The 47395-nt window shown below is 73.5% G+C and carries 46 protein-coding genes (1 of these 46 running past the window's edge); 24 read left to right on the top strand and 22 right to left on the bottom strand.

Features of this window, described 5'->3' with window-relative positions; all coding sequences use genetic code 11:
- The 3 genes in view from EKG83_RS46460 to EKG83_RS46470 are tightly spaced (at most 36 nt apart) and all read left to right on the top strand, a layout consistent with a single transcriptional unit that may run on beyond the window.
- Positions 1-1429, top strand: the 3' portion of a protein-coding gene (locus EKG83_RS46460; protein ID WP_033428214.1) for an SDR family oxidoreductase. The gene continues 44 nt to the left of window position 1, outside the view; only the last 1429 of its 1473 coding nucleotides appear in the window; the start codon falls outside the window, past its left edge; its stop codon occupies positions 1427-1429.
- Positions 1430-1465: 36 nt separating this feature from the next.
- A complete protein-coding gene (gene tdh, locus EKG83_RS46465; RefSeq protein WP_033428213.1) occupies positions 1466-2500 on the top strand; it encodes an L-threonine 3-dehydrogenase in 1035 nt (344 codons plus the stop codon).
- Positions 2501-3682 carry a glycine C-acetyltransferase gene (locus tag EKG83_RS46470; RefSeq protein WP_033428212.1) on the top strand — a complete coding sequence of 394 codons (1182 nt, stop codon included), beginning with the start codon at positions 2501-2503 and terminating at the stop codon, positions 3680-3682. It begins immediately after the preceding gene.
- Here EKG83_RS46470 and EKG83_RS46475 read toward each other — a convergent pair.
- Together EKG83_RS46475 and EKG83_RS46480 are read right to left on the bottom strand one after the other, a co-directional pair.
- Positions 3679-3885 (bottom strand): hypothetical protein, encoded by a 207-nt coding sequence (locus EKG83_RS46475; protein WP_153278841.1) that lies wholly within the window; start codon positions 3883-3885, stop codon positions 3679-3681. The two genes, EKG83_RS46470 and EKG83_RS46475, sit on opposite strands and share 4 nt — an antisense overlap.
- On the bottom strand, positions 3878-4099 hold the full coding sequence (locus EKG83_RS46480; RefSeq protein ID WP_033428211.1) for a hypothetical protein: 222 nt from the start codon (positions 4097-4099) through the stop codon (positions 3878-3880). Before EKG83_RS46480 ends, EKG83_RS46475 begins: the two co-directional genes overlap by 8 nt.
- 33 nt (positions 4100-4132) lie before the next feature.
- Between EKG83_RS46480 and EKG83_RS46485 the strand changes: the two genes are divergently transcribed.
- Positions 4133-5035 (top strand): LysR family transcriptional regulator, encoded by a 903-nt coding sequence (locus EKG83_RS46485; RefSeq protein ID WP_051764579.1) that lies wholly within the window; start codon positions 4133-4135, stop codon positions 5033-5035.
- 107 nt (positions 5036-5142) lie between these two features.
- Here EKG83_RS46485 and ptsP read toward each other — a convergent pair whose 3' ends face one another.
- The 3 genes from ptsP to EKG83_RS46500 form a co-directional block, all read right to left on the bottom strand.
- Positions 5143-6774: a phosphoenolpyruvate--protein phosphotransferase gene (gene ptsP / locus EKG83_RS46490; protein WP_033428210.1), complete on the bottom strand. Its 1632-nt coding sequence runs from the start codon at positions 6772-6774 to the stop codon at positions 5143-5145.
- A gap of 67 nt (positions 6775-6841) precedes the next feature.
- A complete protein-coding gene (locus tag EKG83_RS46495; protein ID WP_033428209.1) occupies positions 6842-7213 on the bottom strand; it encodes a hypothetical protein in 372 nt (123 codons plus the stop codon).
- Positions 7214-7244: 31 nt separating this feature from the next.
- Positions 7245-8102 carry a ribokinase gene (locus EKG83_RS46500; RefSeq protein WP_084716065.1) on the bottom strand — a complete coding sequence of 286 codons (858 nt, stop codon included), beginning with the start codon at positions 8100-8102 and terminating at the stop codon, positions 7245-7247.
- A gap of 143 nt (positions 8103-8245) precedes the next feature.
- Between EKG83_RS46500 and EKG83_RS46505 the strand changes: the two genes are divergently transcribed.
- Both EKG83_RS46505 and EKG83_RS46510 read left to right on the top strand, forming a co-directional pair.
- Positions 8246-10156: a DUF2339 domain-containing protein gene (locus tag EKG83_RS46505; RefSeq protein WP_228122457.1), complete on the top strand. Its 1911-nt coding sequence runs from the start codon at positions 8246-8248 to the stop codon at positions 10154-10156.
- A gap of 276 nt (positions 10157-10432) precedes the next feature.
- Positions 10433-11437, top strand: a complete 1005-nt coding sequence (locus tag EKG83_RS46510; RefSeq protein ID WP_033428207.1) for a cytochrome D1 domain-containing protein — start codon at positions 10433-10435, stop codon at positions 11435-11437.
- Positions 11438-11442: 5 nt separating this feature from the next.
- Here EKG83_RS46510 and EKG83_RS46515 read toward each other — a convergent pair whose 3' ends face one another.
- Positions 11443-13548 carry an MMPL family transporter gene (locus EKG83_RS46515; RefSeq protein WP_033428206.1) on the bottom strand — a complete coding sequence of 702 codons (2106 nt, stop codon included), beginning with the start codon at positions 13546-13548 and terminating at the stop codon, positions 11443-11445.
- A gap of 122 nt (positions 13549-13670) precedes the next feature.
- On the opposite strand from EKG83_RS46515, the gene EKG83_RS46520 reads away from it, so the two are divergent.
- The 3 genes from EKG83_RS46520 (at position 13671) to EKG83_RS46530 (ending at position 15982) form a co-directional block, all read left to right on the top strand.
- Positions 13671-14417: a TetR/AcrR family transcriptional regulator gene (locus EKG83_RS46520; protein WP_033428205.1), complete on the top strand. Its 747-nt coding sequence runs from the start codon at positions 13671-13673 to the stop codon at positions 14415-14417.
- Positions 14418-14541: 124 nt separating this feature from the next.
- Positions 14542-15177 (top strand): hypothetical protein, encoded by a 636-nt coding sequence (locus EKG83_RS46525; RefSeq protein ID WP_051764578.1) that lies wholly within the window; start codon positions 14542-14544, stop codon positions 15175-15177.
- 133 nt (positions 15178-15310) lie between these two features.
- Complete coding sequence (locus EKG83_RS46530) at positions 15311-15982, top strand: hypothetical protein (RefSeq protein ID WP_051764576.1); 672 nt, start codon at positions 15311-15313, stop codon at positions 15980-15982.
- A gap of 1 nt (position 15983) precedes the next feature.
- Here the strand turns inward: EKG83_RS46530 and leuS are convergent, their stop codons facing one another.
- On the bottom strand, positions 15984-18776 hold the full coding sequence (gene leuS / locus EKG83_RS46535; RefSeq protein WP_033428203.1) for a leucine--tRNA ligase: 2793 nt from the start codon (positions 18774-18776) through the stop codon (positions 15984-15986).
- 254 nt (positions 18777-19030) lie between these two features.
- Between leuS and EKG83_RS46540 the strand changes: the two genes are divergently transcribed.
- Positions 19031-19432 (top strand): SdpI family protein, encoded by a 402-nt coding sequence (locus EKG83_RS46540; RefSeq protein ID WP_033428202.1) that lies wholly within the window; start codon positions 19031-19033, stop codon positions 19430-19432.
- A gap of 159 nt (positions 19433-19591) precedes the next feature.
- On the opposite strand, the gene EKG83_RS46545 is transcribed toward EKG83_RS46540, so the two are convergent.
- A complete protein-coding gene (locus tag EKG83_RS46545; RefSeq protein ID WP_033428201.1) occupies positions 19592-20164 on the bottom strand; it encodes a YqgE/AlgH family protein in 573 nt (190 codons plus the stop codon).
- Between the two features lie 645 nt (positions 20165-20809).
- On the opposite strand from EKG83_RS46545, the gene EKG83_RS46550 reads away from it, so the two are divergent.
- Positions 20810-22132, top strand: a complete 1323-nt coding sequence (locus EKG83_RS46550) for an MFS transporter (RefSeq protein ID WP_051764572.1) — start codon at positions 20810-20812, stop codon at positions 22130-22132.
- Here EKG83_RS46550 and EKG83_RS46555 read toward each other — a convergent pair.
- Both EKG83_RS46555 and EKG83_RS46560 read right to left on the bottom strand, forming a co-directional pair.
- Positions 22121-22378 (bottom strand): response regulator transcription factor, encoded by a 258-nt coding sequence (locus tag EKG83_RS46555; protein ID WP_084716017.1) that lies wholly within the window; start codon positions 22376-22378, stop codon positions 22121-22123. The genes EKG83_RS46550 and EKG83_RS46555 overlap by 12 nt on opposite strands.
- Before the next feature lie 87 nt (positions 22379-22465).
- Positions 22466-24001, bottom strand: coding sequence for a CCA tRNA nucleotidyltransferase (locus EKG83_RS46560; protein ID WP_084716064.1), 1536 nt, complete (start codon positions 23999-24001; stop codon positions 22466-22468).
- A gap of 132 nt (positions 24002-24133) precedes the next feature.
- Between EKG83_RS46560 and EKG83_RS46565 the strand changes: the two genes are divergently transcribed.
- The 10 genes from EKG83_RS46565 to EKG83_RS46605 all read left to right on the top strand — a co-directional run bounded on the left by EKG83_RS46565 (position 24134) and on the right by EKG83_RS46605 (position 34897).
- On the top strand, positions 24134-24712 hold the full coding sequence (locus EKG83_RS46565) for an NUDIX hydrolase (protein WP_228122458.1): 579 nt from the start codon (positions 24134-24136) through the stop codon (positions 24710-24712).
- Positions 24709-27009: a DUF6049 family protein gene (locus tag EKG83_RS46570; protein WP_033428198.1), complete on the top strand. Its 2301-nt coding sequence runs from the start codon at positions 24709-24711 to the stop codon at positions 27007-27009. The genes EKG83_RS46565 and EKG83_RS46570 overlap by 4 nt, the downstream gene beginning before the upstream one ends.
- An 11-nt stretch (positions 27010-27020) precedes the next feature.
- Entirely contained in the window at positions 27021-28643 is a 1623-nt protein-coding gene (gene murJ / locus EKG83_RS46575) for a murein biosynthesis integral membrane protein MurJ (protein WP_033428197.1), read from the top strand.
- A 37-nt stretch (positions 28644-28680) separates the two neighbouring features.
- Positions 28681-30210 carry a protein kinase family protein gene (locus EKG83_RS46580; RefSeq protein ID WP_033428196.1) on the top strand — a complete coding sequence of 510 codons (1530 nt, stop codon included), beginning with the start codon at positions 28681-28683 and terminating at the stop codon, positions 30208-30210.
- Positions 30211-30405: 195 nt separating this feature from the next.
- A complete protein-coding gene (locus EKG83_RS49365; protein WP_265590312.1) occupies positions 30406-30531 on the top strand; it encodes a hypothetical protein in 126 nt (41 codons plus the stop codon).
- Positions 30532-30772: 241 nt separating this feature from the next.
- Positions 30773-31390: an RNA polymerase sigma factor SigM gene (gene sigM / locus EKG83_RS46585; RefSeq protein ID WP_033428688.1), complete on the top strand. Its 618-nt coding sequence runs from the start codon at positions 30773-30775 to the stop codon at positions 31388-31390.
- The gene (locus EKG83_RS46590) at positions 31387-32133 is read left to right on the top strand and encodes an anti-sigma factor family protein (protein ID WP_033428195.1); all 747 of its coding nucleotides are present in this window, start codon (positions 31387-31389) and stop codon (positions 32131-32133) included. The genes sigM and EKG83_RS46590 overlap by 4 nt, the downstream gene beginning before the upstream one ends.
- Before the next feature lie 103 nt (positions 32134-32236).
- Positions 32237-33229 carry a thioredoxin-disulfide reductase gene (gene trxB / locus EKG83_RS46595; protein ID WP_033428194.1) on the top strand — a complete coding sequence of 331 codons (993 nt, stop codon included), beginning with the start codon at positions 32237-32239 and terminating at the stop codon, positions 33227-33229.
- Positions 33230-33256: 27 nt separating this feature from the next.
- Positions 33257-33583: a thioredoxin gene (gene trxA, locus EKG83_RS46600; RefSeq protein WP_033428193.1), complete on the top strand. Its 327-nt coding sequence runs from the start codon at positions 33257-33259 to the stop codon at positions 33581-33583.
- A 171-nt stretch (positions 33584-33754) separates the two neighbouring features.
- Entirely contained in the window at positions 33755-34897 is a 1143-nt protein-coding gene (locus tag EKG83_RS46605) for an N-acetylmuramoyl-L-alanine amidase (protein WP_033428192.1), read from the top strand.
- A gap of 51 nt (positions 34898-34948) precedes the next feature.
- Here the strand turns inward: EKG83_RS46605 and EKG83_RS46610 are convergent, their stop codons facing one another.
- The 3 genes from EKG83_RS46610 to EKG83_RS46620 all read right to left on the bottom strand — a co-directional run bounded on the left by EKG83_RS46610 (position 34949) and on the right by EKG83_RS46620 (position 36892).
- Positions 34949-35173, bottom strand: coding sequence for a hypothetical protein (locus tag EKG83_RS46610; RefSeq protein WP_033428191.1), 225 nt, complete (start codon positions 35171-35173; stop codon positions 34949-34951).
- Positions 35174-35440: 267 nt separating this feature from the next.
- The gene (locus EKG83_RS46615) at positions 35441-36190 is read right to left on the bottom strand and encodes an ArsR/SmtB family transcription factor (protein ID WP_033428190.1); all 750 of its coding nucleotides are present in this window, start codon (positions 36188-36190) and stop codon (positions 35441-35443) included.
- 69 nt (positions 36191-36259) lie between these two features.
- Positions 36260-36892: a GNAT family N-acetyltransferase gene (locus EKG83_RS46620; protein ID WP_153278842.1), complete on the bottom strand. Its 633-nt coding sequence runs from the start codon at positions 36890-36892 to the stop codon at positions 36260-36262.
- Positions 36893-37034: 142 nt separating this feature from the next.
- Here EKG83_RS46620 and EKG83_RS46625 point away from each other — a divergent pair, with 142 nt between their 5' ends.
- Together EKG83_RS46625 and EKG83_RS46630 are read left to right on the top strand one after the other, a co-directional pair.
- Complete coding sequence (locus EKG83_RS46625) at positions 37035-38351, top strand: aminotransferase-like domain-containing protein (RefSeq protein WP_033428188.1); 1317 nt, start codon at positions 37035-37037, stop codon at positions 38349-38351.
- 15 nt (positions 38352-38366) lie between these two features.
- The gene (locus EKG83_RS46630; RefSeq protein WP_033428187.1) at positions 38367-39311 is read left to right on the top strand and encodes a D-alanine--D-alanine ligase family protein; all 945 of its coding nucleotides are present in this window, start codon (positions 38367-38369) and stop codon (positions 39309-39311) included.
- An 83-nt stretch (positions 39312-39394) separates the two neighbouring features.
- On the opposite strand, the gene EKG83_RS46635 is transcribed toward EKG83_RS46630, so the two are convergent.
- The 4 genes from EKG83_RS46635 to EKG83_RS46650 all read right to left on the bottom strand — a co-directional run bounded on the left by EKG83_RS46635 (position 39395) and on the right by EKG83_RS46650 (position 42675).
- Positions 39395-40381: a ParB/RepB/Spo0J family partition protein gene (locus EKG83_RS46635; protein ID WP_033428186.1), complete on the bottom strand. Its 987-nt coding sequence runs from the start codon at positions 40379-40381 to the stop codon at positions 39395-39397.
- Entirely contained in the window at positions 40378-41289 is a 912-nt protein-coding gene (locus EKG83_RS46640) for a ParA family protein (RefSeq protein WP_033428185.1), read from the bottom strand. Before EKG83_RS46640 ends, EKG83_RS46635 begins: the two co-directional genes overlap by 4 nt.
- Positions 41290-41369: 80 nt before the next feature.
- Positions 41370-42050: a 16S rRNA (guanine(527)-N(7))-methyltransferase RsmG gene (gene rsmG / locus EKG83_RS46645; protein ID WP_033428184.1), complete on the bottom strand. Its 681-nt coding sequence runs from the start codon at positions 42048-42050 to the stop codon at positions 41370-41372.
- Between the two features lie 166 nt (positions 42051-42216).
- Complete coding sequence (locus EKG83_RS46650) at positions 42217-42675, bottom strand: NUDIX hydrolase (RefSeq protein WP_033428183.1); 459 nt, start codon at positions 42673-42675, stop codon at positions 42217-42219.
- 581 nt (positions 42676-43256) lie between these two features.
- Here EKG83_RS46650 and EKG83_RS46655 point away from each other — a divergent pair.
- Positions 43257-43703 (top strand): class I SAM-dependent methyltransferase, encoded by a 447-nt coding sequence (locus tag EKG83_RS46655; protein ID WP_248782341.1) that lies wholly within the window; start codon positions 43257-43259, stop codon positions 43701-43703.
- An 880-nt stretch (positions 43704-44583) separates the two neighbouring features.
- Here EKG83_RS46655 and EKG83_RS46660 read toward each other — a convergent pair.
- The 5 genes from EKG83_RS46660 to rpmH are packed head-to-tail and all read right to left on the bottom strand — an operon-like array spanning position 44584 to position 47001.
- Positions 44584-45126, bottom strand: coding sequence for a Jag family protein (locus tag EKG83_RS46660; RefSeq protein ID WP_033428182.1), 543 nt, complete (start codon positions 45124-45126; stop codon positions 44584-44586).
- 18 nt (positions 45127-45144) lie between these two features.
- The gene (gene yidC / locus EKG83_RS46665) at positions 45145-46212 is read right to left on the bottom strand and encodes a membrane protein insertase YidC (protein WP_033428181.1); all 1068 of its coding nucleotides are present in this window, start codon (positions 46210-46212) and stop codon (positions 45145-45147) included.
- A gap of 3 nt (positions 46213-46215) precedes the next feature.
- On the bottom strand, positions 46216-46488 hold the full coding sequence (gene yidD, locus EKG83_RS46670; protein ID WP_033428180.1) for a membrane protein insertion efficiency factor YidD: 273 nt from the start codon (positions 46486-46488) through the stop codon (positions 46216-46218).
- Entirely contained in the window at positions 46485-46844 is a 360-nt protein-coding gene (gene rnpA / locus EKG83_RS46675; RefSeq protein WP_033428179.1) for a ribonuclease P protein component, read from the bottom strand. The genes yidD and rnpA overlap by 4 nt, the downstream gene beginning before the upstream one ends.
- Before the next feature lie 13 nt (positions 46845-46857).
- Positions 46858-47001 (bottom strand): 50S ribosomal protein L34, encoded by a 144-nt coding sequence (gene rpmH, locus EKG83_RS46680; RefSeq protein WP_033428178.1) that lies wholly within the window; start codon positions 46999-47001, stop codon positions 46858-46860.
- Between the last annotated feature and the right edge of the window lie 394 nt (positions 47002-47395).

Consider the following 47395-nt stretch of genomic DNA (forward strand, 5'->3'; position numbering starts at 1 on the left):
GCTCGTGCCGCGGCTGCTCGCCGAGGGCCACGAGGTCCGCTGCCTGGTCCGCGACCCCGGCAAGCTGCGGGACGTGCCGTGGGTCGACCGGGTCGAGGTGGTGCGCGGCGACGTGCTCGACCCGGCGTCGCTGGACGCGGCCGTGCGGGACGTCGACGTCGTGCACTACCTGGTGCACTCGCTGAACAAGCCGGACTTCGCCGACGCCGACCGGCGGGCGGCCGAGCACACCGCCCGCGCCGCCGAGGACGCGGGCGTCCAGCGGATCGTCTACCTGGGCGGGCTGCACCCGGCCGGGGTCCGGCTCTCGCCCCACCTGGCCTCCCGGCGGGAGGTCGGCGAGGTGTTCCTGCGCAGCGCGGTGCCCACCGTCGTGCTCCAGGCCGCGGTGATCATCGGGTCCGGGTCGGCGAGCTTCGAGATGCTGCGCTACCTCACCGAGCGCCTGCCGGTCATGGTCACGCCCCGCTGGGTGCACAACCGCATCCAGCCGATCGCCGTGCGGGACGTGCTGCGCTACCTGGTCGGGGTGGTGCGGCTGCCCGCCGGCGTCAACCGGACCTTCGACGTCGGCGGGCCGGACGTGCTCACCTACCTGGACATGATGAAGCGGTACGCGGCGGTGGCGGGCCTGCGGCCGCGGCGGGTGGTGCCGGTGCCGGTGCTCACGCCGCACCTGTCGTCGCACTGGGTGAACGTGGTCACGCCGGTGCCGAAGTCGATCGCCGCGCCGCTGATCGAGTCGCTGGTGCACGAGGTGGTGTGCCGGGAGCACGACATCGAGGACCTGGTGCCCGGCCCGACGACCGGCTACGAGCGGGCGGTGGCCCTGGCGCTGGCCAAGGTCCGCGACTCCGACGTGGAGACCCGCTGGTCCAACGCGTCCGTGCCGGGCGCGCCGTCCGACCCGCTGCCGTCGGACCCCTCCTGGTCGGGCGGGTCGAGCTACGTCGACGTGCGGGAGCGGCGGACCTCGGCGCCCGCCGAGCGGCTGTGGTCGGTGGTGGAGGGCATCGGCGGCGAGCACGGCTGGTACTCGTTCCCCCTGGCCTGGGCGGTGCGCGGGTGGCTGGACCGGCTGGTCGGCGGGGTGGGCCTGCGGCGCGGCAGGCGGGACCCGCGGCGGCTGCACGTGGGCGAGGCGCTGGACTGGTGGCGGGTGGAGGAGGTCGACCGGGGCCGGCTGCTGCGGCTGCGCGCGGAGATGCGGGTGCCCGGCCTGGCGTGGCTGGAGCTCCAGGTGCTGCCCCCGGAGGACGGCTCGGCGGGCGGCTCGGTGTACCGGCAGCGGGCGGTGTTCGTGCCGCGCGGGCTGGCCGGGCACGCCTACTGGTGGCTGGTGTGGCCGTTCCACGGGCTGGTGTTCGGCGGCATGGTCCGCAACATCGCCAGTGAAGCGGAACTTACGAGTGAATTCAGAAAGTCCTGATGGACCGCACAAGCCGCCGGCGGCAGACTGCGCGCCATGAAGGCACTGGTCAAGGCAACCGCCGGGCCGGGACTCGCCCTGACCGACGTCCCGGACCCCACCCCCGGTCCGGGTGACGTGGTCGTCCGCGTGCTGCGCACCGGCATCTGCGGCACCGACCTGCACATCGACTCCTGGGACGAGTGGGCCGCCCACAACGTCCGCGCGCCGCTCGTGCTCGGGCACGAGTTCGTCGGCGAGGTCGTCGAGACCGGCGCCGCGGTGACCGGCGTGCGGGTCGGCGACCTGGTCAGCGGTGAGGGCCACCTGGTCTGCGGCACGTGCCGCAACTGCAAGGCGGGCAGGCGGCACCTGTGCGCCAACACCCGCGGCCTCGGGGTGCACCGCGACGGCGCGTTCGCCGAGTACGTGGTGCTGCCCGAGGAGAACGCGTGGGTGCACCGGGCGCCGGTGGACCTGGACGTGGCGGCGATCTTCGACCCGTTCGGCAACGCCGTGCACACCGCGCTGTCGTTCCCGGTCATCGGCGAGGACGTGCTGATCACCGGCGCGGGCCCGATCGGCATCATGGCCGCGGCCGTGGCCAAGCACGCCGGCGCGCGCAACGTGGTGATCACCGACGTGAGCGGGCACCGGCTGGCGCTGGCCCGGGAGGTCGGCGTCGACCTCGCGCTCAACGTCGCCGAGCGCACCGTCGCCGACGCCCAGGAGGAGCTGGGCATGTCCGAGGGCTTCGACGTGGGCATGGAGATGTCCGGCAAGCCGGTCGCGCTGCAGGACATGATCCGCAACATGGCCCACGGCGGCCGCATCGCCATGCTCGGGCTGCCGGCGGAGGAGTTCGCGGTCGACTGGAGCGCGGTGGTGCTCAAGATGTTGCAGGTCAAGGGCATCTACGGCCGGGAGATGTTCGAGACCTGGTACTCGATGTCGGTGCTGCTGCAGCGCGGGCTGGACCTGTCGCCGGTGATCACGCACCGGTTCGACCACACCGCGTTCGACGAGGCGTTCGCCACGGCGCGCGGCGGCAGGTGCGGCAAGGTCATCCTCGACTGGACGGGAGCTGCCTGAATGTACGGCGCGATGCGCGAGGACCTGCGGGCCGGGCTGGACGAGATCCGCGCGGCGGGGCTCTACAAGGCGGAGCGGGTGATCGGCACCCCGCAGAGCGCGGCCGTGCGCGTGGGCGCCGGCGCCGAGGTGCTGAACTTCTGCGCCAACAACTACCTGGGCCTGGCCGACCACCCGCGGCTGGTGGAGGCGGCCCGGGACGCGCTGGAGCGGTGGGGCTTCGGCATGGCCTCGGTCCGGTTCATCTGCGGCACGCAGGAGCCGCACAAGGAGCTGGAGCGCAAGCTGTCGGAGTTCCTGGGCACCGAGGACACCATCCTCTACAGCTCGTGCTTCGACGCCAACGGCGGCCTGTTCGAGACGCTGCTCGGCGCGCAGGACGCGGTCATCTCCGACGAGCTGAACCACGCCTCGATCATCGACGGCGTCCGGCTGTCAAAGGCCCGCCGGTACCGGTACCGCAACCGCGACCTGGACGACCTGGAGCGGCAGCTCAAGGACGCCGCCGACGCCCGCTACCGGCTCATCGCCACCGACGGCGTGTTCTCCATGGACGGCTACCTGGCGCCGCTGGACGAGATCTGCGACCTGGCCGACCGGTACGACGCGCTGGTCATGGTGGACGACTCGCACGCGGTGGGCTTCACCGGACCGACCGGTCGCGGCACGCCCGAGCTGTTCGGCGTGCGGGACCGGGTCGACATCGTCACCGGCACGCTCGGCAAGGCGCTGGGCGGGGCCAGCGGCGGCTACACCTCGGGGCGGGCGGAGATCGTGGAGATGCTGCGGCAGCGGTCGCGGCCCTACCTGTTCTCCAACTCGCTGGCACCGGCCGTGACCGCCGCCGCGATCGCCGCGCTGGACCTGCTGGAGTCGTCCGGCGAGCTGCTGGAGCGGCTGCGCGCGAACACCGCGCTGTTCCGGTCGCGGATGACCGAGGAGGGCTTCGACCTGCTGCCCGGCGAGCACCCGATCATCCCGGTGATGATCGGCGACGCGGCGCGGGCGTCCCGGATGGCCGACCTGCTGCTGGAGCAGGGCGTCTACGTGATCGGCTTCTCCTACCCGGTGGTGCCGCACGGCAAGGCGCGCATCCGCACCCAGATGTCGGCGGCGCACTCCACCGAGGACGTGCACCGGGCCGTGGACGCCTTCGTGGCGGCGCGCGCCCGGATGGACTAGTCGCCGCGGGCGGCGGCGAGGGCGATGGCGGCCATCACGGCGGCGGCGGTGACGGCCGTCGGGCTCGGCGCGAACCGGCCCGCGACCAGGCTGGGCAGCAGGAAGCCGAAGGCCAGGGCCGCCGCGGTGGCGCCGGCCAGGATGACGCGCGCGTTCTCCCGCCGCACCCCTCCTTGGTACCCGACGCGGGCTTCGTCACGCACCCCGCCTGCCCCAGATGCCGAGGAAGACCAGCAGGATGGCGGGCACGAGCACGGAGCCGGTGATCACCGCGCCGCTCGCCGCGAACCCGCCCGCCCGGATGCTCGGCCAGACCAGGCCGAACACCACCAGGACGAGCAGCCCGACACCGGCGATGACCAGGGAGGGGGTGCGGTTGGAGCGCGTGGCCCGGCGCGGTGTGGGATCTGAGCTCATGAGCCCTTGGTACCCCGCCCGCCCCGAAGTCGCATGACCGCCCACCTTCCGGGTGAGGGCGGTCGGGCGATCGACCCCCGGCGGCTGCGCGTGCTCAGCGCGCTCGCCGACCACGGCACGGTGACGGCGGCCGGCCGGGCGCTGCATCTCACCCCGTCCGCGGTGTCGCAGCAGCTCGCGGCGCTGGAGTCGGAGGCGGGTCAGGCGCTGCTGCGCCGCCGCGGCAGGCGGGTGTCGCTGACCGCGGCCGGCGAGCTGCTGGTGCGGCACGCCGCCGCGGTGGCGGCGGAGCTGGAGCGGGCGCGGGCGACGCTGGCGGCGTTCGCGGAGGGCCGGACCGGGCGGGTGGAGATCGGCAGCTTCGCGTCGGCGATCACGCAGGTCGTGGCCCCGGCGCTGGCGGAGCTGCGGGGAAGCGCGCCGGACGTGGTGCTGCGGGTGCGGGACGTGGAGGGGCACGCCAGCGTGCCGCTGCTGCTCGACGGCGAGATCGACCTGGCGATCACCGAGGAGTACCGCCCGCGCACCGACGACCGGCGGCTGACCCGGTTCCCGCTCTACACCGAGCCGTTCGACGTGGTGCTGCCCGGGGCGCACCGGCTGGCCGGGGAGGCGGAGGTGGACCTGGCGGAGCTGGCCGGTGACGACTGGGTGGTCGCGCTGCCCGGCAACCCCGTGCGGGACGTGGTCGAGCTGGCCTGCGGGCAGGCCGGGTTCGCACCGCGCGTGGCCCACGCCTCCGACGACTTCCGGGCCATCGGGGCGCTGGTGCGGGCGGGTGCCGGGGTGGCGCTGGTGCCGCGCAACGCGGTGCGCGGGGTGCCCGTGCGGGGGACCGCGCCGCTGCGGCGGGTGGTGGCGGCGGTGCGGCGGGGCAGTGAGGAGCACCCGCTGATCAGGCTGGTGCGGGACGCGCTGCTGGCCGCGGTGGGGTGAGCGGTCCGGCGACGGACGAGGTGCTTCGGCGGGGTCGTCGCCGGACCGGGTGTTCGGGTTCCGGCCGGGTGCGCGGGTCAGTGGGGTGCGCGGTCAGGGGTGCGCGGTCAGTGGGGTGCGCGGGCGGCGAGCTTCGCCGACGCCGGGTCGGCCGCGCCGAGCGCGCCCCGCGCCGCCAGCTGGCACAGGTCGAAGCTGGTCGAGGCCAGCTTCGCGCCCACGGCCGCCAGCGCCGTGTGGTTCATCGACAGGCTGGTCGCGCCCAGGCCGATCAGCACGCACGCCAGCAGCGGGTCGGCCGCCGCCTCGCCGCAGACGCCCAGCGGCTTGCCCGCGGCCGTGGCCGCGTCGCCGACCAGCTTGACCAGGCGCAGCAGGGCCGGCTGCCACGGGTCGTTCAGCGCGGCCACCGCGCCGACCTGCCGGTCGGCGGCGAAGAGGTACTGGGCCAGGTCGTTGGTGCCCAGGGAGACGAAGTCCACGACCGAGTAGACCTCCCGGGCGACCATGGCCGCGGCGGGGACCTCGATCATCACGCCGGCCCGCCGGACGCCCGCGGCACGCGCGCGTTCGACGAACCACGCGGCCTCGGCGGCGGTGGCCACCATCGGGGCCATGACCGAGACCTCGGCGCCGGTGTCGGCGGCGGCCAGGGCGATGGCCTGCAACTGGCGTTCCAGCACGTCGGGGCGGTCGAAGGCGACGCGCAGGCCCCGCACGCCCAGCGCCGGGTTGGGCTCGGGGTCGGGCGAGAGGAAGGCCAGCGGCTTGTCCGCGCCGGCGTCGAGGGTGCGCACCACGACCGGCTTGCCCTCGAACGGCGCGAGCACCGCCGCGTACGCCTCGCGCTGGTCGTCCACCGACGGCTCGGTCGACGCGGACAGGAAGCAGAACTCGGTGCGGAACAGGCCGACGCCCTCGGCACCGCCGGCGGCGGCCGCGGCGGCGTCGGCGGGCGAGCCCACGTTGCCCAGCACCTTCACCCGGTGCCCGTCGCGCAGCGCGCCGACCCCGTTCCACGACGCGCGCCCGGCCACGTGCGCCGAGCGCACCGTCCCGTCGGACGCCTCCACCACGCCGGTGTCGCCGTCGACGAGCAGCGCGGACGCCTCCAGGTCCAGCACGCCCCGGCACGCCACCACGGCCGGGATGCCGAGCGAGCGGGCCAGGATCGCGGTGTGCGAGGTGGGGCCGCCCTCCTCGGTGACCAGGGCGAGCACCTTGGCCGGGTCGAGGCCCGCGGTGTCGGCGGGCGCGAGGTCGCGGGCGACCAGGACGGAGGGCGCGGTGAGCGCGGGCACGCCCGGTTCGGGCACGCCGAGCAGTTCGGCGACCAGCCGGTCGCGCACGTCGCGCACGTCGCGGGCGCGCTCGGCCATGTACCCGCCGGCGGCCTCCAGGGCGGAGATGAACCCGGCGGCGGCCTGGTGCACGGCCCGCGCGGCGGGCAGCGACTCGGTGGTCACCAAGGTCTCGGCCTGGGAGAGCAGGGCCGGGTCGGCGGCCATCGCGGCGGTCGTCTCCAGCACGGCCTTGGCGTCGCCGGTGGCGGTGGCGGCCCGCTCCTCCAGGCGCCGGACCACGATCTCGGCGGCCGGGCGGATGCGGGCGGCCTCGGCCGCCGGGTCGGTCGGGACGGGGCCGACCGGCGGTTCGGCCTGCGGTTCGGCCACCAGGACCACGGGCCCGGAAGCCCGACCGGAACTCACCCCGACACCGCTGCGGCGCTCGCTCGACATGGTCTAGACCATACCTCTCGGGTGGACGCGACGTAAGCACAAGCCAACGCCACCGGGGCGCAGTCCGCTACCCCAGCCGTTGCCGCAGCCACCGCAGCGCCGGCACGCCCTGCGCCGCCTGGAACGCCCGCACCGCCGGCAACCCCGGCGGCGGGGACAGCAGCGCGTTGTCGGCCCGCAGGTCGCCGTGCACCAGCGACGTCCCCGCCGCCGCGGCGGCCCACCGCGACTCCAGCCCGGCCAACTCGTCCAGCCGCGCCGGCGCCCACGGGTCGATCCCCGGCAGCGGTCCGGCCGCCAACCGCCGCCACCCGGTGCCGACGGCCTTGGCGAACGCCCGCCGGCCGTCGGCCAGGTCCAGCCGCGAGGCGAGGCCGGGCGAGAACCCGCCCGCGCGGCTCACCGCCCGGATGACCCGCGCGCCGAGCCCGCCCTCCACGCCCGGATGGTCCCGGCCGCGCGCCCCGGGATCACCCGATTTCCCGCACCCGGTCGAGCGTCGGGTAGGACGGCTGCGCGCCGGCGGCCGTGACCGACAGGGCCGCCACCCGCGCGGCGAACGCGGCGGCCTCCACCAGCGACGAGCCGGACGACAGGCCGAACGCCAGCGCCCCGGCGAAGGCGTCGCCCGCGCCGGTGGTGTCGACCACGTCCACGCTCGGCGCGCCCACCTCCGCGGTGCCCTCCGGGGTGACGACCAGCGCGCCCCGCGCACCCAGGGTGACCACGGCGGACCTCGGCCCCAGCGCCAGCAGCCCCTCCGGCGACCCGGCCAGCGCCGCCGCCTCGTGCTCGTTCACGATCAGCGGGTCCAGCAGCGCCAGCGTGCCCGCCGGGACCGGCACCACGGGCGACAGGTTCAGCACCGGCCGGACCCCGTGCGCGGCGGCGGCCGCGACGGCGCGCGCGACGGTGTCCACCGGGACCTCCAGCGAGCAGACCAGGGTCGAGACGCCGTCCCAGGTCAGCGCGTCCACGTCGGCGTCGCCGACGTCGGAGTTGGCGCCGGGGGAGACGACGATCGAGTTCTCCCCGTCCGGGGTGACGGTGATGTAGGCGAGGCCGGTGGGGCGGGCGGAGGTGCGCAGGTGGTCGGTGCGCACGCCGGCGGAGGTCAGGGAGTCCCGCAGCAGGTCGCCGTACTGGTCGGCGCCCACCGCACCGGCGAACGCGACCGGCGCCCCGAGCCGCGCGGCGGCCACGGCGGTGTTGGCGCCCTTCCCACCGGGCAGGACGGCCGCGTCGCCGCCGAGCACCGTTTCACCGGCGCCGGGGCGGTGGGGCACGGGGACCACGAGGTCGGCGTTGGCCGAACCGAGCACGAGCACCGTCACGACCCGCACTCTGCCAGGCCGCCGGGGTGGCGGCGGCGTGACCTGTTCGCTACGCGAGCTGAGTAGAGGTACGGATACCGGATGCGAGCGGTGCGGGCGACCCTGGTCACATGACCGGGACTGGGCAGGACCCACTGATGAGGCTGGCCTCCGAGCTGGGCGAGCTGGGTCGCCGCCTGGAGGAGGTGGGGCGCGAGCTGCACCGCGTCGGCGAGGACCGACTGGGGGACCAGGTGGAAACCCGGGGTGTGGCCACGCTGCCGCGCACCGCGCCGCACCCGAGCGGCCCTGTCCAGGACACGACCGAGCAACCCACCGCCGCACAACCCATCACCGCACAACCGACCGGCGGGCCCGCTCCGTTCCCCGCCGTCACCGCCCCGCCCTACCCGGCACCGCCCCCACCCCCGAACCAGCACCCGGCCCAGCCCCAGCACCAGCCCTGGTCCCCGAACCAGGGCTGGAGCGCCCCCGCCCCGCACTGGCCCCCGCCACCACCCGCAGCCCCGCCCGCACCCCCGCGCCCCTCCCTCTTCGACCGCCTGGGCCAGGACGGCGCCGGCAGCAAGCTCCTGGCCTGGGTCGGCGGCGCGGTCACCCTCCTGGGCGTCGTCCTCCTCCTGGTCCTCGCGGTCCAGCGCGGCTACCTCGGCCCGGTGCCCCGCGTGGTCGGCGGCGCGGCGCTCGGCCTCGCCCTGGCCGCCCTCGGCCTGCGCCTGCACCGCACCCCCGCCAACCGCACCGGCGCGTTCGCCCTGGCCGCCACCGGCATCGCGGTCCTCTACCTCGACGTCGTCGCCACCACCTCGATCTACGGCTACCTGCCCCCGGGCGGCGGCCTGGCGGCCGGCCTGGCGATCGCGGCGGGCGGCCTGCTGCTCGCCCTGCGCTGGGACTCCGCCACCCTGGCCACCGGCGTGGTGGCCGCCTGCGCGGTGTGCGCCCCCGTCCTGACCGGCGGCCCCACCCCGCTGCTGGTGGCGTTCCTGCTGGTCCTCAAGATCGCCGCGAGCCCGGTCCACCTCAAGCGCGACTGGCCGTGGCTCGCGGTCACGGCCGGGGTGCCGCCGCTGGTCGCGATGGTCCTGTGCCTGGGCCACCCGACCGGCGCGCCGGTCCTGGCCGCGCTGGCCCTGGTGGCCGCCGCGGTCGGGGTGGCCGTCGCCGCGGTGACCGCGCGGGTCCGGCCCGGCGACCCGACGGCGGTCGGGCTGGCGGTCGGCTCGCCGGTGCCCGCCCTGCTGGCCACCGCGGTCCTGGACCGGGGGCTCGGCGCCGGCCTGGCCGGGGCGGTCGCGGTGCTGGTGGTGGCGGTGTGGGCGGCCGGGCGGTCCCTGCCGCCGCACTTCCGCGCCGGCGTGGGCGCGGTCGGGGTGTTCGCGGTGTTCCTGGCGACCGCGATCGCCCTGGACGGCAGCGCGCGGGCGGCGGTCGTGCTGGCCGAGGCGCTGGTCCTGGCGTTCCTGGCGCGGGTGCTGCCCTCGCGGGGCCCGCTGCTCGGCGCGACCGCGTTCGGCGTGGTCGGCCTGCTGCTGACCGTCGCGCAGGCGGTGCCGCCGCGGGTGCTGCTCGACCCGCCGCACCACGCGGGCACGGCCGGGTTCCTCGTCTCGGGCGCGCTCACCGCGCTGGTCCTGGCCGTACTGGCGGTCGTGCTGCCGTGGTTCGCCGCGCACCTGGGCGCGCTGGGCGGGCACCCGCTGCCGTGGGTGTTCGCCGGGGTCGTGCTGCTGTACGCGGCGGCCGGGGTGGTGCTGTGCGCGGCGCTGCTGGTGTCACCGGACGTGACCGGTTTCCTCTTCGGTCACTCGATCGTGACGGTGTCGTGGACGGTGGCGGCGCTGGTGCTGCTGGTGCGGGGCATCGACCGGAGGTCGCTGCGGGTGGCCGGTCTGGTGCTGGTCGGGGCCGCGGTGGCGAAGCTGCTGCTGTTCGACCTGGCCGCGCTGGACGGGATCGCGCGCGTGCTCGCCTTCATCGGCGCGGGCCTGGTGCTCCTGACGGCGGGCACGCGTTACGCCAAGCTGGTGGCAACCCGACGAATTTAGGTCTATTCGCGACGACTCGGGAGCCAAAGCACCCCGATTTGCGTCAACCTGGTGTAGTTCTACGTCGTCGGGGCACGACCACCGGTGCACTGCACCGGCAGGGGTCCGGCGTCGGTCGTTTCGCCCCCCGAGCGACCGGCGCCGGGCGCACACCCCCGCACCGGGTTGCCCGGCGCGGCGCGGCACATCCCGGCCCCTCACCCGACCAGGCACAACTGTCACCCGGACGTGTCTGCCGAGTGGAGGCGGGGTCCGCGGCGGTGGTCCCATCCGACCATGTGGGGACGACGACGAACAGCTGCCCTCGGCACCGCCGCCCTCCTGCTCGCCTGCGCGATCCCCACCTCGGGGCGGCCGGGCTCCGACGTCGTCACCGCCGCGAGCACCACCGCCCCGCGCGCCTACGTGGTCACGAACGCGGGCCGGCTCCAGGTGCTCGACACCACCGACGGCACGGTCGTCGGCGGCGCGAACACCGGCGCCCGGGGCACCGACGTCGCGGTCGACCGGGACCGCGGGCGGGTCTACGTGGTCAACGGCTGGTCGGGCGGCATCACCGCGGTCGACCCCGAGGCGGGCCGGGTCGTCGGCCGCATCGACGCGGGCGCGCCGCTGGCCCACGCCGTGCTGCGCCCGGACGGCAGGCGCCTCTACGTCAGCGGCAGCGGCAACGTCGCGGTGATCGACCCGGCGACGTTCCGGATGGTCGCCGCGGTGGAGGTGGGCGGCCAGCCGCTGGGGCTCGCGACCTCACCCGACGGGCATCACCTGTACGTGGCCAACGCGCAGGACGGCACACTCCGCGTGCTCGACACCGCGGCCGCCTCCCAGGAGGCTTCGGTCGAGGTCGGCGGCCTGCCGCAGCGCGTCGCGGTGAGCCCCGACGGCACCGCCGTCTACGTCAGCTCGCTCCACCTGCCGGACCGCACCGGCACCGTCTCGCTGGTCGACCCGCGCACCGCCCGGGTGGTGTGGTCCACCGCCGTCGGCGAGGGCGCGGGCAGCGTCGCGGTCACCCCGGACGGCCGGCACGTCTACGTCGCGCTGGACCGGTCGGTCGCCGTCGTGGACACCGCCACCCGCGCCACCCGCAGCCTGCCGTTCGCGGCGCGGGCCGTGGCCGTGCCGCCGGGCGACCGGCGGGTCTTCCTGGCCACCGGCGAGACCACCACCGTGCTGGACGGCGCGGACGACGAGGTGCTGGCGACGTTCCAGCTCGGCGGCCTGGACGACGACGGCCGCGGCTCGGAAGCCGCGGCCATCGCCTTCGAAGCGCCCTGAGGTCCCTACACGGGCTGGGGCACCCTCTCCTCCTCCTCGACCGGCGCCTCCTCGTGGATCGCCATGCGCTCCTGGATCCGCCGCAGCGGCCCGGGCGCCCACCAGGCGGCGTCGCCGAGCAGCCTGAGCACCGCGGGCACCAGCAGCATCCGCACCACGGTGGCGTCCAGCGCCAGGGCGAGGATCATGCCGACGCCGACGAACCGCATCATCGTGATCTGCGAGAACGCGAACGCGCCGGTCACCACGATCAGCAGCAGGGCCGCCGCGGTGATCACCCGGCCGGTCTTGGCCAGGCCCGCGGTCACCGCCTCCCCGGTGCTCGCGCCGCGCCCGCGCGCCTCGACCATCCGGGACAGCAGGAACACCTCGTAGTCGGTGGACAGGCCGAACACCACGGCCGCCATCAGCACCACGATGCCGGACTCCAGCGGCGCGGGCGTCACGCCGAGCAGCGACGCGCCGTGGCCCTCCTGGAACACCCACACCAGCACGCCGAACGTGGCGGACAGGCTCAGCGCGCTCATCACCACGGCCTTGACCGGCAGCAGCACCGACCCGAACGCCAGGAACATCAACACGAACGTGGCACCGACGAGCAGCAGGACCATCCAGGGCAGCTTCTCCTGGATGGCGTCGAGGCTGTCGGAGACGGTGGCCGTGCTGCCGCCGACCAGCACCTGGTCCCCGGGCCCGTCGAGCGCCCGCACGTCGCGCAGCGCCCGCTTGGACGCCTCGCCCAGGGCGTCGCCCTCCAGGCCGGCGTTGACCAGCCACGTGCCGTTGGCCGGCTCCGCGGCCACCCGCGCCTCGCCGACGCCGGGCACCGCGGCGACGTCGGCCACGAACCGCTGCACGTCGGCGGGTGCCGGGTCACCGGTGATGACGATCTTGAACCCGGTGTTGGACAGCGCGGCGAAGTCGGTGTTGATCGTCTCGGCGGCCACCCGCACCGAATTGCCCTCGGGCAGCACCTTCTCGGTGACCTCGCCGAACCTGACGCCGAGGAACGGCGCGCCGAGCCCGAGCAGCACCAGCACGATCGGCAGCGCCACCAGCACCGGCCGCTTCATCACGCGACCCGCCAGCCGCCGCCAGCCGGCCTCCGAGGGGACCTTGCCCCTGCGCCACGGCACGGCGAGCTTGTCCACCCGGTGCCCCAGCACGCCGAGCAGCGCGGGCAGCAGGGTCAGCGAGACCAGCGCCGCGATCGCGACCGCGGACATGCCGCCGTAGCTGAGCGACTTGAGGAAGCCGTGCGGGAACAGCAGCAGGCCGGCCAGGGCGATGACCAGCAGGGTCGCCGAGAACACGACGGTGCGGCCCGCGGAGGAGACGGTGCGGCGCACCGCGTCCGGGGTGGCGCGGCCGGCGGCCAGCTCCTCGCGGAACCGGCCGACCATGAACAGGCCGTAGTCGATGGCCATGCCCAGGCCGAGCAGGCTCGCCACGTTGACCGCGAACGAGTTGACGTCCGCGCCGTAGGAGATCGCGTGCAGCACGCCGAGCGAGCCCAGGATCGCCAGGCCGCCGACCAGCACCGGCAGCGACGCGGCGACCAGGCCGCCGAAGATGACCACGAGCAGCAGCAGCACGATCGGCAGCGACACGGCCTCGGCCTTGGTCAGGTCGGAGGCGGACATGTCGTTGATCGCCTTCTGCGTCGGCACGAGGCCGCCGACCTGGCTGGTCACGCCGTCGACCGCGAGCCGGTCGGCGATCCGCTCGTACTGCTTCACCTGCTCGCTCGACTCGCCCGAGCGCAGCGTGATCACGGCGAGCGCCTTGTCGCCCCCGGGGGAGGGGATGGGCTGCGACGCGGTGAGCACGGCGTCCCCCGGCAGGCCGGCGAGCCGGTCGGCGATCTCCTTCAGGCGCGCGGGGTCGGCGGTCTCGTAGACGACGAAGACGTCACCGCCCTGGCGGCCGAACGCCTCCTCGGCCACGTCCGCGGCCCGCGCGGCCTCGCTGGTAGGGGCCTCGTAGCCGCCCTGGCCGAGCCGGTCGAACACGCCCAGCCCCCAGACGCCCCCGGCCACCGCCAGCAACAGCGTCGCGACCAGCACCACCCATCGTCGGCGGTACGCCAGCGACCCCCACTTCGCGAACACGCGTCCTCCCGGGACAGATGGGTTACCGTTGCGCGATTGGCGTGAACTCGGTAAACACCGTTCACTGACCGTCCAGAACGTATACCCGGTGAACACCGTTTACAACCCGATTGGGTGACACTATGACCGAGGCCACTCGGCGAGAACGACTCCGCGCCGAGACCGAGCGCGACATCAGGCGACAGGCGCGTGCCCTGCTCGTGGAACGGGGTCGGGAAGCCGTCACGCTGCGTGCCATCGCTCGGGAGCTCGGCATCACCGCACCGGCCCTGTACCGGTACTACGACTCGCGCGAGGACCTGCTGCGCCGGCTCGCCGACGACATCTGCACCGACCTGGCCGCCGAGCTCGACGCCGACCTGCGCGACCTGCCCGAGGACGACGTGGCCGCCCAGGTCCACGCGGTGTGCCGGGGCTTCCGGCGGTGGGCGCTGGGGCACCCGCAGGAGTTCGGGCTGGTCTTCGCCTCCACCGAGGCGGGCGCGGGCCCGTGCGCGCAGGGCGAGGAGCCCTGCCGGGTCGGCGACCAGTTCGGCCGGGTGTTCCTGCGGGTCGCCGGGCGGTTGATCGCGGCGCACCCGCTGCCGGCGGACGTGCCGCAGGACGTCCCCGCCGCGCTGCACGCCGACCTGGCCGCGTTCCGGCAGGTGCTGCTCGGCACGGTCAACGCGCACGGCGCGGTGGTGGGCGAGGACGTGCTGACCCTGGGCGCGGTCCACCGCATCACGCAGTCGTGGGTGCGCCTGTACGGGCACGTGGCGCTGGAGGTCTTCGGGCGCTTCCCGTTCGCGGTGACCGACCCGGAGCCCCTGTTCGACTCCATGCTGGCGGACCTGCTCGGCGAGATGGGTCTCCCTCCGCGACCGTGAGCTGCGACGTCCGGGCAGACCTGCTGGGCCGTTCGAGGGCTTTTCGGCGTTCGGGCGCAACCGGGGCGCAGTCGGCGGGGTTGCATGGTGCGTCGGCAGGTGACGACCTCGGGGCGGGATCAGCGTGGGCTCGAACAAGGGATCAGGCGGCGGAGGGGTCGCCTTAGTCGCCGCGGCGCTGGTCGTCCTCGCGGGCGCGGGCGGCGCGGGTGGCGCCGCGCTCAACTCGGGCGCGAGCGGCGGTGGCGGGGCGACCCCGGTGACGAGCATCGGCGTGCTCAAGTGGGACGCCAAGCGGGCGGCCCGCGGCGGCGACACCGAGGGCGCCATGCGCAACCTGGGCGTGCGGGTGGACAAGCAGGCGGTCAAGCAGGAGCTGGACTGCCGGGAGAACTCGTTCGGGCAGGTGCGGGACTTCCTGGCGCGCACCCCGTGCACGGCGCTGGACCGGCTGCTGCTGGCCGTGGGCGACGGCGCGGGCAACGCCTCGGTGGTGTCGGTGGCGTGGGTGACCTTCCCCGGCCGCAACCAGGCCAAGCAGTTCGACCGGGTCGTCGGCGTGCACGGCTCGGGCGACGTCCGGCCGCTCAGCACCGCCGTGCTCGGCCTGGCCGAGGTGTCGTTCACCGCCGCGCACTACTGGTCGGAGGTCCGCGACACCACGATCGCCATCGCCGAGGCCGAACCGGCCGCCGGGGCGCCCGACCCCGAGCTGCTGGACGCCCTGGCCGAGGTGGCCGCGCAGCTGCCGCGCCCCTGACCCCCACTTCTGCGGCCGGGCGCTGGGCCGTTCCGGCCGTACCGCGGGTCTTCCGCCCCCCACACCGCCCTATTGCGTCCACCCGCGCCCCGATCCGCGCTTCCATGGCGCCCTCACGGCCCAGGGGGACGACATGGCGCAACGCAGGATCGGCGGCGCGGGCGGCGGTTCGAGCAAGGGCTCGGGCGGGGGATCGGGCGGCGGCTCGCGCCGGAAGTCGTCCGCGGGCGTGGTCGCGGCGGGCGCCGTGGTCGCCATCATGGCCGCGTCGACCGGCGGTGGCGGCGCCGCCGGACCGGCCGCGGACGTCACCGGCCCGGACACCCGCAAGACCGACGGCAAGCGGTCCGCGCGCGACGGCGACCTCGACGACGCGTTCGCCCGCCTGGGCAAGCGCGTCCGGAGCCGGGTGACCAGGCACGACGCCGAATGCCTCGGCCACTCGTACAAGCAGGTCCGCGAGTTCTTCGCGCACACCCCCTGCACCGGCCTGGACCGGCTGGTCCTCGCCGTCGACGACGCCACCGGCACCGCCGTCGTGTCCGTGGCGTGGGTGACCTTCCCCGACCGCGGCCGCGCCGACCGGTTCAAGCGGCTCGTCGACGTGCCCGGCACCGGCGACATCCGGCCGCTGGGCAGCACCGCGCTCGGCCTGGCGGAGGTGACCTTCACCGCCGCGCACTACTGGTCGGAGACCAGGGGCGCCTCGGTCACCGTGGCCGAGGCGGAACCGGCGGCCGGGTCGGTCGACCCCGGCGCGCTCGACGCGCTCGCCGAGGTCGCCGCCCAGCTGCCGCGCCCCTGACCTACAGCACCACGTTCACCAGCCGGCCCGGCACGACGATCACCTTGCGCGGCTCGCCGCCGTTCAGCAGCTCGGCCACCTTGCCCTCGGCCAGCGCCGCCGCCCTGACCTCCTCCTGCGTCGCCGACGCGGCGACGACCACGCGGGCCTTCACCTTGCCGTTGACCTGGATCGGGTACTCGACGGTGTCCTCGACCAGGTACTCCTCGTCCGCGGTCGGGAACGGGCCGTGGGCCAGGGACTCGTCGTGGCCCAGCTTGGCCCACAGCTCCTCGGCCACGTGCGGGCTCAGCGGGGCCAGCATCAGGGCCAGCGGCTCGGCCAGGGCGCGCGGCGCGCCGCCCGGGAAGTGCTTGGTGACGTGGTTGTTCAGCTCGATCAGCTTCGCGCCCGCGGTGTTGTAGCGCAGGTTGGCGTAGTCGTCGCGCACGCCCGCGATGGTCTTGTGCAGCAGGCGCAGCGCGGCCTCGCCCGGCTCCTCGTCGGTCACCCGCGACTCGCCCGTGGCCTCGTCGACCAGGTTGCGCCACAGCCGCTGCAGGAACCGCTGCGCGCCGACGACGTCCTTGGTCGCCCACGGCCGCGACACGTCCATCGGGCCCATCGACATCTCGTACAGCCGGAACGTGTCCGCGCCGTACTTCTCGCACATCTCGTCCGGCGTGACGACGTTCTTCAGGCTCTTGCCCATCTTGCCGTACTCGCGCCTGACCTCCTCGTCGCCGAAGAAGTACTTGCCGTCGCGCTCCTCCACCTGCTCGGCGGGCACGTAGGTGCCGCGCGCGTCGGTGTAGGCGTAAGCCTCGATGTAGCCCTGGTTGAACAGCCGCCGGTAGGGCTCGTCGCCGGACACGTGGCCCAGGTCGAACAGCACCTTCTGCCAGAACCGCGAGTACAGCAGGTGCAGGACCGCGTGCTCGACGCCGCCGATGTACAGGTCGACGCCGCCCGGGTCGTTCGCGCCGTGCTCGGCGGGGCGCGGGCCCAGCCAGTACCGCTCGTTCTCCGCGTCGACGAACCGCTCGCCCTCGGTCGGGTCCACGTACCGCAGCTGGTACCAGCACGAACCCGCCCAGTTGGGCATGGTGTTGGTCTCGCGGCGGTACCGCTTCGGGCCGTCGCCCAGGTCCAGCTCGACGGTCACCCAGTCCTCGGCGCGCGACAGCGGCGGGGACGGCTCGGAGTTCGCGTCGTCCGGGTCGAAGGTGCGCGGCGAGTAGTCGTCCACCTCGGGCAGCTCGACGGGCAGCATCGACTCCGGCACCGGGACCGGCGCGCCGTCCTCGTCGTAGACGATCGGGAAGGGCTCGCCCCAGTACCGCTGGCGGGAGAACAGCCAGTCGCGCAGCTTGTACTGCACGGTGCCCTCGCCGCGGCCCCGCTCCTCCAGCCAGGCGATGACCTTCCGCTTGGCCTCGTCGACGCCCAGGCCGTCCAGGAAGCCGGAGTTGATCGCCGGGCCCGGGCCGGTGTACGCCTCGCCGTCGAAGTCGTCCGGCGGCTGCACGGTGCGGACCACTGGCAGGTCGAACGCCTTGGCGAAGTCCCAGTCGCGCTGGTCCTGGCCGGGCACCGCCATGATCGCGCCGGTGCCGTAGCCCATCAGCACGTAGTCGGCGACGTAGACGGGCAGCCGGGCGCCGTTGACCGGGTTGGTGGCGTGGACGCCGGTGAAGACGCCGGTCTTCTCCTTGTTCTCCTGGCGGTCCAGCTCCGACTTGCGGGACACCTCGGCCCGGTACGCGGCGACGGCCCCGGCCCGGTCCGCGGTGGTGATCGAGTCCACCAGCGGGTGCTCGGGGGCCAGCACCAGGTAGGTGGCGCCGAACAGCGTGTCGGGGCGGGTGGTGAACACCTCGACGTCGACCTCGCCGCCGGGCGCGTCCTCGACCGCGAACCTGACCCGCGCGCCGTGGGAGCGGCCGATCCAGTTCCGCTGCATCGACTTGACCTTCTCCGGCCAGTCCAGCCGGTCCAGGTCGTCGACCAGGCGGTCGGCGTAGGCGGTGATCCGCATCATCCACTGGCGCAGGTTGCGGCGGAACACCGGGAAGTTGCCGCGCTCGCTGCGGCCGTCCGCGGTGACCTCCTCGTTGGCCAGCACGGTGCCCAGGCCGGGGCACCAGTTCACCGGCGCCTCGGACAGGTAGGCCAGGCGGTACCGCCCCAGCAGCCCCTCCCGCTCGACGCGGGTCAGCTCCGCCCACGGCCGCCCGGGCGCGGGGCGCTCGCCGGAGGCGAACTGCGCCTCCAGCTCGGCGATCGGCCGGGCGCGCCGCTGCTCGGGGTCGTACCAGGAGTTGTAGACCTGCAGGAAGATCCACTGGGTCCACTTGTAGTACGCCGGGTCGATGGTGGAGATGCGGCGGCGCTCGTCGTGGCCCAGGCCCAGCCGGCGGATCTGCCGCAGGTAGGTCTGGATGTTGTCCTCGGTGGTCTTGCGCGGGTGCTGGCCGGTCTGCACGGCGTACTGCTCGGCGGGCAGGCCGAAGGCGTCGAAGCCCATCGTGTGCAGCACGTTGCGGCCGTTCATCCGGTGGTACCGGGCGTAGACGTCCGTGCCGATGAAGCCCAGGGGGTGGCCCACGTGCAGGCCCGAACCGGAGGGGTAGGGGAACATGTCCTGCACGAACAGCTTGTCCGCGGGCACGTCGCCCCGGAGCGGCCCGACGGGGTTGGGCGCGTGGAAGGTGCCCCGCTCCTCCCAGCGCTGCTGCCACCGCTGCTCGATCTCGCCCGCCAGCTCGGCGGTGTAGCGGAAGGCGGGCTTCTCGTCCGCCGCGTCGGTGCTCATCGGGGTGTCCCTCTCCTGCGGTAGCTGCCCTGGAAATCCTGCCCTGACATGACGAAACCCCCCAGCCTTCAAGCAGGCATGAGGGGTTGCCGCGCCGGCCCGGTCTCGCCGGGTCTGCGCGGCTAGGTAAGGAGCAGGCGGGCCTTGCTCATGCCGTCAACGGTATCAGCGCCGCGCAAGCGAACTGCAACGAACCTCACGGTTGACCGGGGTTGGTGCACCCGGGGCCGCGGACCCGGCCTACCCTCGTCAGGGTGAACATCGTGCTGCCTGTGGTGCTGGGTCTGATCGGCGTCGCCTTCGGGGCGGTCGGCTTCCTGGGCGTGCGGGGCGCGCTGCGCCGGAACCGGTTCTTCGGCGTGCGGACCAAGGCGGCGCTCCGGGACGACGAGGCGTTCGCGCTGGCCAACCGGGTGGCCGGGGTGCCGAACCTGGCCGCGGGCGCGATCGCGCTGGTGGCGGCCGTGGCGGCGGCGGTCAACCCGGGACCGGTGCTGCTGGTCGCGCTGATCGGGTTCGTCGGCAGCGTGGCGGTCGCGAGCGCCGGCGGGGTGCTGGGGCACCGGGCGGCCGAGGCGATGCCCGAGCCCGAGCCGGCCGGCGGGTGCGGCGGGTGCGCGTGCGCCGGCGCCTGCGGCGTCCTCAGCCGCGCCTGAGTCCCGCGCGAGTCGAACCCCCAGAACCCTCGTGTCGAACCTCCGGAACCCCCGGGTTCGACGTTCGCGCGTGAACCGGTCGGCCGCCGGGGGGCCTGAACGTGGAACTCGGGGGTCGTGGAGGTTCGACACGAGGGGTGCGGGTGTTCGACTCGCGGGTCAGTTGCGGCGGATGTCGGTGGGGTAGGTGGCCAGGAGGGCGGTCGGCATGCCCTGGCGGCGCAGGACGCGGCCCCAGAGGTCGACGTTCGGCGGGGTCACCACGTCGTCCGGCAGGCCCTTGACCACGATCCAGTCGCCGCGGGAGATCTCGTCGCCCAGCTGGCCCTCGCTCCAGCCCGAGTAGCCCACGAACACGCGCATGCCGCGCACCCTCGGCGCGAGGGAGTCCGGGTCCGCGTCCAGGTCGACCAGGGCCACGGGGCCGTGCACGCCGACGACACCTTCGAGTGAACTCATGTCCTCCCCGGTGCGCATCGCGGCCAGGCAGAGGGCCGTCTTCTGCTCCACCGGGCCGCCGATGTAGACCGCCCGGGGGCGGGACACGTGCCGGCCCCACGCGGGCAGGACGTCGTGGACGGCGACCTCGCTGGGCCGGTTCAGCACGACACCGAGGGTGCCCTTGCCGCGGTGGTCGATCACGTAGACCACGGTCCGCCGGAAGTTGGGGTCGGTCAGGCTCGGTGCCGCGACCAGCAGCGAACCCGGTTCGACTTCGGCATCAGGGCGCACGTCCCCATGATCCCAGACGGGCGCTCGGGCACATCCCGGACGGAGGGGCGGGGTGGGGGAGGGCGCGGCACGCGTGAGGTGGCGGTGTGCGCGGCGGGGGAGGGGGCGGGTCGGGCGCGTCCCGGAAAGAGCCGGCGGAGTGGTGCCGGCGGCGGGAACATCCGGGTTACCGTTGTCGTTGTACGACCTGCCAGGCGCCATCGAGTCCCCCGGGCCCACTCAAAACCGCCTTCGCGGAATACCGTCCGGCTGGAGCCGCGTAGCGCGCAGCGCCGAGAGGCGACCGGGCGCCTGGCACCGGGGAGGCCGGACCCGCACGGGTCCGGCCTTCCGCGGTTCACCACCCCGGCGGCTCCGCCCCACCACCCCGGCGGTTCCCCGCACCACCCCCGGCGGCCCCTCTCGCCACCCTCGGCCCCTCACACCCCCGCCGGCCCTCCCGCCACCCCCGGCGACCCCTCGTACCCCCGGCGGCCCCTCTCGCCACCCCCGGCGCCCCCTCACACCGCCTCCGGCGGTCCTCCTCACCACCCCGGCGGTTCCCCCGCACCACCCCGGCACCTCCCTCTCACCACGCCGGCGTTCCCCCCTCACCGAGCCGCCGGTTCACCGGGTCCCGCCGACAAGAGGCATAGGCTCGACGTCGTGACCACTGCCGCGGCCAAGCACCACCTCGGGGTCCGGAGGCTCCTCGCCGCGGCGGACTTCCGCCGGCTGCTCGCCTCCCGGCTGGCCGCCCAGTGCGGCGACGGCCTGTTCCAGGCCGGGCTCGCGGGCGCGGTGCTGTTCAACCCCGAGCGCCAGGCCGACCCGCTCGCCGTCGCCGCCGGGTTCGCCGTGCTGCTGCTGCCGTACTCGGTGGTCGGCCCGTTCGCGGGCGCCCTGCTCGACCGGTGGGACCGCCGCCGCGTCCTGGTGGTGGCCAACCTCACCCGCGGCGTGTTCGTCCTGCTCACCGCCGCCGCGGTCGGGCTGGGCCTGGACGGCGTGCCGCTCTACGCCTCGGCCCTGCTGGTCACCGGGGTGAGCCGGTTCGTCGGCTCGGGCCTGTCCGCCTCCCTGCCGCACGTGGTGCAACCCGACCACCTGGTCGAGGCCAACGCGGTCGCGGCCACGCTCGGCGCGCTCTCCGCCGTGCTCGGCGCGGGCGTCGCGGTCGGGCTGCGCGGCCTGTTCGGCGCCGGTGACGGCGGCTCGGCCGCGACCACGGCGTTCGCCCTGGTGGGCTCGCTGCTGGCGGCCTGGTTGGCGATCCGCTTCAGACCGGGGCGGCTCGGGCCGGACGAGGTGGTCGAGCCCAGCCGCGCGGTCACCGCGGTGGCCCGGGGCCTGCTGGACGGCGCGCGGGCGGTCTGGCGGACGCCCAGCGTGGCCGCGGCGCTGCTCGCGCTGCTGGCGCACCGGGCCGCGTTCGGCGCGTCGCTGCTGCTCACCCTGCTGCTGATGCGCAACGCGTTCACCGACTTCGGCCCGTTCAAGGCGGGCCTGGCCGGGCTGGGCGAGGTGGCCGTGGCCGGTGGCGCGGGCATCCTGGTCGCGGGCCTGGTCACCGACCGGCTGGTGGCCGTGCTGGGCCGGCGCGGCACGGTGTCCGGCGCGCTGCTGCTGGCCGCGGCCACCCAGCTGGGCCTGGGCCTGCCGATGCTGCTGCCCACCACGCTGGCCGCGTCGTTCGTGCTCACCTTCGCCGGCCAGGTGGTGAAGCTGTGCGTGGACGCGGCCGTGCAGGGCGACATCGGCGACGAGGTGCGCGGCCGGGTGTTCGCCCTGTACGACACGCTGTTCAACGTCATGCAGGTGCTCGCGGTCACCGCCGCGGCGGCCGTGGTGCCCCCGGACGGCCGGTCGGCCGGCCTGGTGGTCGCCGCGACGGTGGCCTACCTGCTCGGACTGCTCGGTTACCTGTTGTTGGTCAAGCGGGCACCGCTGCCGGTCGGCGACGGCCGGGCCCGCGGGTCAGCGCGGTAGCGGCAGCCGGATCATCCCCGTCTCGTGGGCGTAGACCACCGCGGCCATCCGGTCGCGCAGGTTCAGCGCCCGCAGGATCTCCGACACCACCGCTCCCACCTGGACCTGGCTCATCGCCAGGACCCGCGCTATCTCGTGGTCGGCCAGGCCGCGGGCGAGGCACCTGAGCACCGCCCGCTGCCGGTCCGACAGCGTTTCCAGCCCCTTCACCCGGGTGCCCCCCTCGGACAATCCCCAAGCGTTCATGCGAAACCACCCCCAGTGCGCGTGAGGCGCACAGAGTCATGCTCCCGCAACAGGCTGTCACTGGCCAAGCGAAAAGACCCGTATAGGTCACTCCGGGCAACCGGTTGGCGGCTCGATGCCCTCCGCTCGGGCCCACGCCAGCAGCTCCGCGACGGCCTCGTCGTGGTCGAGCGGCCCCCGGTCGAGGCGCAGCTCCTTGAGGAACTTCCACGCGCGGCCGACCTGCGGGCCGGGCGGCAGGCCCAGCAGCCGCATGATCTCGTTGCCGTCGAGGTCGGGGCGGACGCGCTTGAGGTCCTCCTCGGCCGCGATCCGCTCGATCCGGCGCTCCAGGTCGTCGTAGGTGCGCTGGAGGGCGTTGGCCTTGCGCTTGTTCCGGGTCGTGCAGTCGGCCCGGACGAGCTTGTGCAGGCGGGTGAGCAGGTGGCCCGCGTCGGTGACGTAGCGGCGCACCGCCGAGTCGGTCCACTCGCCCGTGCCGTAGCCGTGGAAGCGCAGGTGGAGGTACACGAGCTGGGCGACGTCCTCGGTGATCTCCTTGGAGAACTTCAACGCGCGCAAACGCTTGCGGACCATCTTGGCGCCGACCACCTCGTGGTGGTGGAACGACACCCCGCCGCCCTCCTCGAACCGCCGGGTGTCCGGCTTGCCGATGTCGTGCAGCAGGGCCGCCAGGCGCAGCACCAGGTCCGGCTCCGGCCCGTCCTCCAGGTCGACCGCCTGCTCCAGCACCACCAGGGAGTGCTGGTAGACGTCCTTGTGCTGGTGGTGCTCGTCGATCTCCAGCCGCATGGCGGGCAGCTCGGGCAGCACCACGTCGGCGAGCCCGGTGTCGACCACGAGCTCCACGCCCGCGCGCGGGTCCGCGCCGGTGAGCAGCTTGGCCAGCTCGGCCTGGACCCGCTCGGCGGTGATGCGCCCCAGCTCACCCGCCATCGCGGTCATGGCCTCGCGGACGCGCGGCGCGACGCGGAAGCCGAGCTGGGAGGCGAAGCGGGCGGCGCGCAGCATCCGCAGCGGGTCGTCGGAGAACGACTCCTGCGGGGTGGCGGGGGTGTCCAGGACGCGGTCGCGCAGCGCCCGCCGGCCACCGGTCGGGTCGACCAGCTCGCGGTTGACCACGTCGTAGGCCATCGCGTTGACCGTGAAGTCGCGGCGGACCAGGTCGCCCTCGACGGTGTCGCCGAAGGTCACCTCGGGGTTGCGGCTGACGCCGTCGTAGGCGTCGGCGCGGAACGTGGTGACCTCGACGGTCTGGCCGCGCTTGGTCGCGCCGACCGTGCCGTAGGCGATGCCGGTGTCCCAGATGGCGTCGGCCCAGCCCTTGAGCAGGGACGTGATCCGGTCGGGGCGCGCGTCGGTGGTGAAGTCCAGGTCACCGGACAGGCGACCGAGCAGCGCGTCCCGCACGCTGCCGCCGACCAGGTAGAGCCGGTGGCCTGCCGCGGCGAAGCGGGCGGCCAGCTCGTCGGCGACGGGCGAGGTGCTGAGCGGTTCCACCGCGGCATTGTCCACGGCGGTGGCTTCGGGTCCGGACACGAGGAGCCAGGGTACTGGGCCGCCCGGGGCCACCCGAACGAGTTGTCCACAGGGCCGGCACCCGCCGGTGTGCGCGCGCCGCATCGGCAGGCGCGGGCACGGCGCCGGCCGGCGGTGCCGCTGCCGCCCGACGGAGTACCGCCGCCACCCGTCCGTCACCACCGGCAAGTTGACCATCACGTCCCGTGATCGGCGGTCGCCACTACCATCAGGGCCATGCCCCAGTCGTCCGGTCGCTCCGGCGGTCCCAAGCCGAGGCGCCGGAACCGGCGCCGGGGCAGGCGGCTGAAGACCGTGGACGAGACCTCGGCGGGTGGGCTGGTGCTGGACTTCGAGCAGCGCGCGGCGGCCGTGATCGGCCGGCTGGACCGGCGCGGGCGCCTGCTGTGGTCCCTGCCGAAGGGCCACATCGAGGCCGGTGAGACCGCGGAGCAGACCGCGGTGCGCGAGGTCGCGGAGGAAACCGGTATTCATAGCAGGGTGCTCCGGCCGCTCGGCTCGATCGACTACTGGTTCGTCGCCGAGGACCGGCGGGTGCACAAGACCGTCCACCACTTCCTGCTGGAGGCGTTGGGCGGCGAGCTTTCCGACGAGGACGTGGAGGTCACCGAGGTGGCGTGGGTGCCCCTTGGCGAACTGGACGAGCGGCTCGCCTACGCGGACGAGCGCCGACTGGTGCGCCGTGCCGCCGAACTGATCTCCGAGCACCACGAGACCCGGTGCCGCGAGACCGGGTACCAGCAGACCGGGCACCGGACGACCGGGTACCGGACGGACGGAGCGGAGTCGGCGTGAAACGGCTGCTGGCCGCGGTGGCGGCGGCGGTGGTGGTCATCGTGACCTCCGGCGCGCCCGCGCACGCGGCGCCCCAGGACGGCAGGCTGCCGGTCCGGCCCGCGCCGGCCACCCAGGTGTGGGCCACCCGCGCGCTGTCGAGCCAACCCGGCCAGCAGTCGCAGGTCTACCTGCGCCTGGACGTGGAGGAGCTGACCCCGCGGGTGGTCACCGCGGGCACCGACCGGATCACCATCCGGGGCAAGGTGGTCAACGTCGGCGACCGGTTCATCGAGGACATCGAGCTGCGCCTGGAGCGCGGCCGGGTGCTGACCGACGAGGAGCAGGTCCGCCAGGCCCTGCGCGAACCGGCCGACGCCGAGTTCGTGCAGCCCGCCTTCACCCGGATCGCCGACCGCCTGGAGCAGGACGAGTCCAAGCCGTTCGAGCTGTCCGTGCCGCTGCGCGGCGGCGACCGGACCTCGCTGCAGATCGACGAGCCCGGCATCTACCCGATCCTGGCCAACATCAACGGCACCCCCGACTTCGGCGGCCGGGCGCGGCTGGCCGCGCTGAGCACGCTGCTGCCGGTCGTCGCGGTGCCCGGCGGCGAGGCGCCCGCGCCGCCCGCGGACCCGGCCAAGGTCACCCTGCTGTGGCCGCTGGCCGACCGGCCGCGGCTGGTCGGCGTGAACCCGACCGTGCTCACCGACGACGAGCTGGCGTCCTCGATCGCCATGGGCGGGCGGCTGTGGGGCCTGCTCAAGGCGTACGAGTCGGCGCTGGACAGCCGGCTGGGCGCGGGCGTGTGCCTGGCCGTCGACCCGGACCTGCTGCGCACGGTCGCGGCGATGGCCGAGGGCTACCAGGTGCGCGGCCAGGGCGCGGGCCGCGGCGAGGGCGAGGCGGAGCTGTGGCTGGCCCAGCTCAAGCTGCTGGCCGGCGGCCGGTGCGTGGTCGCGCTGCCGGACGCGAGCGCCGACCTGGTCGCGGTGTCCCGGGCCCGGCTGACCGACCTGGGCGCGCTCGCGCTGGACGGCGCCGAGGTGATCCGCGAGGTGCTGGAGGTGCAGCCGACCGAGGGCCTGACCTGGCCCGAGGACGGCGTGCTCGACCAGCAGACCCTGGACGACCTCACCGCGGGCGGCGTCACGTCGCTGGTGGTCGACCAGTCCGCGGTGGCGGGCACCCCCGGCACCGGCCCGGTCCGGCTCGACGCGGCGGGCGGCCGGGCGGTCACCGCCGTGCGCGTCGACGGCATGGTGTCCGACGCGCTCCAGGGCGCGGCGCCGACCCGGCCGGTGGCGGGCGTGACCACGCCGACCGAGAACAGGCCGGTGTCGGTGCAGAACGCGCTGGCCGCGCTGACCTTCCGGGCCGCGTTCCAGAGCACCGGGCAGCACGTGGTGGTCGCGCCGCCGCGCCGGTGGAACGCGCCGACCGGCGAGGTGAACACCCTGCTCCAGTCGGCGAAGTCCCTGGTCGACGGCGGTTTCGCGACCCCGGTGGCGCTGGGCTCGCTGCTCGCGGCCCCGGCCGGGGTGACCGCGGCGCTGAGCTACCCGGTGGAGGCGGGCGCGCGGGAGGTGCCGCCCGCGGTGACCGCCGAGGTGGCCGACGCGTGGACCCGCGTGGGGCGGCTGGTCGACTCGATGAGCCAGCCCGACGCGGACGGCGCGGAGCCCGTCGACCTGGTCGCCCCGCTGCGGCTGGGCCTGCTGCACGCGGTCTCCGGGGCGTGGCGCGGCAACGAGAGCGGGGCGCGCGCCGCCCTGGGCATCGCGCGCGAGCAGTCCGACGCGCTGGTGGGCCAGGTCACGGTGACCGAGCCGAACAGCCCGATCCTGCTCGGGTCCGGGGACAGCCCGATCCCGCTGTCGGTGAAGAACGGGCTGGACGTGCGGGTGACCGTGCGGGTGCTCATCGAGGACACGCCGGGCATCGTGGCCAAGGACGCGCAGGAGTACACCCTGCCCGCGCGCGGCGACCGGCTGGTGCCGCTCCAGGTGGAGGTGCTGCGGTCCGGGCGGTTCCCGGTGCACATCCGCCTGGTCACCACCAGCGGCGTCGAACTGGGCGAGCGGGCCCGGTTGGAGGTGTCCTCCTCGGTGTACGGGACCATCACGGTCGTCATCACCGGCCTGGCGGGCGCCGCCCTGGTCCTGCTGTCCGCGCGCCGCATCCACCGGCGGGTGCGGGCGGCGAAGCAGGCCGCGGCGCAGGTGGTCGCCCAGGCCGCCGAGGACACCCACCCGGACGGAGCAGGCGCGGGGGCGGGCACCGGAGCCGGCACCCCGGAGAGGTCGAGCGCGAGTTGAGCGGAACAGCCGTGACCCAACAAGAGCAGGAACAGCAGCGGGAGCCGTCGCTGGCGCGCGCCGGCGGCTCCATGGCCATCGCCACGATCGTCAGCCGCGCCTCCGGCCTGCTGTCGAAGCTGCTGCTGGTCACCTTCGTCGGCGTCGACGTGCTCAACGACTCCTACCAGGTCGCCACCACGCTGCCCACGATGATCAACGAGCTGCTGCTCGGCGGTGTGCTGACCAGCGTGGCCATCCCGCTGCTGGTGCGCGCCGAGAAGGAGGACGGCGACGGCGGCGAGTCGTACGCGCAGTGGATGATCACCATGGCGGCGGTGGTGCTGGGCATCGGCACGGCCGTGGCCATCGCCTGCGCGCCGCTGCTGACCGCGCTGTTCATCGACTCCTCCAACGCCAACCCGGCGCTGGTCACCGCGTTCGCCTACCTGGTGCTGCCGGGCATCGTGTTCTACGGCCTGTCGGCGCTGCTCGGCGCGATCCTCAACACCCGCAACGTGTTCGGCCTGCCCACCTGGGCACCGGTGCTCAACAACGTCGTGGTGATCGTGACGCTGTGCGCGTACTGGCTGATGCCGGGCGAGATCTCGCTCGACCCGGTGCGGATGGGCGAGCCGAAACTGCTGGTCCTGGGCCTGGGCACGATGGCGGGCGTGGCGCTGCAGGCGCTGGTCCTGGTGCCCGCGATGCGGCGGACCGGGTTCCGGTTCCGCTGGCGCTGGGGGTGGGACCGCAGGCTGGCCGAGTTCGGCGGCCTGGCGTTCTGGGTGCTGCTGTACGTGGCGCTCGGGTTCGTCAGCATGGTGGTGCTGACCCGCGTGGCCACCGGCGACGACGGCGCGATCACCGCCTACAACATGCAGTGGCTGATCGCCCAGGTGCCCTACGGCGTGCTGGGCGTGTCGCTGCTGACCGCGCTGATGCCGAGGATGAGCCGCGCCGCGGCGGCGGACGACACGGGCGCGCTGGTCGGCGACCTGTCGTTCGGCAACCGGATGTCGGCGGTGCTGCTGATGCCGTTCAGCGCGCTGCTGACCGTGGCGGGCGTGTCGATCGGCGTGGCGGTGTTCGCGCACGGCGAGTCGACCGTCGAGGACGGCAGGCAGATCGGCACGGCGCTGGCGCTGTCGGCGTTCGGCCTGGTCCCGTACGCGATCACGCTGCTCCAGCTGCGCGTGTTCTACGCGCTCAAGGACGCCCGGACGCCCACCCTCATCCAGGCGGTGATCGTGGTGGTGCGGATCGCGCTGCTCTACGGGTTCCGGGAGTTCTCGCCGCCGGGCAAGCTGGCGGTGGGCGTGTCGATCGCGATGTCGCTGAGCTTCGTGGTCGGCGCGCTGGTGGGGCAGGTGTGGCTGCGCGTCAGGCTGGGCCGGCTGCGGACGGGCTACACCGCGTGGACCATCTGCCTGACCGTGGTGGCGTCCGCGATCGCGTTCGGCGCGGCCACCGGGCTGGCCTGGCTGGTCGTCCAGATCCTGGGAACCGGTTCCCCCGTTCTGGACGCCTGGGTCGAGCTGGTGATCCAGGGCGTGGTGGGCCTGCCGCTGAGCTTCGCCCTGCTGGCGCTGTTCCGGGTGCCCGAGGTGAAGCCCGCGGTGGCCAAGATCAGTCGTTTGGTGGGGCGTCGATGACCGCTGCGGCGCGCCCGGTTCCCGTACGCTCGGGCCCGTGAGCAGCGGCCCGATCCAGAACACCTCGCTGGTACCCGGCGGGGTGATCGGCGACGGCCGCTACCGGTTGCTGGCGCGGTCCGGCGTGGACCGGCGGTGCGACGCCGAGCTGTGGCGGGCGCGCGACGGCCAGCTCAACCGGGACGTGGCGCTGACCGTCCTGGTGGGCACCCCGGCCGACCAGGCCGCCGTGGCCCGCGCCAAGCGGACCGCCGAGCGCGCCATGCACGCCTCCAGCTTCACCCACCCGGGGGTCGCCCGGGTGATCGACGTGCTGACCCCCGGCGCCGCGCCGCGGCTCGGCGAGGGCATCCTCGGCATCGTCGTGGCCGAGTGGACCCAGGGCTCGGACCTGCTGGAGGTGGTCGCGCAGGGGCCGCTGCCCGCGGGCGCGGCGACCCGGCTGCTGGAGCCGCTGGGCGCGGCCATCGAGGGCGCGCACCACGCGGGCCTGGTGCTGGGCGCCGACCACCCGCAGCGCATCCGCGTGACCCAGGACGGCCGGCTGCGGCTGGCGTTCCCCGGCCCGCGGCCGGACGCGATCGCGCGCGACGACGTGAAGGGCCTCGGCGCCGTCCTGTACCTGCTGCTCACCGGCAAGTGGGCGCTGCCGGGCGGGCCCGAGCAGGTGCCGCGGGCGCCGACCGCGCCGGACGGGTCGGTGGTCGCGCCGAGCGCGCTGCACCCGTACGTGCCGCACGAGCTGTCGTCGGTGGCGGTGCGCAGCCTGGAGGACACCAGCGTCGGCGGCATCCGCACCAGCGCGGCGATCCTGCAGGTGCTCGACCAGATCGCGACGTCGGAGGCCGACACCGCGCTGATCAACCGCGTGACCGCGGACGACCCGGACGACGGCGCCGTGTGGACCACGCAGCGGCCGGTGCGGGACAAAGACCAGAAGCGCAAGCTGATGATCAGCGTGGCCGTGCTGGCGGTGGCCACGCTCGCCGTGATCGCCTGGCTGAGCATGCAGATCGTCAGCTTCTTCAGCGACGAGCCGACCGGCGGCGGCGGGCCCACCGTGGTGATCGGGCAGTCCGCCGAGCCAGGGCGGAGCGGCCAGCCCGCGCCGCCCGCGCCGCAGCCGGCCGGGCCCGTGCAGCCGGCGTCGGTGGGCGTGTACGACGTGACCAACCAGCCGGACAACGCCAACCGGGCCAACCGCGCGGTCGACGGCAACCCGACCACGGTGTGGCAGACCGAGAACTACTTCCAGCCGTTCCCGGCGCTCAAGCCGGGGATCGGGCTGATGGCGGGCTTCGCCGAACCCGTGCGGCTGGCGTCGATCACGGTGACCTCGCCCAGCGAGGGCACGGTGGTGGAGGTCCGGGTGGCCGGTGCGCCGGGCGCGCCGCTGGAGGAGACCAAGGTCATCGGCACGGCGACGCTGTCGGCCGGGCAGACGCAGATCCAGCTGAACGACCACGAGCCGACCCAGAACCTGCTCCTGTGGGTGACCAAGCTGGCGGGCAGCGGGCGGAACAACAAGTCGGAGATCGCGGAGCTGGTGTACACGCGGGCGCAGTAGCGCCGCCAGGCGTGTTCGCCGGGTGCCGGGGCGCACCGGCTCGCCGGTTCCACCCCGGCGCTAGGAGCAGGCCCGCGCGACCCGGACGACCCGCTCGGTGCACAAGCTCCACGGCTGTGGGGTGCGGGAGCTGGTGGTCGAGTCGCGAACCGACGCGATGTCGACACAGTGGTGGGCGCACGGCACGGTTTGCCCATGGGCGCCCGCTTCCGGGTCACCCACCGGCCGGGCGCCGTGGGGGCGCACCGGTTGGGCACGGCGGACTGCTGGGAGCTGCTGACCGACCGGTTGTACGAGGTGGACGTCGACACCGACTGCTGACGCGGGGGGTTTCCGGACGCGCGCAGGGCCAGGGTCCCGGTCTGCCCCGGGTGCACCTGGCCCTGCGACTCGTCCGGCACCCGCGGCACCGGACTCCTGCAGACCACTCTGCAACCGAACGAGCCACCGGGTGGCACAACCGGGTCGTGGCGCGCGGGTCGCCGGCAACGACGCCCGCGTCCCGCCGGCGGGCGCACGGGTGATCCCCGGCGTGTCGGGGGTCACCGATACCCTCTTCCGCGTGACCGCCGCAGCCAGCTCGGACGCAGACCTGATCGCGGCGCACGCCGCCGGTGACCCGCACGCCTTCGCGGAGCTGGTGCGCAGGCACCGGGACCGCATGTGGGCCGTTGCCCTGCGCACGTTGCGCGATCCCGAGGAGGCCGCGGACGCGTTGCAGGAGGCGTTCATCTCCGCCTTCCGGGCCGCGGCGAGCTTCCGGGCCGAGTCGCAGGTCACCACGTGGCTGCACCGAATAGTGGTCAACGCCTGCCTGGACCGGATGCGCAGGCGACAAACCAGGCCGACGGTGCCGCTGCCGGAGGCCGGTCCCGGCGAGCCCGTGTCGCCGCGCGACGCGATGGCCGAGCGCGAGACCCGGCTGGTCGTGCAGGAGGCCCTGAACGAGCTGCCGGAAGAGCAGCGCGCCCCGATCGTGCTGGTCGACGTCGAGGGGTACTCGGTGGCCGAGACCGCCAGGATGCTGGGCATCGCGGAGGGCACCGTGAAGTCCCGCTGCGCGCGCGGTCGGGCGAAGCTGGCCAAAGTTCTGGGGCACCTCCGGAACCAGGGTGCAGATGCGAACGTCCCAGGGAACGATGTGCAGGTGCAACAGGGACGTCAGTGGGAGGAACGATGAGCGGCAGTGCACGGCGTTCGGGGCCGCCGTGGTCCGTCGACCTGCTGGCCGACCTGCACGCGGGCGCGTTGGACGCGCGGACCGAGGCCGAGCTGCGCCCGCTGGTGGAGAACGACCCCGAGGCGCGCGAGATCCTGGCCGCCCTCGACGCGACCCTGGCCGACCTGCGCGACCTGCCGCCGATCCCGATGCCGCGCGAGGTCGCCGACCGGATCGACGCCGCGCTGGCGCGGGAGGCGCGCCCGGTCGCGCCGGTGGTCGACCTCGCCGCCGCCCGCGCCAGGCGCAACCGGCGGCTGGGCATGGGCGCGGGCCTGCTGGTGGCGGCCGCGGCCGCGATCGGCGTGGTCACGCTGACGCTGCCGGGGAACGACACGGCGGGCGACCAGCCGCCGCAGGCCCGGTCGGAGACGCCCGACACGCCCGTCACCGCCAGTGGTGACGCGTCGCCGCTGGCCGTGCAGGGCCAGAACTTCGGCCCGGTGTTCGGCAAGGTGCTCGGGGCCCAGAACTACGGCCCGCTGCAGAACCAGGACCAGCTCGCGGGCTGCCTGGCCGGCGCGGGCATCACGGCGGGCAAGCCGCTGGGCGTCAGTCCCATCGCGCTGAACGGCGACCCGGCCGTGATGGCGATCCTGCCCGGTGGCGCCCCCGGCGCGTACCGGATCGTGGTCGTCGACCCCGACACGTGCGGCCCGGACAACCCGGAGGGCGTGCTGGCCAACAGCACCATCGAGCCGTAGCGCGGCTCACCCGACCGGTGCGGAATTACCGCGCCCTACGATCCGTTGAGCGAAGAGCCGGACCGGGTAACCCGGGTCCGGGACGACTTATCGGAGGTCGAGGGTGTCGGACGTTCGGAACCTGATCATCGTGGGATCGGGGCCCGCCGGGTACACCGCGGGGGTCTACGCGGCGCGCGCCCAGCTCGAACCGCTCCTGTTCGAGGGTTCGCAGTACGGCGGTGCGCTGATGACCACCACCGAGGTCGAGAACTACCCCGGCTTCCGCGACGGCATCATGGGCCCCGACCTGATGGAGCAGATGCGCGAGCAGGCCAAGCGCTTCGGCGCCGAGCTGCGCGCGGAGGACGTCGAGGCGCTGGAGCTGGACGGCCCGGTCAAGTACGTCACCGCGAACGGCAGGCGGTACGCGGCGCGCGCCGTCGTGCTGGCCATGGGCGCGGCGGCCCGCTACCTGAACGTGCCCGGCGAGCAGGAGCTGCTGGGCCGCGGCGTGTCGGCCTGCGCCACCTGCGACGGGTTCTTCTTCCGCGACCACGACATCGCGGTGGTCGGCGGCGGCGACTCGGCGATGGAGGAGGCCACGTTCCTCACCAAGTTCGCCCGGTCGGTGACGATCATCCACCGCCGCGAGGACTTCCGCGCCTCCAAGATCATGCTGGACCGCGCCCGGTCCAACGAGAAGATCAGGTGGCTGCTCAACGCCGAGGTGACCGAGGTGCTGGGCGAGACCTCGGTGACGGGCCTGAAGGTCCGCGACACCCGCACCGGCGAGGTGTCCGAGCACCCGTTCACCGGCTTCTTCGTCGCCATCGGGCACGACCCGCGCAGCTCCCTGGTCAGGGGCCAGGTCGAGCTGGACGACGAGGGCTACGTCCGGGTGCGGGACCGCTCCAGCCACACGAACGTGGACGGCGTGTTCGCCGCCGGCGACCTCGTCGACCACACCTACCGCCAGGCGATCACCGCCGCCGGCTCGGGCTGCTCCGCCGCGATCGACGCGGAGCGCTGGCTCGCCGAGCACGGCGTCGCGGAAGCCGAGGTCTCCGCCGAGTTCGTGGGCGGCGGCTACGGCGAGCCCGTCACCACCAGCTGAACCACCCGCTCAAGAGGAGAACACAACATGGCAGGCTCCACCGTGGTCACGTCCGCGAAGACCTTTGCCGACGACGTCCTGACCAGCGAGAAGCCGGTCCTGGTCGACTTCTGGGCCACGTGGTGCGGCCCGTGCAAGATGGTCGCGCCCGTGCTGGAGGAGATCGCGGCCGAGCACGCCGAGAAGATCACCGTGGCGAAGCTGGACATCGACGCCAACCCGTCGATCGCCCGTGACTACCAGATCATGTCGGTGCCGACCATGATCCTGTTCCAGGGCGGTCGCCCGGTGAAGCAGATCGTGGGCGCCAAGCCGAAGGCCGCGCTGCTCAACGACCTGGCCGACGTGCTCTGACCAGCCCTTCCGAGTGGCCCGTCCATCTTCTTCCGGGGGATGGCGGGTCACTCTTTTGTGGAAGCTCTACCACGGGGAGTAGCCCTGCGAGTGGCGTTCGTGCGAGCAGGGCACAATAAGACGTCAAGTTCTGCGTCGGCGGGTGTCGGCGCCTAGTTGAGCGAGGGGTGCATGCCGCTACTCCGCCGCGGGGATTTCGGACCGGACGTCGCCGAGATCAGGGCCACGCTGACCAAGCTCGGCCTGCTGTCCGATCCGCAGCCGTCGCAGGTGTTCGACCTCCCGGTCGAGCACGCCGTGCGAGCGTTCCAGCAGCAGCGGGGTCTCATCACCGACGGCATCGTCGGTCCGGCCACCTACCGCGCGCTGCGCGACGCGACCTACCGGCTCGGCGACCGCCCGCTGGCGTACCTGATGACGCAGCCGGTCAGCGGCGACGACGTGTTCGCCCTCCAGGAGCGGCTGCTGGAGCTGGGGTACGACGCGGGTCGCCCCAACGGCGAGTTCGGCCAGCAGACCGAGCAGGCGCTGAAGAACTTCCAGCGCGACTACGGCCTCATCGTCGACGGCATGTGCGGCCCGGACACCGTGCGCGCGCTGCGCCAGCTCCAGCCCAAGGTGCGCGGCGGCCGACCGGTGTTCCTGCGCGAGCAGGAGCGGGTCCGCAAGGCCGGGCCGAGGCTGTCGGGCAAGCGCATCATCATCGACCCGGGCCACGGCGGCGAGGACCGCGGCGTGGTGGTCGACGGCGTGTCCGAGGCGGACCTGGTGCTGGACCTGGCCAGGCTGCTGGAGGGCAAGATGGCCGCCACCGGCATGGAGGCCCTGCTCACCCGGGGGCCGCGCAACAACCCCGACGAGGGCGAGCGGGCCCGGTTCGCCAACGAGGCGGGCGCCGACCTGATCCTGTCGCTGCACAGCGACGCCAACCGGTCGCCCCTGGCGTCCGGCGTGGCGACCTTCCACTACGGCACCGGCAACGGCACCACGTCCACCGTGGGCGAGGCGCTGGCCGGGTTCATCCAGCGCGAGATCGTGGCCCGCACGGGCCTGCAGGACTGCGGGACGCACCCCAAGACGTGGGACATGCTGCGGATGACCCGCTGCACGGCCGTGCGCATCGAGGTCGGCTACCTGACCAACCCGAACGACCGGCAGCGGCTGGCGAACCCGTCGTTCCGGGACGTGGTGGCCGAGGGCATCCTGGTCGCGGTCAAGCGGCTGTACCTGCTGGGCAAGGACGACCAGCCGACCGGCACGTTCACGCTGGAGGACCTGGTGCGCCACGAGGTGGCGTTCGGCAAGGCCCGCTGACACCGGCCCTGCCCGGCCTGCCTCCGCGGTGGGGCCCGTGCCGCGGGCCCCTCACCAGCCGGTGAGCAGGTCCAGCACCTCGGCGACCGCGTCCTCGTCGTCGGCCCGGTTCTGGGCGCGCAGGTCGAGCATGAGGTCGGTCAGCTCGTCCACCAGGCGCTCCGCCGGGACGCCCTGCTCCTGCCACCGCTCCAGCATCGCCCGGATCCGCCGGTGGTCGCGCCGCCCCTCGACCTCCGCGAGCACCTCGCGCTGGATCTCCGCCCCGGTCTCCACGGAAGTCGATCTTATTGCGGCGGGCGCCGCCCCGGCTCGACCAGGTGGCCGCGCACCTCCTCGGCCTCGGCGGGCCGCTGCGGGGCCCGGTACGGCTCCAGCGCCTCCGCCCGCGCCCCGCACCCCGTCGTGCCGGCCCAGCCCGGCCACGGACCGCGTGGACGCCGCCGTGGACGGTGTCCGCCTGCACGACCACCCCGGCCGAGCCGGTCCCGTCGTGCGCCACCGCCCCGGTCGGGACGGTGGCGCGGTCGCCCGACCGGGGCGTCAGACCATCGCCCCCCAGGGCTCGGTGGTCAGCGCCCGACCGGTCTCCAGCAGCGACTTCAGGTTGGACAGCACCGCCGGCCAGCCCCGGGAGACCTGCGCCCGCGCACCCTCGTCCCACAGGTCGGCGTGCTCCACGGTGAGCTTCACGATGGCGCCGTGCGGCCTGATGGTGAACGTGACGGTCGCGGTCTTGGCGCTGTCGGCCGGGTCGGCCCAGGTGGCCACCAGCCTGCGCGGCGGGTCGGCCTCGACGACCACGCCGACCACGTCGTCGATGCCCGAGCCGTCGGCGCGGCGGTGCGCCCACGCCGAGCCCGGCTGCCAGTCCGAGACGTTGTGGTGCGCCCAGTAGGCGGCGGTGATCTCCGGGTCGGTCAGCGCCTCCCAGACCTTCTCGGGCGTGCTCTCGATGTAGGTCACGTACACGTAGTCGGGCTTCACGCTTTCCTCCGCACGTCGTTTCACCTCGCTGAGCACCCGCAACCGCGGCCGCTCGAACTTGTCGATCCACCGCTCCTGCACCTCGTGCAGGGGGACGGGGTTGAGGTAGTGCAACTTCTCCCGCCCGCGCCGCACGGTGCCGACGAGGTTCGCGGCCTCCAGCACGGCCAGGTGCTGGGTGACCGACTGCCTGGTCATGCCGACGCGCGCGCACAGCTCCCCGAGCGTCTGCCCGTTCTCCTCGCGCAGGCGGTCGAGCAGGTACCGGCGGGTCTCGTCGGCCAGGGCTTTGAAGACCTTGTCCACACCCCACGTTATGCAGTTAAATGCCTGCATGTCAACGCACGGGAAAGAAACCGCAGGTGAGAGCGGGGATCAGGCGGGGCGGAAGCTGGGTTCGGCGGTCGAGACGGTGACGGAGTTGAGCAGGCGCTCCAGCGCCGCCTCCACGTCTTCCTTCCAGGACGACGCGCTGCGCAGCTCCAGCCGCAGCCGCGGCCAGCGGGGGTGGGGCCGGACGGTCTTGAAGCCCACCTGGAGCAGGAAGTCGGCCGGCGTCACGCAGCCGCGGCCCTCGCCGTCCGGCTGGTTGTCGCCGAACGCCTCGATCGCCTTCACGCCGCGCCGGGTCAGGTCCTTGGCCACGGTCTGCACCAGCACCCGGCCGAGCCCGCCGCCGCGGAACTCGGGCAGCACCTCCAGGCCGGTCATCAGCACCGCGTCGGGGCTGGCGGGGGAGGTGGGGAAGGCCAGCGACCGGGGCACGGCGGGCGGCGGCGCGTAGAACACCGAGCCCGCGGGGATGCCGTCGCAGTAGATGATCCGACCGCACGAACCCCATTCGAGCAGGACGCTGGAGACCCACGCCTCCTTCTCGAACTCGGTGTCGCCGAACTCCTCGGCCTGCTCCTTCAGGTGGGGTGCGAGCTCCCAGAACACGCAGGTCCGGCTGTGCTTCGACAGGTGTTCCAGGTTGTCCAAGGTGACGCCCACGACACGACGCGACACCCCGACCTCCAAGCCCCCGAATGCGACACCACGAGGATATGCGGATGTGACCCCGGCCCGAAAGCCGGATGCCCCGAACGGGACGGCCGTTACACTCGGGCGGGAACATACCCGCCGGTAAACCCACCCAACGGAGTTCCCCGTGAACCTACCCGGACAGCCCCCGAAGCAGGGCGCCAGAAGCCTCGACCCCCATCTGCGCAGGTACGCGGCGCGCACGGCGGGCATGACGGCATCGGAGATCCGGGCGCTGTTCGCGGTGGCGAGCCGGCCGGAGGTGGTGTCCCTGGCGGGGGGGATGCCGCACCTGGCAGCGCTTCCGCTCGACTCGCTGAGCGCCGAGGTCGGCGAGCTGATCGCCACCGACGGCCTGGTCGCGCTCCAGTACGGCAGCGCGCACGGCGTGCCCGAGCTGCGCGAGCAGATCTGCGAGGTCATGGCCCTGGAGGGCATCAAGGCCCACCCGGACGACGTGGTGGTGACCGTGGGCTCCCAGATGGGCCTGGACATGGTCACCCGGATCTTCTGCGACCCCGGTGACGTGGTGCTGGCCGAGGGCCCGTCGTACGTGGGCGCGCTCGGGTCGTTCTCCGCCTACCAGGCGCAGGTCGTGCACGTGGCCATGGACGCGGACGGCCTGGTGCCGGAGAACCTGCGCGAGGCCATCGCCTCGGTCGAGCGGGCCGGCAGGCGGATCAAGTTCCTCTACACGATCCCGAACTTCCACAACCCGGCCGGCGTGACGCTCGCCGTCGCGCGCCGGGCCGAGGTGCTGGAGATCTGCCGGGCGCACGGCATCCTCGTGGTCGAGGACAACCCGTACGGCCTGCTCGGCTTCGACGGGGTGACCTACCCGGCGCTGCGGTCGACCGACCCGGACAACGTGGTCTACCTCGGCTCGTTCTCCAAGACCTTCGCCGCCGGCCTGCGGGTCGGCTGGGTGCTCGCGCCGCACGCCGTGCGCGAGAAGCTGGTGCTGGCCGCCGAGTCGGCCACGCTGTGCCCGCCCACGCTCAACCAGATGATCGTGTCCCGCTACCTGGCCACGCACGACTGGAAGGGCCAGATCAAGACCTACCGCGAGGCGTACCGGGAGCGGCGCGACGCGGCCATCTCCGCGTTGGAGCAGCACATGCCGGTTGGTTCCACGTGGAACAAGCCCTCCGGCGGGTTCTACGTGTGGATCACCGTGCCCGAGGGCATCGACACCAAGGCGATGCTGCCGCGGGCCGTCACCCAGCGCGTCGCGTACGCGTCGGGCACCGGCTTCTACGCCGACGGCCTGGGCAGCCGCCAGCTCCGCATCTCGTACTGCTACCCCACGCCCGAGCGCATCCGCGAGGGCGTGCGGCGGCTGGCCAACGTCCTCAAGGACGAGATGGAGCTGCACGAGACGTTCGGCCCGACCCCGGGCCGCGCCGTCCAGGGTCCCCAGACCCCGTCGCCCGACACCGCCTGATCAGGAGAAGAGAAGTTGTCCAACCGCTGGGTCGCAGTGCTGTCCGGTGGCCTTTCGCACGAGCGGGAGGTGTCCCTGCGGTCCGGTCGCAGGCTCTCCGCGGCCCTGCGCTCGGTCGGCCTGGTCGTGGAGGAGTGGGACGCCGACGCGCACCTGCTCACCCGCCTGAGGGAGCACCGGCCGGACGCCGTGGTGGTGGCGCTCCACGGCGGCGAGGGCGAGAACGGGTCGGTGCAGACGATCCTGGAACTGGTGGGCGTGCCGTTCGTCGGCACGGACTCGCGGGCGTGCCGACGGGCGTGGGACAAGCCGACGGCCAAGGCCGAGCTGGCCCGCGCCGGCCTGGCCACGCCGGAGTGGGCCGTGCTGCCGCACGCGACGTTCCGGGAGCTGGGCGCGCAGCCGGTGCTGGACGCGATGGTCGACCGGCTCGGGCTGCCGCTGATGCTCAAGCCGGACCAGGGCGGCTCGGCGCTGGGTGCCCGGGTGGTGCGGGACGCGGCCGAGCTGCCCGCCGCCATGGTCGGCTGCCTGGCGTACGGGGACACCGTGCTCGCCGAGCGGTACGTGGAGGGTGTCGAGGTCGCCGTCGCGGTGGTGGACGGTCCGGACGGGCCGTACGCGCTGCCGGCGGTGGAGATCGTGCCGGAGAGCGGGGTCTACGACTACACCGCCCGGTACACGGCGGGGCTGACCGACTTCCACGCGCCGGCGCGGCTGGACGACAAGGCGTCGCGGGCGGTGGGGGAACTGGCGGTGTCGGCGCACCGGCTGCTGGGCCTGCGCGACGTGTCGCGGACGGACGCGATCGTGGCGCCGGACGGGACGGTCCACTTCCTGGAGGTGAACTCCTCGCCGGGGTTGACCGAGACGTCGTTGCTGCCGATGGCGGTGGAGGCGGCGGGGGAGTCGCTGGGCGAGATCTACGCCGGGTTGGTCGAGCGCGCGGTGGCTCGTTAGCCGAGGTTTTCGTTGATTACGGCCCGCGTCCTTTCGGACGCGGGCCGTAATCGTCACCGTGACATAAGAGCCTGGGGTGATCCCTAGTCCGTTGATCGTGCCCGATTTGTCGTTTCCGGCGACATGATCGAGATGATCCGCTCCAGGTCGTCCACGGAGCCGAACTCGACCACGATCCGGCCCTTCCGCTGCCCGAGTTCGACCTTCACGCGCGTGTCGAAGTTGTCCGACAGCCGCTCGGCCAACTCCTGGAGGCCGGGCGCCTGCATCGGCTTGCGCCGCGCCTGCTTCGCCTTGGCCGGCTCGGCGCCCTTCGCCAGGGTCACCGCCTCCTCGGTCGCGCGGACCGACATGCCCTCGGCCACGATCCGGGTCGCCAGCTCCTCCTGCACGCCCGGGTCGTCCAGGCCGAGCAGCGCGCGGGCGTGCCCGGCGGACAGCACGCCCGCCGCGACCCGCCGCTGCACGGGGAGGGGGAGCTTGAGCAACCGGATGGTGTTGGTGACCACCGGGCGGCTGCGGCCGATGCGGTCGGCCAGCTCCTCGTGCGTGACGCCGAACTCCTGCAACAGCTGCTGGTAGGCCGCCGCCTCTTCCAGCGGGTTGAGCTGGACGCGGTGGATGTTCTCCAGCAGGGCGTCGCGCAGCATCACGTCGTCGGCGGTGCGCCGGACGATCGCCGGGATCGTCTTCAGCCCCGCCAGCTGGGTCGCCCGCCACCGGCGCTCACCCATGACCAGCTCGTAGCTGTCCGGCCCGGTGGGCCGCACCACGATCGGCTGCATGAGCCCGAACTCGCGGATCGAGTGCTCCAGCTCGCGCAGCGCCTCGTCGTCGAAGACCTGCCGCGGCTGCTTCGGGTTGGTCCGGATCGAGGTGACCGGCAGCTCCTGGTACGTCGCCCCGGCCACCTCACCGGAGGGTGCGGCCGACGTCTCGTGCACAGGGGTGGCCGACGTACCGTTGGGCACCGCCCGGATCGGCGTCGGCGCCGGCGTGCCCGGCGGGGGACCGCTCGGGATGAGGGCCGCGAGACCTCGGCCGAGACCACCCTTGCGCTGTTCCGTCATGCCGTCCCCATCTCCGCGCCGAACTCGGCGATCTCCCGTGCCGCGTCCAGGTAGCTCATCGCGCCCCGCGAACCGGGGTCGTAGGTGAGCACCGTCTGACCGAACCCCGGCGCCTCGGAGACCTTCACGCTGCGCGGGATGACCGTCTTGAGGACCGTGTCGCCGAAGTGGCCGCGCACCTCGCTGGTCACCTGGTCGGCCAGCTTCGTGCGGCCGTCGTACATGGTGAGCAGGATGGTGGACACGTTCAGCATCGGGTTCAGGTGCGCCTGCACCAGCTCGATGTTGCGCAGGAGCTGGCCCAGGCCCTCCAGCGCGTAGTACTCGCACTGGATCGGGATCAGCACCTCCTGCGCGGCGACCATGGCGTTGACGGTCAGCAGGCCGAGCGACGGCGGGCAGTCGATGAACACGTAGTCCGGCTTGATCGGGTCCAGCGCCTCGGGGCTCAGCGCCTCCTTGAGGCGGGACTCCCGGGCGACCATCGAGACCAGTTCGATCTCCGCGCCGGCGAGGTCGATCGTGGCGGGCACGCAGTAGAGGTTCGGGGACTGGTTGCTCACCTGGGCCGCCTCGGCGACCGACATCTCACCGATCAGCACCTCGTAGACCGATGGCGTGCCGGAGCGGTGCTCGATGGCCAGGGCGGTGCTCGCGTTGCCCTGCGGGTCCAGGTCGATCACGAGGACCTTGAGCCCGTGGATGGCGAGCGCGGCGGCCAGGTTCACCGTGCTGGTGGTCTTGCCGACGCCGCCCTTCTGGTTGGCGACCGTGAAGACCCGGCGGCGCGCCGGGCGGGGGAGTTGGAGCGAGTCGGGGTGGAGGACGCGGGTCGCGCGTGCCGCTTCTTCCGCGATGGGGGTCCACACGGTGCTGTCTCCTGCCGGGTCCGCGTTGGTCGGGGGCACTTCGCCTGCCGTGGTCGCGCCTGTTTCACGTGGAACACCGGCCGCCTGGAACACCGGTTGCAAGGGGTCGGGGTACACGTTCACCGATCCTTCCTTTTGCGACGCGCGCCGTCACGGCCGCTCTTCTGGTCGTCGCGCTCCACGAGTACGACGGTCGTCGGCAGGTCGAGCACATCCGCGCCGCAGGTGGTGACGCGGGCGCGGGTGCCACCGGCCCGGCGCACCGCCTCGGCGTCCCGGGTCAGCTCCTCCTCGGCGCTCTCGCCCTTGAGGGCGATCAGCAGGCCGCCCGGCCGCAGCAGCGGCAGGCACCACCGCGTGAGCCGGTCGAGGGGGGCCACCGCGCGGGCCGTCACGACGTCGCTGCCGGACAGCCGGTCGCGCACCGGCCCCTCCTCGGCGCGCCCCCGGAGCACGGTGACGTTGCCGAGGTCGAGCGCTTCGACGCACTCGGTCAGCCACGCGATCCGGCGCGCCATCGGCTCCAGCAGCGTGAGGTCGAGGTCCGGTCGCGCGATCGCCAGGGGGAGCCCCGGCAGGCCGGCGCCGGACCCGACGTCCACCACGCGGCTGCGCTCGGGGAACAGCTCCGCGACGACGGCCGAGTTGAGGAGGTGGCGCTCCCAGAGGCGGTCGACCTCGCGGGGACCGATCAACCCGCGCTCCACGCCGTGCTCGGTGAGGAGGTGCGCGAGGGCGACCGCCTTGTCGTAGTGGTCACCGAACACGCGCCTCGCGCGATCTTCCACCTCTTCGACCATGACTCCATCCGGGACGTTTCACGTGAAACCACACGCGAGGTCGGTGTGGGTGATGGGGGTCCGGCCTCTCGTCGGCGGGCGTTGGGCCCCGCGAGATGTGCCGGTGCCCACTATGACGGATCACCCCGCCGACACGCCAAATCCGCCCCGGCGAGTTCCGCGTGTTTCACGTGAAACTCGCGATCCGACCGTCGGCGGGGGTGGAGCGGAGGAGTGCGAGCGCGTAGTCGACCGACTCGACGTGGTCGAGGTCGGGCACCTCGTCGAGCGGGAACCACGCGGCCTGGTCGGTCGAGCCGCCGACCTCGAAGGTGAGTTCGCCGCCGACCACGTGAGCCTCGTACATGATCCGGATGCGGTGGTAGTCGTACTCGACCCCGTTGACCGCCATCGGCCCGTAGACGTTCTGGATGCCGAGCAGCCGGTCGACGGACGCGTGGTAGCCGGTCTCCTCGAAGACCTCGCGGACCACCGCGTCGCACGGGTCCTCACCGTGGTCGAGCCCGCCGCCGGGCAGGATCCACCGCGGGCGGTCGGGTCCGAGCCAGCGCGAGAGCAGCAGGCGGCTGTCGTCGATGATCACGGCGTAGGCGGCGACGCGGAGCTTGCGGATGATCTCACTCATGCCGCGACCGTTTCACGTGAAACGTGGCGAGGGGAAGGGGAGTGCGATGTACGCGATGCGACCGGGGGCGCTGAGCACCATGGGGCACCCGGAGAGCGTCGACCACGTCCGGGCGTTGGGGGCGGACGTGATCGTGTGCGTCCTGACGCGGGAGGAGTTGGCGTAACTCGACCTGCTCGACGCGGAGGAGGCGGCCCGCGAAGCAGGCATGGCGTTCCACTGGATCCCCATCCCCGACTTCGGCGTCCCCACCACACCCCTGACTCCGGACGCCGTACTGAAGGACATGCAAGCCAGCCGCCACGTCCCGGCGCACCACTGGGGCGGCATCGGCCGCTCGTCCCTCCTGACCGGCGCACAGCTCGTGATGGACGGCGCGTCCCCGTCAACGGCGTGGCAGGCGATCGCCGAGGCACGCGACCGGGACGTCCCGGAGACGGACGAACAGCGGGCGTGGCTGACCACCTTCGCCACCCAGCACCACTGGGACACCCAGGCGGCCACCTTCGACGAAGACCCCGACCCACGGCCTGCGCCCACCCGCCGTCCGCCAGGCGTGGACCGACCTCCTCCTGCCCCTGTTGCCACCCGCGCCCGCGGCAATCGCCGACCTGGGCTGCGACACCGGCAGCCTGACCGCGTTGCTCACCGAGGCAGGCCACGAGGTGCACGGCCTGGACCTGTCCCCCCGAATCATCGAAGCGGCCCGCGCGAAGGTGCCGGGCGCCAAGCTCCACCAGGGCGACGCCGCAACCCCACCGTGGCCCCCAGCCACGTTCGACGTGGTCCTCGCCCGGCACGTGCTGTGGGCCCTCCCCGCCCCGGCAACCGCACTCCAGCGGTGGCGCACCCTCTTCAAGCCCAACGGCCAACTGGTGCCGGTGGAAGGCCACTGGTCAACCGGCGCCGGGTTGACCGCGGAGGATTGCCTGGCACTGGCGGGCCCCGGCCATCTGCGGCGGCTGACGAACCCGGCGCTGTGGGGTCGCGAGGTGACGGACGAGCGGTACCTCGTACTGGCGCGGTAGCGGCGGGATGCGGGGCGCCACGCCCCTCAGCGGCGGCGGGCCCAGCGCGAGATGGCGGGCGTCAGCGCAGAAGCGCGACGGGGGAGAGGGCAGGAGCAGCGGCGTAGAGGTGCACCTGGGGCAGATGCCGGGACGCTGAAGGAGGCGCGGAAGGGGAGACGGGCAAGGCCCACAGGCAGAGCATCGGGCAGGCAGCTATGGGCATAGGGGGAACGGGGTATCGGCGGCCAGAAGCGCGGGCGGGTGTCAGGCACGGGCAGGTGTCTGGTGCGGGTGAGCGTCAGACGCGGGCAGGCGTCGGGCGCAGATGGGCATCGGGCACGGATGAGCGTCGAGCGTGGTGTCGGCATAGCTGGGCGCCGAGCTTGGCGTGAAGCCGCGGGGTGCCAACCGCAGGGGCACGAGGCTGCAGGGCCGTGGGCCGTGGGCCGTGGGGCATGTGCCGGCGGGTGATGCGGACAGGGGTGGGGTGGGCGCAAGTAGGTGTGGGGGAGGGGCGGCGAGGGCTGGCGGGGTGGGGTGGAAGTGGGCGGGGGGGGTGGAGGTTGCGGAGGTGCGGTGGTCGGGTCGGGGTTCCTTCATATTCAACCGAGTCCAGAGACCCCAGGTTTCGTACATTGATCACCGCATCGGGTGACCCGTACTGCTAAACCCGCACGTCAGGTCCTTGCCCCAGTCCTCCCACCGCTGCACCGCCTCTCAGCCAACTCCACCATCAGCTTCGGTGCCGGACCGACCACCGCCTCCCACTACCGACCTGCCTTCAGCCCATCGAACCACCATCAGGCCACCGCCGCCCCACGCGCCCACCCGCACCCACCAAAACAAAAGACCCCGATCCCCCAACAGGGAGAACCGGGGCCTCCTGGCCACGCCCAACTCAGGGCTTCGGCAGCACCACCACGCGGCGCTGCGGCTCCTCGCCCTCGCTCTCGCTGTGCACCCCCGCCACGGCGGCGACGGCGTCGTGCACGACCTTGCGCTCGAACGGCGTCATCGGGTGCAACCGCACCTTCTCACCACTGGCCAGCACCTTCTCGGCGGTGGTGCGGCCGAGTTCGGCCAGTTCCGCCCGCCGACCCGCGCGCCAGCCGGCGATGTCCAGCATGAGCCGGCTGCGCACGCCCGTCTCCTGCTGCACCGCGAGCCTGGTGAGCTCCTGCAGCGACTCCAGCACCGAGCCGCGCGGACCGACCAGCTTCTCCAGGTCGTCACCGCCGTCGATGCTGACGATCGCACGACCGGCCTCGACGTCGAGGTCGATGTCGCCGTCGTAGTCGAGCAGGTCGAGCAGTCGTTCGAGGTAGTCCCCCGCGATGTCGCCCTCTTGGACGAGCAGGTCCTCCGAGTTCCCCGACCGCGCCGCCGGGGCTTGCTCGGCCTCGGGCGCGTCCACGTCGGCCGCCTGCAACGTCTCCGACACGATGTCTCCTCTCCAGGGTCAACGACGCTTCTTGTTGCCCTGCTTCTTGCCCGCGGATCGGCCTGGGCTCAGGCCGGGAATCTCGGTGGACGGCTTGGCGGTCCCGGTGGACCCGCTCGGCACGTCGTCCTGCTTGGCCGGCTCGTCGGCGGCCGACGGCTGGGTGGCCTGCTGCTGGGTGGCCTGCTGCCGGGTGACCTGCGACTGGGCCGCCGGCTTCCGCTGCTGCGGCTTGACCCCGGGCTTCGGCTTCTGGCCCGGCTTGGGCGCGAGCGCCTGGCGCTGCGCGGTCGCCTCGACCTTCTTGGCCTCTTCCTCGCGGTCGATGCGGTGGTAGACCACGTACTGCTGGCCCAGCGTCCACGCGTTGTTGCTCAGCCAGTACAGCAGGATCGCGACGGGGAAGAACAGGCCGCCGACCAGCACGCCCAGCGGGAAGATGTAGAGCGTCAGCTTGTTCATGATCGCGGTCTGCGGGTTGTCCGCCGCGGCCTGCGTCTGGCGGCGCACCGAGTGCCGCGCGGTGAAGTGCGTGGCGATCGACGCGACGATCATCAGCGGGATCGAGACGAACAGCACCGAGTTGCGCGAGGTGGCGAAGTCGGCCAGCTGCTCGGCGGGCATGGTGATGAACGTCGACAGGTTGGCGCCGAACAGCTTGGCGTTGACGAACGACTGCACGCCCTGCGCGTCGAAGAAGTAGACCTCGCCCCAGCCGGGCTTGAACGAGCGCAGCACGTGGAACAGGCCGATGAACACCGGGATCTGCACCAGCATGGGCAGGCAGCCGCCCAGCGGGTTCACGCCGTGCTCGGCCTGGAGCTTCTGCATCTCCTGGGCCTGGCGCTGCCGGTCGTTGGCGTACTTCTTCTTGATCTTCTGCAGCTCGGGCGCGAACTCCTGCATCTTCCGCATCGACCGCACCTGGCCGACGAACGGCTTGAACAGCAGGGCGCGGAGCGTGAAGACGAGGAACACCACGGCCAGGGCCCACGCGAACCCGCTCGACTCGCCGAAGATGTGGCCGAACACCCAGTGCCAACACCACAGGATGAAGGACACCGGGTAGTAGATGAAGTTGAGCACTAGCTACTCCTCGGCAGGAAGGTCGGGGACCGCGTTCCGCCTGGGCGGGACCGGGTCCAGGCCACCAGGGTGCCAGGGGCCGCAGCGGCCCAGCCGGCGCAGGGTCAGCCAGGAGCCGCGCAGCGCACCGTGGACGGTCAACGCCTCCACCGCGTAGGCACTGCAACTGGGGTGGAAGCGGCAGGTCGGGGGCAGCGCGGGCGAGACGAACTTCCGGTAGAAGCGCACCGGCAGCAGCAGGAGCCGCACGGCGGGGCTCGCCTGGGTGGTCGTCATCGCAGCACCTTGCGCAGCGCCGCGTCGAGGTCGCGGCCGAGCTCGGCGCTGTCCGCGTCGGCCGACGGTGCCAACGCGCGGACGACCAGCGAAGTTCCGGGCGGGAGCAGGTGCAGCCGGTCGCGCGCCACGTGGCGCAGCCTGCGGCTGACGCGGTGGCGGACCACCGAGTTGCCCACGGCCTTGCTCACGACGAAGCCCACCTTGGAGGGTTCCAAGGTGGGCTGTGCCGATGTGCTGCTGCCCGTCGGGGTCAGGACGTGCACCACCAGGCGCGGCCGACCGGCCCGGCGGCCCCGGCGGACCACCAGGCCGAAGTCCTGGCTGCGGGTCAGCCGGTTGACCGCGGGCAGCACGGTGCCGCGACGATCAGGCGGACAGCTGCTTGCGGCCCTTGCTGCGGCGCGCGGCCAGGATGGCGCGACCGGCACGGGTGCGCATGCGCAGCCGGAAGCCGTGGGTCTTGGCACGGCGGCGGTTGTTGGGCTGGAAGGTGCGCTTACCCTTGCTCACGGTCGGACTCCCGGTGCTTAACTGCCAAGCAGGTCTGTGGTCGTCCCCTGCCCATCTACAGGCGCGCGAAGCAGCGCTCCGGCCAGCGGGAGACGGTACGAGGGTACGCAGCCCGGGGGGCCCGGTTCAAATCGGGGTCGCACCCGGGTGCGGGACGCCGCCGAACCGGCACGTAAAACGCTTGCGGAGCGGTACGCCTTGTGGCAGCGGGCCGCACCTTGTTAGCGTGCTGCCTTCGCGGGGAGGGGCGGGCAGGCGCGGGACGCCACCGCACACCGCAGCACCGCTCGGAAAGCAACCGGGGGACCGGTGCGCTCCGACTCGCGTTCGTGCACAGTTGTGGATAACTCTGTGGATGCCTCTATTCTCCGTGTCCACGTCGTGGAAGTCCCCG

The organism is Saccharothrix syringae, assembly GCF_009498035.1.
GTDB lineage: Bacteria > Actinomycetota > Actinomycetes > Mycobacteriales > Pseudonocardiaceae > Actinosynnema > Actinosynnema syringae.

What these genes read in the sequence shown, in the direction of transcription:
- tdh (WP_033428213.1), top strand. Translation starts at nt 1,466, where the DNA reads ATGAAGGCACTGGTCAAGGCAACCGCCGGGCCGGGACTCGCCCTGACC.
- EKG83_RS46470 (WP_033428212.1), top strand. Translation starts at nt 2,501, where the DNA reads ATGTACGGCGCGATGCGCGAGGACCTGCGGGCCGGGCTGGACGAGATC.
- EKG83_RS46480 (WP_033428211.1), bottom strand. Translation starts at nt 4,099, where the DNA reads ATGAGCTCAGATCCCACACCGCGCCGGGCCACGCGCTCCAACCGCACC.
- EKG83_RS46485 (WP_051764579.1), top strand. Translation starts at nt 4,133, where the DNA reads ATGACCGCCCACCTTCCGGGTGAGGGCGGTCGGGCGATCGACCCCCGG.
- ptsP (WP_033428210.1), bottom strand. Translation starts at nt 6,774, where the DNA reads ATGTCGAGCGAGCGCCGCAGCGGTGTCGGGGTGAGTTCCGGTCGGGCT.
- EKG83_RS46505 (WP_228122457.1), top strand. Translation starts at nt 8,246, where the DNA reads ATGAGGCTGGCCTCCGAGCTGGGCGAGCTGGGTCGCCGCCTGGAGGAG.
- EKG83_RS46510 (WP_033428207.1), top strand. Translation starts at nt 10,433, where the DNA reads ATGTGGGGACGACGACGAACAGCTGCCCTCGGCACCGCCGCCCTCCTG.
- EKG83_RS46520 (WP_033428205.1), top strand. Translation starts at nt 13,671, where the DNA reads ATGACCGAGGCCACTCGGCGAGAACGACTCCGCGCCGAGACCGAGCGC.
- EKG83_RS46530 (WP_051764576.1), top strand. Translation starts at nt 15,311, where the DNA reads ATGGCGCAACGCAGGATCGGCGGCGCGGGCGGCGGTTCGAGCAAGGGC.
- leuS (WP_033428203.1), bottom strand. Translation starts at nt 18,776, where the DNA reads ATGAGCACCGACGCGGCGGACGAGAAGCCCGCCTTCCGCTACACCGCC.
- EKG83_RS46555 (WP_084716017.1), bottom strand. Translation starts at nt 22,378, where the DNA reads ATGAACGCTTGGGGATTGTCCGAGGGGGGCACCCGGGTGAAGGGGCTG.
- EKG83_RS46560 (WP_084716064.1), bottom strand. Translation starts at nt 24,001, where the DNA reads ATGCGGCGCGCGCACACCGGCGGGTGCCGGCCCTGTGGACAACTCGTT.
- EKG83_RS46565 (WP_228122458.1), top strand. Translation starts at nt 24,134, where the DNA reads ATGCCCCAGTCGTCCGGTCGCTCCGGCGGTCCCAAGCCGAGGCGCCGG.
- EKG83_RS49365 (WP_265590312.1), top strand. Translation starts at nt 30,406, where the DNA reads ATGGGCGCCCGCTTCCGGGTCACCCACCGGCCGGGCGCCGTGGGGGCG.
- EKG83_RS46590 (WP_033428195.1), top strand. Translation starts at nt 31,387, where the DNA reads ATGAGCGGCAGTGCACGGCGTTCGGGGCCGCCGTGGTCCGTCGACCTG.
- trxA (WP_033428193.1), top strand. Translation starts at nt 33,257, where the DNA reads ATGGCAGGCTCCACCGTGGTCACGTCCGCGAAGACCTTTGCCGACGAC.
- EKG83_RS46605 (WP_033428192.1), top strand. Translation starts at nt 33,755, where the DNA reads ATGCCGCTACTCCGCCGCGGGGATTTCGGACCGGACGTCGCCGAGATC.
- EKG83_RS46635 (WP_033428186.1), bottom strand. Translation starts at nt 40,381, where the DNA reads ATGACGGAACAGCGCAAGGGTGGTCTCGGCCGAGGTCTCGCGGCCCTC.
- rsmG (WP_033428184.1), bottom strand. Translation starts at nt 42,050, where the DNA reads ATGGTCGAAGAGGTGGAAGATCGCGCGAGGCGCGTGTTCGGTGACCAC.
- EKG83_RS46650 (WP_033428183.1), bottom strand. Translation starts at nt 42,675, where the DNA reads ATGAGTGAGATCATCCGCAAGCTCCGCGTCGCCGCCTACGCCGTGATC.
- yidD (WP_033428180.1), bottom strand. Translation starts at nt 46,488, where the DNA reads ATGACGACCACCCAGGCGAGCCCCGCCGTGCGGCTCCTGCTGCTGCCG.